We start from the raw sequence: 57,671 nt of genomic DNA on the forward strand, positions 1-57,671 counted from the left end.
AGGTATGTAGTTGCGCTTCAGCGCTCTTTGGCTTGGTATATGAAAGAGCGCGGCGTGGCTGATTGACGGTATGAATTAAGTTCTACCCAAAAGCTCAACTACATACCTATTGTGTTTTTATCGATCGTAAAAAAAGTAAATTCATACTCAAGTTCAGCAACGCCAAGAGCGCTGAAGCGCAACTACATACCTCAATGCCAAGAGCGCTGAAGCGCAACTACGTACCTCAATGCCAAGAGCGCTGAAGCGCAACTACATACCTCAATGCCAAGAGCGCTGAAGCGCAACTACGTACCTCAATGCCAAGAGCGCTGAAGCGCAACTACGTACCTCAATGCCAAGAGCGCTGAAGCGCAACTACATACCTCAATGCCAAGAGCGCCCAAGCGCAACTACATACCTAAATGCTAAGAGCGCCCAAGCGCAACTACATACCTATTGAACGGGCTCTCCGGCCCGTTCCTAAAAAGCTTAGCGCGAGATAAAATGCGCCCAAACATTCCCATCAGGCCCGGCTACTTGATTGATATAGCCATACGGATACATCAACTTTCTTCCCTCAGTATCTCTGTAACCCGTGAGTGCATCTCCCCACGGATCTTGCACGATATAACCCTCAGAATTGTAGCCAATTAAAGTGATAATGTGACCCGCCCCCGTAAAATCTCCCGCTAAAACTATCGGCCGCCGATTCAGCAATTCCGATCGCACGTCAGCCCATTTCCGAGTCGCACTAAAACTCGTCTTAAACCCGTAAGCCTTAATCAGCGCCGAAAGCACGTTGTGATCGGTTTGAGAACCCTGGCCGGCATAGTCGAAACACCACTGCAACAACTCATCCTCCAACTGTCCCCCATACTTAGAACGAACGCCGTAATAATACAGCACCATCGCGATCGCAGTTACGTTGCAAGTAGACCAGTCAAAACGCGGATTGTCCCGCTGTGAAAAATACGGCACGTTCAATTCCACATTGTTCGGAACCGGATCGAAAATTTTATCTCCCCGCTTGAACTGAACAAAACTTGGAAAAACATAACCTGTATTGCCGAAATTTTGCAGCTCTTCAGTCAGAGAAACTTTCAGGTGATCGGTTTCCAAACCGTAGCTTTCCACACCGTAAACTCGACCTAAAGGCAGTGTAGTTCTCTCGGTAGCCGTCAGCTTGGCAGCATCTACAGGGCGTTTTTTAAACACAGTTGGTTGCAGCATTGTCATTGTCAAAGCATCCGGGTCAAAGGGAACTTCTTTGCCGTTTTTCTTGATTTGAACAGATTGCCAATAGATAAATCCCACATTGCCAAAACCGGGAATAGCTTCGGCGAAAGTTACTCGGAAATGCCCCAAAATGCAGGCATAACCAGTGATGGCGTAGGTGCTGCCTAAAGTTAGTTCAGCAATTTGGTTTGCAGGGAGTTTCGATGATTCTTTTGGTTGACCTTTAATCAGAGTTGTTTGAGTTACCAACAGTTGAGCATTCCCGTTGCTATTGGGTACGTCTGCTAGGTCGAATTTCAGGACTTTTGTACCTTTGGCAAGCTGAACGTCTGGTTCGTAAAAATAGCCAAAAGTGCCGATCGGCGAAATTGTCGAATCCAGAACCACTTTGAGATGCCCGTCAATAAATCCGTACTTGCTAAGGGCCAAAGTCTGACCTGCTTTGACAAGAACTTTTTGCTGGTTGTTGAGGCGGGAACCATCAACCGGGGCTACCTTAAACCAAGTGTCGGAAACTATCTTTAAGCTCAAATCTTTTCCGACAGTCAGCGGATCTGAACTTACGGTAATATAAATTATTTGGCTGGCGGTAACGTTTCCTTTGCTGTCAGTTGCCCGCAATCTCAGCCAGCGAGCTCCGGGTATGCTAAATCCTTTAGCCAAATTCACTTGCCAAGTGCCTGCTTGTTGGTTGAGTGTCACGGTTAGCGGAAATTTATCCTCAGCTATTACCTCAACTTTTGCTGCTTCTTGCTTGTCAAAAGTACCTGAAAGTGCGATCGACTGATTGACCAAAACCTCTGTCGGGCCTTGATACGTTAAATTTGGGGCCGGATTGAAAGATTTGCCACCTTTGGCAAATTGCACGAAATCTGGATAAACAAAACCCGTATTGCCAAAGGGCGGCAAATTTTCAGTCAGCGAGACTTTAATATGACCTTGTTCGATCGAGAATCCGGAAATTCCGTAAATCATTCCCGCCGGTAAAGTGATTTTTTCTGGCAGTTGCAGCTTGACAGCATCCACCGGCCGTTTTTTCAACACAGTAGTTTTGACAACAGTCATGGTAACTGCATTTCTGTTACAGGCAATCCCCTTGCCGTCTTGCAAAATCTGGACGTGTTGCGAGTACATAAATCCCGAATTGCCGAAGTTGGGAATTGGGCGATCGAGAGTGACTCGAAAATGACTTTCCACGCAAGCGTAGCCGAAGATATTGAAAGTTTCCCCCTGGTCAAATCGCACTTTCTGAGTCGGGCTTAAAATAGTCGAATCTGCGGGGTTGCGCTTTAACCAGGTTTTTTTGTTCACCCACAGCAACTGCATTCCAGGGGGCGGGGTAGGTAGATCGGCGCGATCGAAGATCAGGATTTTTGAGCCTTTAGTGATGACTGCGTGCTTTTCGTAAAAAAAGCCGGATTTTCCTACCGGAGAAATTGGATTATTGAGTTCAACATTCAGGTGTTCGTCTTCTAACTCGTAGCTGCTAATTTGATAACTTTTACCTGCGGGTATTTCCGCTTTTTGCTGGGAGTTAAGACTGCCAGAAGGCACTGTTCCGGCTTTTAATTGGGTATCTTGGAGCGTAATTAACGTGAAAGAGCGATCGGGTGTGTTAGAAGCAGGATTAACTTTGATGTTAATTGTTTGTTCGCCGATAACTTTGCCTGTTTTATCAGTTGCCTTCACCTGCACCGTGCGAGTACCGGCGCTATCGAATCCTTTCTCTAAACTAATGTTCCAAATGCCTGTCGATAAATTTATCCCGGCCTTCAGGGAATTTGAGCCTTCTGCTGCTGAGATTGCCGCCACTTGATTTTTATCAAAACTGCCAACTAAGACAGAGGCTCGATTAGCCTCAACTTCTTGTGGGCCTAAATAACTCAAAATAGTCTTGGTGCTTGTCATTATGTATCCGCCTACCTACTTAATTATTCAGCTACAGCAAGGATAACTTCTCATTTTATCAAACACAACGATCCGATCCCGGACAAAATCGCTCCTGGACTGAATCTAGGGGCAGTTAATGCGTTTTAAAGCATGAATTTTTTATTGTTGGCGAGATTTTTACCAGAAATCTAACAGTCCAGCTAGCGATCGCGCACCTGACGCGAATATACCGCTGGTTGAGAGAATTTGTGGCGCAATTTTTGCGAGAAAAAATTTAATGGAAGTAGGTTATTACCCCCTATACCTTTGACCCCTCACTTAGCTCATTTGAGATTTTAGATTGAGGGATTTTAGATTGAGGAATTTTAGTCGTAGGGTGTGTCGCGACGAAAAATTTTTATAAGGAATGAGAATTAAATAACTTACAATCTTTATTGTTCTTGTGGAATGGGCGTCCCGCCCGTCCTTCCGGGACGGGCGGGACGCCCATCCCACTTTCAAGAGTGTAAATTATTTAATTTGCGATCCTAAGACTTACGCACGGGTTGCCAGAAACCGGGTTTTTGCGATAATACTTTGCTGTGATTCGCAAATTTGGGAAAAAACCCGGTTTCTTTAGACTTACGCACGGGTTGCCAGAAACCGGGTTTTTGCGATAATACTTTGCTGTGATTCGCAAATTTGGGAAAAAACCCGGTTTCTTTGTCGGAGTGCGTATTTCACATATCCGCAATAGTTTGATAAACAAACACAAAATTTATTCTGTAGCAATTTTTGGTGGAAATGGTATTACAAAAAAATCCGGTTTCTACGAGAAAATTGCGTGTAGCAACGAGATATCTCGGAAGAAACCGGATTTTTAGCCCTTTAGTGCGTTCAGGAATGTTAGACTAACGGCGGCTAAACTATGGTGACCAGAATATCTTGAGCGTGAGAGTCAACTTTCATCGTTTCCCCTTCATAAACCTGAATAATTTTGCCAGTACCGTCGATAACAAAAGTAACGCGCTTGGCATAATCACCTTTCTCAACATCGTAAGCTTTGGTAATAGCACCATCAACATCTGCTAATAGCTGGAAAGGCAAACCGTACTTCTCCGTGAACTTTTGGTGCGATTCTTCGTTGTCGCGGCTGACACCGAGAACTACAATGTCTTTGCCCTTGTATTCTTCATGGGCTGCTTTGAAGCTTTGAGCTTGTCTGGTGCAACCGGGGGTGTCATCTTTGGGGTAGAAATACAAGATTACGGTTTTACCCGTGAAGTCGGAGAGGGAGACGGTTTTGCCGTTTGTGTCTTTGGCGGTGAATTGAGGAGCCGCGCACCCAACTGGTAATGTCATAGTTTTGTTGACCTTGCGATTGATAAAGATATTTTAGTTGATTGTGGGCTGTTGTTGTCAATCTCTTAAATTTAGATTCGGAATTGAGCGACCAAAATGTAAAATCTACCTTTCGGAATAGTTTTGATGGGTAATTTTGTGCCTTGACTGACGGGCGATATTGTGTTAGATTGTGGGCGTGGACTCCGAATATACTGACGCTATCAAACTTGATGAAGTAAGTAAAATATGATAGATTTTTACACTGTTATTATCCGAAAGAGTGCCAAGTATTGGGTGGCATTGTGTTTGGAGAATGGATTGGTTGGACAAGGAAATACTCCCGAACAGTCTATCGACAAACTCAAACAGGCGATCGAGTCATTTTCTGAAGTTTATGAAGCTGAATTAAATATTTATCTTAATCCTCTTGCTATTAATGAATTGCACGAGTTTCTTACTTTAGAAGATGCGGAAGCTTCAGATACTTATGAACTAAGAAAAGTTTATGCCTAAAATAATTAGACTTACAGGACTTACGCAGGGGGTCCAGAAACCGGGTTTTTTGACGAAAATACTGAGTTACAACCCGCAGATTTGGTAAAAAACCCGGTTTCTTTGGTAGAAGTGGGTAAGTCCTGACTTAATTAATTTTGGCAACAAGTTCTAACATATTCTCGAACAACAAGAGATAAATCAAACAATACTTGCTCTCCTTCTATTCTTTTGACTAAATAACGTTGACGCAATGATTCTAACCCATTCATTAAGTCCATTGATGAGAGAGATAAACTTTGTCTTAAATCTTCTCTTGACACAGGTTGCTCAAATTTACTTAATTGTAAAACAATCTCTTGTTCTCTGGGTGATAGTCGCTTGAATAATTTAGTCAACCGAGATTTCATGTCTTTAGTGACAATTAAACTATCTTCGTTTAAGAAATCAGCGACTTTGCCCCCAAAAATATTTTTAATTAAGCTGACAATATCTTTTAAATAAACGGGATTACCTTCATATAACTTTATAAGTTGCGCCCAAGTTTCATCATCCTTTAATCCCCAGTTTTTCATGATTGACCTACTCTCTACTCCTTCTAACTCTAAGCACTTAATAGGATATAACTCCTCATCCAAGCAAATCATTTCTTGACATTGTTCCTGACTAATTAAGATCAAACTGCTTTGATGTTCAATCTCTGTCATCATTGTAAACAAGTTTTGGTAATTTTTATATTCCGTTTTGAATTGTCCTGCCCAGTCTCCCTTTATAAATAATTCTTGGATATCATCAAGAATAATTAAACATTTTTTCTGACGTAAAACATTAAAAAGTTGAGTTAACTTATTGTCAGGTTGAACAGAATCATGATTAACACCTGTTAAAATTTCAGTAATAATGCCATCTAAAGATTGAGATAGTTTGAGGTTTTTCCAGACAACTACATCAAATTGTTGTAAATTGAGATCGACAAACTGTTTAACTAGGGTAGTTTTACCGATTCCGCTTAAGCCTAAAACTGAGATTAGACGAGTATTTTGATGAGTTAGCCAATGGGATAGGGTTTGAAGTTCGGTTGTGCGATCGTAAAAATGGGTAATTTTCGGTGCTAGGGTTAAATCGTGAAAATTTGAGCTAGGTTTACTTTTAGCTTGATTTTGTTGATTATCTTGATGAGATTGATCTAGCGTTTGCGAACAGAAATTAAATTTATGATGATTTCCGATACCTATCACCTGTGATGATTTAACATAAATCCTTTCTATTGTTGAACGAAAATTGTATTTATTAACATCTTCGCCTAACTGTTTAGATAAAATTTGCAAAAGTTTATAACCTATGTCTCTAACATGACTTTCACTGCGATGACATTCATCTGCAATTGTCTCATAAGTCTGTCCCTGCCAAACTCCTTTAATCACCGTTTCCTGAATATCATCTAAGTGTTTTCCCGTCTGGGCAAAAACTAACTCATCAGCAAACTGTAACACTTCTTTAACATCCATAAAATTTATAGGGTATAAGTATTTCAGCCATTATAGCTCAGCTTGGGCAGGCACGATCAGGCATTGTCGGACAATCACGTTAATAATTTGTTACAAAAGACTGGATTAAATCAGGCATTTTCCTATAGCGGCCGATCGATTTTTACTTTATCTTTATTAAAGAAAACTAAGAATTTTTCAAATAGGAGACAACAATGACTAAAACTATAAGCGCGCCAAACTTTGTCAATTTAGGCACAGAAAAAACTCCTGTTAGCTCGCCAAATATTGATAAAGCGATGGAGAGTTTTATTTGCACAGAGATTGTTGCAAAAGATGGAAAAAATACGGATACAAGCACGGCAGGGAACGATAAGGTAGTTGATGATTAATGCGATTAATTATTGACCGAGAGTCAGATGTATAAAACAGAAAAAACATCTGGATTAATTATTTCACTTTCACGTTCCCGTGAAGATAATCATACTTTTTTTTACGGGAATCTCTTCTCAATAAAAGTTTAGCCAACCTAGTTTAGGATTTTTAAAATTTATGTTTGTCCCTCTAAATTTATCTCAACAACAAATAGATTGTCTTCGTTTAACATCAACAGTTTCTCTGGATGAATATTATATTGAAATAGTTGATTTTTTAGGAAATTTTCCTGAAATTACCTATGTTTCTCCTCCTCATGTAGATATTCTGCCAAAAACTCTAACAGATTTAGAAAAATATTTAGATAAAACTGAAAAGTTTACCGAACAAATTTCATATTTAAATTATGACGAGTCGCAAAAAAAACAACTTTTTCAAGAACTACTAGAAATAAGTAAAAAGCGCGGATATAAAATCATTCTTTCTGTATTGAGTTTTGTTCAAAAGTTACTAGAGTTAGAGATTAGCGATTGTGAATTGAGATTTATTGAGAAAATAATCGATTTTTGCATATACATTAAATCACCTGAAATCACACTTCACCTAGAACAAATACTCAGAAAAATTTTAGGTAAGAGAAATATTGTTCTTTATATTTCTGATATCGAAGATGCTCACTTTACCATGCACCTCGATCCTATGGAGAGAAACTTTCTATTTATAGCAGTCGATCTAATTGTTTCTCTATACTCGTCTCCACAGGGCTACCCAATACCTACTGAAAATGTTTTTTTACTATTTGATATTTCAACCTATATCTGGTACAGAAAGCCGTCCAGCTTGCCTCGTGTAAACACACCACTGGAAAAACTCACGAGACAAGACATATTAGAGTTTGTTGATTCACTAAGAATAAAATATGCGTACAAGCTATTTCCTCAATATAATATAAGCGATCAAAAATTGGTTTATTTTGAAGTAATGGCAAAGGAACTTAAGCAAATAAAAATATGTAACAGCTATTTTGAAAATTCTACATATCTCTGGAAAAAAGGAGAGTTCATCAAACCTTTGGCTATGCAGGCAAGTCGCAGTTCAGACTGGTTGATTGAGCAAGCTTTCTCTCCTTTTGTTTATGATAATGAGTGTTCTTTATGGATTTCAACAATGCCTCCTGTTATCAGACAGAACAATATTTATAAAGAGTATGAGATAAGAGGAACATACTTTATGGACTATGTATCTTGTGTTAAGATTGAAACTCAAAAATTAACAGGTAAAAAAGCTGGTATAGATTGGCGGTACTCTCATGGTCTGAAGGAAAATATGTCGGAAATAAATTTACCTGATTATGTTGTTAGTGAGTTAATCAATTGTTTTAATGTATTGCAACTTCGTTTTTGTACTTTTGATCTGATATTTGATGGTCAAGACTACTACTTACTAGATATTAATTACAACGGACAATGGATTTTTTCAGATGAAAAGTGTGACATGAAAATTACTCGCCAAATTTTAGACTATTTGGGAATAAGGGGTAATTCTTCTCCAATGCCAAAAATACAGGGATGAGTTACAACTTGCAGAGGGAGCTATGCCATATCAAGCCCGGTCATATATTTTAGTATATTTTTTATAACTCCACTTAGACTCTAAATAGGTAATCATAAAAATATACTACCTATGCTGAGCCAAATCAATGACTTTTATCCCATCCGAAGCGTTTAAATCTATTAGTTATCCCAGCCGCACTGTCAAAAGAGCCGATCGCGCGATCCGGTGTGCTCCTTTTCAATTACACTTCTTCCAGACCATCCGCGATAACAGCGTTTTCCTAAGCGCGATCGCCTCAAATGCAGGTGTCGAAAGTGGCTACACCCGATCGCCCGTATCCGAACTCGCAGCCGAAAACTCGCTGCTGTGGCTGATTCAAGTCGGCGTGTTGCGGCGCGAAGTAGATGGACAAGGGATTACCGATAGTTTTCGCCTCACGCCCCTGGGCCGCCAACTCGTGGAAAAATGGGAACAGCAAGGAAATAGTTTGCCAACTGCTTCATTGTGCGATCGCCTGGGAAATGCCGTTAGCCGAGGGTTCGGACTATTTTCATAAGAGCGTTAAGGCGGTAAGGTGCGCGCCGCGCACCTGCATAATTAGATTTTAATGAGGACTGAAGTCCTCACTACAAACGTCAATTTCTCTCCCCGAATTTTCAGGTAATTAGCCCTGATTCAAAAAGCGGCTAGCCATCGACATGGCGTCAGTAATATCTACGTCGCCGTCTCCATCTCCATCTAAAAACGCATTCAAAACGGGATTTGCGCCCTGGGCTGGATTTTGGGCGTTGCCGCCGCTTTGCAGCAAATTGAGTACCAAGGGCAGTAAAACAGGGATCATCCCTTGCACTGTTTCGTTATTCAAGCCGGTTCTTTGGGCGATATCGGTCACTATTTGCGTCAGTTGGCCACCTCCGAACAAACTCTGTACCGCTTGTGCATTGGGATTTGTGCCGCTAAATTGGTTGACAACTTCTTGGGCTTGTGCGTCTCCAGATTGCGATCGCACGTCTTGCAATGCCGATCGCACGTATCCACCCAAAACCGACATCGCTAGCTGAGTCGTACCCGCATCGACGCCGTGGTTGCCGCTCAACTGCTCTACCGCACCCAGAATGTTGCCCAACTGATTGGGACTTGCTTGTTGGTTGGGATTGTCGATCGCACTCAAAATTTGGTCAAAGAGTCCCATAATTTTCGCTCCGTACAGTGGTTGCTCAACTGTGAATTATAGCAAAGCCTGTTTTTTAAGATTACCGAAAATAGTTTTGAATTGGGTATTTTCACTCATCATACTATTTTTTTATTAGGACGCTCGTTCTTATCCTGCACTAGCAACTTGGTTTATCGTTTCCGTTATCGGATATTTTAGGATGCACTTATACGATTACGATTTTAGATGTTAGATTGAAAAATTGGGAATGACTGATTCCGTAAGGATTTGGAAAACTGGAAAATCAGTTGCATTCTTTTTGGCAACTGGTATGACGTTAATAAACCGTGTTTCTAGGTACTTAAGATATATTTGTTTAAAAAACTATATAGTTCAACTCGCGATCGAATAAATAGGTAGGTAGGTATCAGTAAACCGACAAAGGCGTTCGGGCGGGTGAGTGGAACAATAAATTGTCTGCTAAGCTACAATTGCAGCCTCGGGCGCGATCGCCATGTTTTAGTTGCATCCGCTGGCACTCAAACCCACACTGCATCGAACCCGAAGGACAAGGCGAATCGGGATTTACGAGCGCGACATTACGATCGGGCGCTTCAACAGTTCCGAGTTCTGGCGAAAATGTAAAAATCAAAATATAACCCTTTTACTTGCCCCTGCCCCATGCCTTTGCCGCGCCTGCTAACATTAATTGCCGCTTTCTGCCTCACCCTGGGGTTGATTATTGGGCTGGTGAGTTCCTTAACTGGGCTTTACAGTCAAGTTGCGTTGTCTGCTTCTCCGCTGCTGGCTAATTTGCTAATTTTCCTGATCGTTGTACTTTTAGCAACGCTAATTTTTGCGCTGTTTTATTATTTTAGGCTGCTGCAACGTCCGGGAAAAGTTAAGGGAAAACGGGCGATAGATCCGAAGATTCCTGTTGTCAAAAGCGAAGCTGCTTCGGAAAATCTCAAAGCAATCAGGCAGCAAGTCGATCGCATTCAAGATGAAGTAGCACGGCAAGCTTTGCTGTTGAGAGCCCGCGAAATAGAAGCTAGCATGGCCCGCGGCAATGTTCGGATCGTTGTTTTCGGTACCGGTTCTGCGGGCAAAACTTCGGCTGTAAATGCGCTGGTGGGGCGGATGGCCGGACAGGTGGGGGCGCCAATGGGAACTACCGAAGTTGGAGAAACTTACACTCTGAAATTGAAAGGAGTCGATCGAGAATTAGCAATTACTGATACCCCAGGCATCTTGGAAGCGGGAGTAGCGGGGACTTACAGAGAGGAATTGGCGCGGCAGTTGGCGGCCCGGGCTGATTTGATCTTATTTGTGTTGGACGGCGATTTACGCAAATCTGAGTATGAACCGCTGCGGACTTTGGCCCAAATTGGCAAAAGGTCGATCGTGGTTTTTAATAAAGTAGACCTTTATCCCGACAACGACAGAGACGAAATTATCGATCGACTGCGACAGCGAGTTAAAGGTTTAATATCAGCAATGGATGTAGTTGCAATTAGCGCCAACCCGCAAAAAGTTGTACTAGAAAGCGGGACAATATTTCAGCCAGACCCCGATATGATGCCATTAATTCGGCGAATCGCAGCAATTTTGCGAGCCGAAGGCGAAGACTTAATTGCGGACAACATTTTGCTACAATCTCAGCATTTGGGAGACCAAGCACGCAAATTAATTGACGCTCAAAGACGGCGCGCTGCTGATAAAGTAGTAGAGCGCTTTCAGTGGATCGGAGCCGGAGTAATTGCCGTTACGCCTTTGCCAGTTGTAGATTTGTTAGCGACAGCAGCAGTTAACGCTCAAATGGTAGTAGAAATTGCCAAGATTTACGGCTGCGAATTAAATATCGATCGCGCCAAAGAACTAGCCCTGTCTCTCGCCAAAACCCTAGCCAGCTTAGGAATAGTTGAAGGCGTAATTCAAGTAGTCTCAAGGGCGTTGCAGTTAAGTGTAGCCGGATTTGTACTTGGCAAAGCAATTCAAGCAGTCAGCGCCGCTTATTTAACCAGAATTGCCGGGAAAAGTTTTATTGAATATTTCCGACACGACCAAGATTGGGGTGACGGCGGCATCGCCGAAGTCGTGCAAAGGCAGTTTCAGTTAAATCGGAAAGACGAGTTTGTCAAAGCTTTTGTCAAAGATGCGATCGCCCGCGTTGTCGAACCTCTAAACATCTACCAGCAAGAAGAATCGGAACCAGAATTAGAAATGTCAGCAGAATTGGAACCCGAACCCTTGTATCAGCACCCAGGCGACGATTGGGAAACCCACAGCAACAAGCGAAACGATGAATGGTAATTGTCAGTTGACAGTTGACAGTTGACAGTTGACAGTTGACAGTTGTTAGTTGTTATAGCGGTTCTCACAAAGACGAGGTACGTTGTTGGGCTTCAGCCCTCTTGATTTAAGCGGTTATGTAAGCTGTCAGCCATACCTCATCTTTTTGAGAAAGGCTATATTAGTTATTAGTTATTAGTCAACAGTCATTAGTTCCAGGGCTATTTCATGTTTCATTCTGCTGAAACCAGCCTTTCTTGAGGTTAAGATTGTCCGAAGAGAGGCACGTTAGCGCAGCGATCCGAAGGAAAGCAAACAAGAGTGTCTATTTTTCATATGGTTTGATCGACTTGGCTCTAAGTAAGTCGGCGCTTTAAAACACAACTATGTAAACGATTGTAAAGTGTCCAAATGCTTTCTACTGGCTGACTTAAGCCTGTTTACATACTGTTACATAAGCCCAATACCGTTTACTTAAGAACACCCTGGGGGTAAAACCCTATGAACAATAGATACGGAGATTGCTTTCCTTCGGATCGCGAAAGCTAACGTGCCTCTCTTCGGACCATCTTAAGTAAACCGTATTGGGTTAAAACAGACTAGAATAATAAAATGCAGTCAGACAGAGGTAGGTTAAAAACTCTGTCTGACTGCTGCTTTGAGATCGGGAAATAGCTTTATTTCAAATTAGTCGATCGCGTCTACCGCTCTTTCAGCAGCTCGTTGAGTTCTGTCAATATCTCGATTTACTTTCGCGCGAACCTTGTCCGAGGCATCTTCAGCGCTGTATTTTACATTTCCCGCTGCATCTTTGACATTTTCTTTGCCTTCGCTGACATTATATCTCAGCGACTCAGTACCCTCAGCAGCTCTTTCTTTTGCTCCCTCGGTGGCTTCTTTAACAATCCCTTTTGCTCCCTTCAAGCCTTCGCGAGTATTTTCCTTAAGATTAGCAAAGCCTTGTTTTGTTTTGTCACCAAACTCATCAGCTTTCTGCTGAGCGGTACGAACATTGTCATTCATCTTCTCGCCAATTTGGTCGAGTTTGTTCGGCGCGTCATCTGCTACCCGCCGGATATTTTCACGCACATTGCTACTAGATTTGGTTTCGATGCGGCGCTGGGCTTCCTCTTTAAGAAGCTTAGCTTGTGCTTCTACTCCTTTAACCATTGGGTTTCTGGGATCGTCATCGCTGTATTGATTCTGGCCGCCTTTGTATACGGAAGTTACAGCCTCTGAAGGCACTTCTTTTCTAATTTGGTCGGCAGTTTTTCCGGCTATGACATCAGATCCCTTGCAGGCAGTGCTCACAAATACTAAAATGCCGACGAGAAACACTGTTAAAATTTGTACAGCTCGAATTTTTTTCAGAAATGCAGTTAGTCTGTTCATAAAAATGCTCCTTTCTATGGTGACTTATTTTTTGGAATATGTTTAAATGCCTGGTGGTTCTGTAGGTGGCTACCATTACAAACATTAAGCACTCAAACACTTTTTTAAATATACGAAGACAAACAGAAGTTTTTCATCTATCTGAAGTAACATTCCTTAAGTCATACTAGAAGCAATAACAAAAGCTTTAGTTATAGTCGCGAGAGCAGGAATGAGAGCTAAATGATAGTAAAAAGCATTTTTTACCAGAAATAATTAGTTTAAAGCCTCTCCCTTTGAGGGGAAAATTAAAATCAGACTATTCATTACTCCAATCCTCGGACTTAAGGGTAGAGGTCGCTCTCAAACTGTCAACTGTCAACTGTCAACTGTCAACTGTTGAACTGTAGTTGAACTGTTTTGCGCTTTGGGAGGTAAAAAAACCTTCCGGTCAGGAACCAGAAGGAAATGGGTGTACGATCTCAAGTACAACAAGGTCTTTAATGGCAATTGTCGCCGCACGTGCCGATCGCCCACATCTGTCTAATGGCGGAAAGTATCTGCACAGTTACTAATCATTTTGAATAGCTGTTTTTAGACTCTTGCAGAATTCGCCGATCGCCTCTAAACCCTCTTCTGGAGTTCCTTGGGCCAAGCGTTTCACAAAAGCACTACCAACAATCGCAGCATCTGCACCCCATTCTTTGACTTGACGGGCGTGTTCGGGTTTCGAGATACCAAAGCCGACGCCGATGGGTTTGTCGGTGATGCTGCGGATTTCTTGCAGCAACTCTTTTGCTCGCGTATCTAAGCCTTCCCGCACTCCTGTCACCCCCATCACGCTGACTAAGTAAATAAATCCTTGAGACGCGCGAGCGATCGCTTCTATGCGACTTTTGGGACTTGTGGGAGCAACTAATAAGGTGAGTTCAATCCCTAATTTGTTGGCAGGTTGGATGAGGCTGTCAGCTTCTTCTAAGGGCAAGTCTGGTACAAGCAATCCCTGAACTCCAGCACTTTTGATTTCCTGCAAGAAGGTTTCGATACCTCGGTACAAAATCGGGTTGTAGTATGCGAAGAGAATGATGGGCGATCGCAAATTCGGACTAACTCTCGCTACCATTTCCAGTACCGAATCTAACCGCGTTCCCCGCTGTAGCGCCCTCGTAGCAGCAGCTTGAATCACCGGCCCGTCAGCTAGGGGATCGGAATAAGGTACGCCAAGCTCGATCGCATCTGCACCGTTATCATCCAAAACTTGTAGCGCTTTAGCCGTTGTCTCCAAATCTGGATCGCCAGCAGTAATAAAAGGAATTAATCCACACTGGTTGCTTTTTCGCAACGTTTCAAAACAATGAGAAATAGTCATTAGGGAGTTGGCAGTTGGTTGTTGGCAGTTGATTCTTGGCAGTTGATTCTTGGCAGTTGATTCTTGGCAGTTGATTCTTGGCAGTTGATTCTTGGCAGTTGGTTGTTGGCAGTTGGTATTAGCTAATAACAACTAATATCATGTCCGATTGATTAACCATAATATCCCGGTCGGGGCGGGTTTTTGAGATTATCAATTATTGGCAGGTATTGTTGGCTCACGGGCCCCTACAAAAATCGCGGTCGATCGACCGGACATGATATAACAACTGACAACTAACAACTAACCACTAACAACTGACAACTGACAACTGACAACTAACCACTGACTAACTATCTTTTTCCTGCTCAATTTCGGCTTGAAGTTTGGCTAACTCTTCAGGAGTGAGTTCATCGAGCTGCTTCTGCAAGACAGCATCTTTGTACTCTTTCAGTTGCTGACTGTAAGTCATCTTTTGAGTAAGCGCTCGAAACAAATAAGTCACCAGCCAGCCAATCAAGCCAGCTATCAAAAATAACTGACTCCAAATCCCAGCATTCATGCTGTCGAGTCCGGCGAATTGTAGCACCAAGTAGGCCAACCCACCCGCTACAAAAAAGCCTAGACTGATTCCAATTACGTCAATACGTCGCATTTAGGCTTCTATCTGCCGCCGTTTGGGGCGAAAATTCAAAAAAGGAGCGAGGAGAAACATACCAGGGAAAAAGAAGAACATCAAGAAGTACATGAAGCCACGCTCAAAAGAGGAGGCCACGTACCAGCGACTGTTCAGGTAAGCGTAGGTGCCCGCGGGTACTACCAGGAGGTAAGCTCCTCCCAAGACGGCGTAAAGCAGCAAGGTAATATACATAGATTTGCTTTAAGGGAATAATAACAGGGTCAGTCGGTTGACACGCTCAGCTAGCTGGTTAACTATTGTACCGCTTGGGGAGATACAGCGCGACTTTTGAGAATTTTTCAATTAGGGGTTGCGCTATTTAGGGTTTTGCGTGTAGAATAAAAGGCTGTTGTTGTCAGTGGGTCAAAACCACAGCAGCAGCTTCACGAAAGGGGGTGTGGCGGAATGGTAGACGCTACGGACTTAAAATCCGTTGACCCGAAACGGTCGTGTGGGTTCAAGTCCCTCCACCCCCATTAAATTTTCATGGTTTGTGAGCTAATAGTTTCAGATTGGCCTCAACACCAAGAGTTCTAATTTCCGCTCATCTTTCTCTAAATCCTAAGATGTGGCGGATTTAACTTTTCGGGCGGGCTAGAAGCCCACCCCACAAGAGTTGTAAGAAAGAGAATTCTTCAAATTAGATGCGCGCTAGCTTATAGTAATGCTTGCAAGATTTGTGGGATGGGCTTCTAGCCCGTCCCGGATTTGGGTGGATCTGGTTTTTGAAGCCTGAAGAAGCATGACCGCATATAAGTTATTAGTTATAATCCCATATTTTCTGCGGTCATGCTATAGCCCATACGGATATATTCGCTTGCATTGAGATGCACCCCCCGATTTGTGGGATGGGCTTCTAGCCCGTCCCGGATCGCCTGCTATATTACTCAGCAATTGGCAAAGTAATCGCAAATTCCGTCCCCTGTCCAATTTGAGAATTCATCTCAATTTTGCCTTGATGCTTGGCAACGATTTGATAGGAAATAGCCAATCCTAATCCAGTGCCTTTGCCGATCGACTTTGTAGTAAAAAACGGGTCAAATATCTGTTGGGCAGTGGCTGCGGTAATTCCCGGCCCATTATCCCGAATCTTGACAGTGATAGCATTATCTGCCGTAACTTCCGTGCAGATCCAAATCGTTGGTGAAAACGCTCTGTCTGCCTTTTTTACCTCCTCCAGCGCATCAATTGCATTGCCGAGTACGTTCATAAATACTTGATTCAGTTGCGCTCCATAGCACTCAACCGGAGGCAAATTAGCGTATTCTTTAATAACTTCGATACCTTGTTTGAGTCGGTGATTGAGAATTATCAGGGTGCTGTCTATTCCTTCGTGAATGTCCGCAGGTTTCATGTAACCGTCGTCTAAACGGGAAAAGTTCCGCATGGATACGACAATTTCGCGAATGCGATCGGCTCCCATTTTCATCGAAGCAAGCGTTTTTGGCAAATCTTTGCTGAGAAAGTCCAATTCAATGTCTTCGATGCAGTCTTTAATTTCATCCGGTGGGTTGGGATAGTATGCTTGATAGAGAGTTACCAAGTCTGCCAAATCTTGGATGTATCTATTAGCATGGTCAATGTTACCACCGATGAAATTAACCGGATTGTTGATTTCGTGGGCGATCCCTGCCACCATTTGACCGAGAGACGACATTTTTTCAGTCTGAATTAATTGGGATTGAGTTTCTTTTAGTTCTTGTGTATAATCGCTAACTCGCTGAATCAATTCATTGAAAGAAGCCGCTAAAACTCCGATTTCGTCTTCAGTTGTGACTGGTACTTGCAGGTTAAAATTAGATTCGCGGGCTACTTGCTGGGCGACGTTTGTCACGCTTTCGAGGGGTTGGGCAATGGCGCGGCTCGTTTTGTCCGCCAGTAACACGGCGAGGAGTCCTGAAATTACCATACTCCCGAGAATAATTCGGTTTCGCAAACTTTCAGCTTCTTCTAATGCTTCTACCCCTTGCATTTTTTGAATGTCTACAGTAGCAATTAATTGGGTTAAATGATCGGAAAGTTTATCTAGTACGATCGCCTCTTCGCCGCTGCGATTTCTCAACAATTGTAGCTGTGCCGACTCGATGCGGTTAGCTTCCAAATGCCACACTTCGGCTTCTTTTAATTGCAGTTTAGTTAGCCGATCGTAATAATCGATGACCATCGCATACCTTGGCAATATTGACTGCAAATCTTTCTCTTGTCTTGCTAGCCAGTCGGGATTTTTGATCGCAAAAAATTGTATTTCCGCAATCAGGATTTTCGCCTGATTGATTTGCTGGACAAACCGATCGTGTTCGTATTGCAGCCACACCGTGTTTCCCAAAACTGCCGGGAATCTCGCTGCGTGCGATCGGGCTTCAAATATGCTATTTTGCAAATTTTGCAACAGTTGCTGTTGTTGTTGAGCAACATTTACCTGAATTAAAGCTTGCTTGCGAAAGTAGTCTCCCACTTTCAGGCCCGCACCCGTTCCCAAAATCGCTATGCCGATAGCTAAAGCATAGCCATAGCTGATTTTTTGGCCTATCCGCAAATGGTTGAATCGTTCCCTTAGCCAGTTTAAATTAATAAATCTATGGTGTAACAATTTTTTCTGAGCAGAGTTTGCTGGCTCTACTTTGCTATCTTGGGGCTGAGTGTCGGTCAATAATAACATCGAAAGTTCCTCCCAAACAAATCAGGAGTAGTTGACATCCTGCACAATTTTTTGCAATATCGAGAAACAGCATAAACCTGTATTTCTCAGTTAATCAGTAGATTTGTTGAAAAATTATAATACTTCGTATTCTACTCCCTAAAAAAACGATAGGGAGATACAATAATTTTTCGGATTTTTAACTTTTTCGTTTTCTAGCCTGACAGTTGGTTGAGTACAAAATGTCAAACTAATCTTTCTATTGAATTTGCCAGATCAATTGCTATCTGAGCTGCCAGCCGACGCGATTTACCCCATAACGCCTTAATTATCTCTGTTCTTAGACAAAAGTGTTTGTGATCTGTATCAACAATTTATGTGATTATACGCAACTTTACAAAAATCATAAAAAAAGCTACAGTATTTTCACTTACTTAGTTAAGGATACAAGCTCTAACTACGGGTTCTTCCGGTTTTTTTTGCCAGTTCTAGGTGGGATTTCAGCAATTTTGCGAAAATATCGTCGCTGTCAGTAAATCCATAAGCTTGCATTACATTGGCGATCGACCTTAAAATACAGTTTATAAAGTTAGCTAGTTGTTTCTTCAAAAAACTTATTATAAAATTGAGTAATTCCCCACTGTTTTGGCAACTTTTTTTTAGTTCGGTACTATAAAATAGTAAAATCGAAACACCATCGCATTTCTCATCCCTAAACATTTTCTCTTTTAATCGTGGAGCACGTGTAATCATGGTAAAGTCTCAGTATGAGGGATATTCCGTCGGCAAAAAACACACTTCCGCACTCAGGGAAAACTTCGGGAATGCCAAAGTGTATGCACAAAATGCACAATCAGTGCTTAACAAAGCTACTGGATTTATCAGTGCTTACGATTTCACGCTAAATCCTTATCGGGGCTGTCAGTACGGATGCAGCTATTGTTATGCTGCTGCTTTCAGCCCGAATTCACAGATGCGAGATGATTGGGGAAATTGGGTAATTATCAAGCAAAATGCAGTGGCAATTCTTAAGAAAGAGTTAGAATGTTGGCACAAGAAAAACCCCGATCGCCCACCGACAATTTACATGAGTAGTGTCACAGATCCGTATCAGCCAATTGAATCGAAAGAACAACTAACTAGGCATTTGTTAGAAGTCATGGTTCCCTATCAGCCGACGCTGGTTATCCAAACTCGCAGTCCTATGATAACTAGAGATATCGATATTTTACAGCAATTCCAGCGATTGCGAATCAACATGAGCATTCCAACTGGTAGCGAAAAAGTGCGGAAAGATTTTGAACCAAAATCTCCGAGTATTCCTGCAAGACTTAAAGCTATTGCCAAACTGAAATACAGCTTTCCTTATCAAGAAAATTGCGAAGTCAGATTTTCTATAACTGTGACCCCACTACTACCTACCCTACCCGAAGATGAAGGTAATTTTATTAGCAAGCTAGAAGTTGTCGATCGGGTAGTGATTCAAGATTTTCATGCCAGCAACGAGCGATCGCTAATTGCATCAACGCGCTCAGAAGCATTAGCTCTTAAACAAAAGTACGCTTGGTGGTACAATAGCGAACAGCAGAGTTATCGCAAGTTTAAAAATAAACTCAAGGCGATGCTCCCGGATGTTGAAATCATGGAAGGCAAAGAGGGATTTGGCTATGAATAATCTGCTAGCTAACTGGTGGCGTTCTCAAAAGTTTAACCAAGCCGTTAAGAGTCAAAATAATCGACTTGCCCAAAAACTGTTAAAAGAAATACAAAATTCAGGGGCAAAATTATCGTGGCAGGAGAAACTATATAAAGAATGGCTACAGCTTGAAAAATTATTGCAACAAAAAAATAACCGCCTCCAAGAAGGCGATCGGCGTTTAGCAGAGTTAGAACTGGAACTGGGGTTCGGAAAAATTGATGCCTTTCCCGGAGATATTGATGACTTAAGCTTATTGACTCCGGATACACAATTTATTGAAGTTATTTCACAAAGTTTCAAGCTTAAAGAATGCGATGCCAGCATGATTCAATGCACAGGGATTTATGAAAAAGTATTTGATAAGTTTGAACAACATTTGGCTGGTTTCATCAAAAATGAGCTGAATAATTTGAGTCGGCAAAAAACAAATTTTGATTCTTTACTTCAACAAGCTATTGACGATATACAAAAACTCAAAGAAGGACAAGATCCTCGATACAGTTTTGAGCTAAGTCCTCACATCTATTTAATTAGGTATTTCCTAGATAACGTCTATTGTGCATATCTAGCTTGGTTTCTCATTTACAAAGCAGGATTATTACCAACTAAAGTCAATATCCTTGATATTGCCGCAGGGCCGGGGACAGTTGCCTACGGACTAGGTTTGTTCCTGCAAACTATTAACGACTTTTGTTTAATACCGCCAATGCACATATCCTATTACTCTTTGGAACAGCAAAAAGCTTTTCAATATCGCGGACTCCAATTTTGGCGGCAATATATGGAACCCCACGAGATCAATGCTTACTTTCGGTTTGACACTTCTAGTATCTTTGATGGTGAAAGTCAATCTAGAAAGATTCCTCAAAACTTTTTTGATTTTATTGTAATTTCTCACTGTTTTTTTAACGATGAGGATAGAAGAGAAAAATCCCATCGCATTTATAAGGATATATTTACGGATTGCCTGACAGATTGTGGTTATGTTTTGCTAATTATTCAAGAAAATAAGTTGCTTAAACCTTACAATATTCGTCAAGTTGATGATGAGGAACAGGAGTTAAGCGTAGTAAAACAATTCGTTGACGATCTGGGGTTGAACTTAGTTTGGTATAAATATTTAAGTGCAACTGGTAGCAGGAAATTCCCTCCTAACTTTGCAAAATTTGCTAGAGAAAATTTACCTCTTCAGCAATTTATCAGTCCGCTTTTTCGCCAGCACTTTAAGTTAAATTATGACTTAAATTATAAACTTGACGACTATGTGATATTGGGGAAGAATAATTTTAAATAAAGAAAAGAATCTCACAATTATTGACCAAATAAGTTTCAATTTTAATATTCAACTAGAAAAATCTGTGATTCTAAATTCGACTGACAAACCTACAAATAAATTTCAAAATGGTTGGCATGGCAGCCTCAAGTTAGCCTACGCAAACCGTGACGGGGCTACCCAAATTATTCACAATCAAATGCAAGCGCCGCTCAAGGTACAGCGTCCGTTTTATCCTGAAGGGAAAGAGGTTTGTCACAGCGTAATTTTGCACACGGCTGGGGGAGTTGTCGGGGGCGATCGCCTTTCGCTCAATTTCCACCTCCAACAAAACGCCAAAGCCTTAATCACCACCGCTGCGGCTGGTAAAATTTATCGCAGCAGCGGACAGTCAGCGCAACAAAATATTGACATTCAACTAGATACTGGCGCTCATTTGGAATGGCTTCCCCAGGAAACTATCGTTTTCGACGGCGCAGTTTACCGACAAGACTTGCGGGTAGAATTAGCACCGCAAGCCAGTATTTTGCTGTGGGAAATTACGCGGTTCGGACGCAGTGCTAGGGGCGAAAAGTTCTTGTCTGGAGAATGGCGATCGCACACCGAAATCTGGCAAAAAAACAGCCCTCTGTGGATTGACAGACAATGGCTCAAAGGTGGGGGCGAAATGCTCGAAAGCGCTCACGGCTTAGCAGGAAAACCCGTAGTTGCTACCCTCGCTTGGATCGGCGAACCAGTCACAGCCGAGATGCTGGAAAAAGTGCGAGCTTTGCGGTGCGAAGATACAATTTATTCCGGATCTGTAGCCGTTAATTCTGCTGCCGGCGTTACTCGCATTCCCAACGGTTTGCTGTGCCGATATCGCGGTTCGTCCACCGCTGCCGCCAGAGACTGGTTTGTCGCTATTTGGGAATTGCTGCGCTTGTCTTTTTCAGAACGCCCTTGCTGTTTGCCCAGAGTTTGGATAAAATAGCATTCTCTTTTAGTTTCACCTACTTTCTGTTTCCGGTGCAACACATCAAATGCAATACCCGCCCCCAGTACCAGACAGACTACTTCTTCCGATTGACATTCGTCGTGACAAATATAGCCGATTTAAGTCAGAAATATGCGATCGGCAAAAAGTCGTTTTCGGTTCTTTGCTAAAGTCCAAAAACAAAAGGATAAATCACCTTGACACAAACCAGATGTTAACACTATCTTGAGTCATGGGATGTAATTACCGATGATTTGCCACGGCTGATAGTTGAACTTGAATAAATAATGCGATCGCACTTACAAGAATAAAAATGCAACTCACCCCCCAAGAAAAAGACAAACTGCTGATTTTCACCGCCGCCCTGCTAGCAGAGCGTCGCAAACACAGAGGTTTAAAATTAAACTATCCAGAAGCACTAGCCTACATTTCCGCCGCGATTTTAGAAGGAGCAAGAGATGGCCTCACCGTCGCAGATTTAATGAGCTACGGGACAACTCTCCTGACGCGGGAAGATGTGATGGAAGGGATACCGGAAATGGTGCATGAAGTGCAAGTTGAGGCGACTTTTCCCGACGGAACTAAGTTGGTGACAGTGCACGATCCGATTCGTTAAATAATATTTAAACCCACAGACTCGCAGGAGACAGATATGATTCCGGGAGAAATGATTGTTTCAGACGGTGAAATTGAGCTAAATGCCGATCGCCCAACAGTGCGGTTGCTGGTTGCAAATACGGGTGACAGGCCCATTCAAGTTGGTTCCCACTATCACTTTTACGAAGCAAACGAAGCCTTAGAATTTGAACGAGAACAAGCAAAAGGAATGCGGTTGGATATCCCCGCAGGTACAGCAGTTAGATTTGAGCCGGGAGATGAAAGAGAAATTCAATTAGTACCGTTTGTGGGTAGCCGTCAAGTCTACGGCTTTAATGGAAAAGTGAACGGTCATCTGGAAAGTTAAGTATGAAAGCAGAAAATCGTTTGCAAGTGTTGAATGTTGAATTGGGAATTTGTTAACTTAAAACTCATCCCAGTTAAAATAATGCAACTTTAACCTCGCAATCCCAACCAGGATCGCGCTCGGTCATCCTATGGAAAAGCTAAAATCAAAATGGTATCACTTACCAGAAAGAATTGGTTGAAAGCCTCTCCCCGATCGGGAGAAATTAAAATCAGACTATTCATTACTCCAATTCTCTTCCTTCTAGGTAGAGGTCGCTCTCCTTCGGTCAACTGTCAACTGCCAACTGTCAACTGTTGAACAGCACTACCGCTGGAGAGTGACAAAGCAATGTCAAAAAAAATTCTCTGCATAAGTGTATAAATGCCTTTCTTTTGTTAGTGAAACCTCAGACTTTTGAGCGAGTTAAAATCGGCAGTTTGCGATCGATATTGGTATTCAAAACCGCAAACATACACAGCAAAAGCGCATGATGAATCCAAAATTAGTTGACCAGATAAAACAGATGTTGAAGCAGAGTTTGCTTGCAACGTCGAGGCGTATCTGGAGAACCCCGTTAGATCGGCGTACCAGCATCAAATTATTAGATAACAGCATCGTTTACAAACAGCAGCACGAACCCGTCAACATACCTGCATTAACCTCAGTAAATGGAGTACCTTCTCGGTTTTTTACCACAGAAACAACCGTGTCTTTTGACCCGGATTATGTGTGGAAAATTTCCGTGAATAAACACATAGAGGCTCTAACTATTTGTACGTCTGGAAACACGCTGCTAAATCACAAGTTGCTGTTAGACCTAGATTTTCGGATTAGCGGCGCGGGTATTCTGGAATGGCCTTATAAATCCCACCAAATTACCTATCCGCTGGTAGTTGCTCCTTGGTCGCATTTGTGGTGCAGTTATTACGATTATGTGATTTTTGTACTGGCAAAACTTTGTAGGATTGAGGAGGCTTTAGGTAAGGAGATTTGGCAAGAAGCCAAAATTTGTTATCCTTTGCGCCATACAGCTTTTGAGTTGGATTTTCTGACCAAACTCGGTATTCCTAAAAGCTCGCTAATCGACACTCGGGCTAGAGATACAGGATATCATGCAGAAAGTTTAGTATTAGGAAACAATCAAGATTGGTATTTCCCCAGTCCTTACGATATAGAGCTTTTGCGGAAGAAATTCTGTCTCAAGGAAAATGTCAAGCCTTACAGGAAATTGTATCTTTCTAGAAGCGGGCAACGCCAGGTTAAAAATGAGGCACAAGTACGAGAGGTGTTGAAAGAGTTTGGTTTTGAAATTTTGGAAGATATTTCGCGCACTGTGGATGAACAAATTCGCCTGTTTGCAGAAGCAGCGGTGGTTGTTGGCCCTCACGGCGCTGGTTTTACAAATTTGTTGTGGTGTCAGCCTGGAACGAAAGTATTGGAATGCTTTTATGGCGGGTACACGCCGCCGTTTTTCTATTACATTTCCCAGATATTGGGATTAGAATACTCCCGTATGGTTGATAACAGCGACGATTCGGAAGATTGGAGTTTAATTAGCATGGATATGACGGTGGATGTGGAGGTTTTGAGAAGGGAAATCAAGAAAATGCTGGAATGAATTTACAAATCGACAAATGGGGCGATCGCACAAATGTTGTAAATATAGCCTTTCTCAAAAAGATGAGGTACTCATGGGCATAGGGCATAGGGCTCCGTGGGCATAGGGCTCCGTGGGCATAGGGCTCCGTGGGTTCCGTGGGCATTAGGGCATTAGGGCATACCTCACCACGCTTGAGAACCGCTATATTTGCTAACTCAGATTGAAGAACTCGGCACATAGTATAATTTAAGCGAGCCTCAACTGCCAACTAAAAAAATATTTATATTAGGAGAAAGCATGAGTTACAGAATGGATCGCCGCGCTTACGCGGAAACCTTCGGGCCGACAACGGGCGATCGCGTGCGGTTAGCTGATACTGAGTTATTCATAGAGGTTGAACAAGATTTCACAACCTACGGGGATGAAGTTAAGTTTGGCGGCGGTAAAGTCATTCGCGATGGCATGGGACAGTCGCCTATTTCTAATGCTGATGGTGCTGTTGATACGGTAATTACTAATGCTTTGATATTGGATTGGTGGGGGATTGTCAAGGCAGATATTGGGATTAAAGATGGCAAGATTTTTAAAATTGGGAAAGCCGGAAATCCTTACATTCAAGATAGGGTAGATATTATTATCGGGCCCGGCACGGAAGTAATTGCTGGTGAGGGAATGATTCTGACGGCGGGGGGAGTTGATACTCACATTCATTTTATTTGCCCGCAACAAATCGAAGTGGCGATCGCCTCTGGAGTCACTACCATGATCGGCGGCGGCACTGGCCCAGCAACGGGTACAAACGCTACAACTTGCACTCCGGGGCCTTGGCATATGTACAGAATGCTGCAATCAGCCGATGCTTTTCCGGTGAATCTGGGATTTTTAGGTAAGGGAAATAGCAGTCAACCTCAAGGATTAGTCGAGCAAGTTTTGGCGGGTGCAATGGGTTTGAAGCTTCATGAAGATTGGGGAACTACGCCAGCAACGATCGACAATTGTTTGAATGTAGCTGATGAGTACGACGTGCAGGTGGCAATTCACACAGACACTCTGAATGAAGCGGGATTTGTGGAAGCTACAATTGCTGCGTTTAAAAATCGGGCAATTCACACTTACCACACAGAAGGTGCTGGCGGCGGACACGCACCGGATATTATTAAAGTGTGCGGCCAAGCTAATGTTTTGCCTTCGTCTACTAACCCGACTCGCCCTTACACTGTCAATACTTTGGAAGAACATTTAGATATGTTGATGGTTTGCCACCATTTGGATCGGGGGATTCCTGAGGATGTGGCTTTTGCTGAGTCGAGAATTAGAAGGGAAACTATTGCTGCTGAGGACATTTTGCACGATTTGGGTGCTTTTAGTATGATTTCTTCTGATTCGCAGGCCATGGGAAGAGTGGGAGAGGTGATTATTCGGACTTGGCAAACGGCGCATAAGATGAAGGTGCAAAGGGGGAATTTACCCCCCCTAACCCCCCCTTACCAAGGGGGGGAAACAAGAGGGATAACCCCCCCTTACCAAGGGGGGAGAATAGAGGGGGGAAATGATAATTTTCGGGCGAAGCGGTATATTGCTAAATACACGATTAATCCGGCGATTACTCACGGAATTAGTCAGTATGTGGGTTCGGTGGAAGAGGGTAAGTTGGCGGATTTGTGTTTGTGGCGGCCGGCGTTTTTTGGGGTGAAACCGGAGTTGGTAATTAAGGGTGGTGCGATCGCCTACGGGCAGATGGGGGACGCTAATGCGAGCATTCCGACGCCGCAGCCGGTGCATATGCGGCCGATGTTTGGCAGCTTTGGGGGGGCAATTGGGGCGACTTGTTTGACGTTTGTTTCGCAGGTGGCGCGCGATCGAGATATTGCAGCACAGCTCGGTTTACAAAAGCCAACTGTAGCAGTTTCCGGGACAAGGCAGATTAGTAAAAGAGATATGAAACTCAACGATTATTTGCCGCACATGGAAGTCGATCCAGAAACCTATGAAGTGAGGGCGGATGGACAATTGTTGACTTGCGAACCGGCAACTGTTTTGCCAATGGCGCAGAGATATTTTCTGTTTTGATTGGTTGTGCAGCCTCATCAAAACAATCCCAAAATTCCGTAGGGCGGGTTCACCAACCATCTATGAAATCCACAAACAATCTCATAAACCCGCCCCATCCCCGCGATTATTTAGATGAACATTTCACCAATAAATTATGGTACATTTGTATTGTTGGATAAACCCGCCCCATCCCCGCGATTATTTAGATGAACATTTCACCAATAAATTATGGTACATTTGTATTGTTGGTGGGCGGGGGCGGGTTTATGAAATTATTCATTTTTACCGTAAATTGTTGGTGAACCCGCCCCTACAAATTTGGTTTCAAAAATATAACAAATTGTTCTAACACGGCAAATTATGAATTACCAATTACAATTACCAATTACCAATTACCAATTACGCTTATGCTATATTTAGCCCAAGTACAAAAGAAGGAAATTTCAGGTGAGATAAGTCTGCAATTGCTGGCTTGTCAAAATTATGATGAGACATGGGCTATTCTTTTTCAAGAAACTGTCTTGACGCTACCGCCAGATTTCGATCGCAATGTTTTAAATGAAGGGATGCTAGTATTAGCAGATATTGGCGAAAATAGCAAGATTTTGTTGCATATTCAAGCGGCTACAAACTGGGTGCTAGAATTAGTTCAGAAGTATTTAACAACAGGCTTTACTCCCGATTTTTTGCAGCAAGAAGCCCAGAAGGCGGAAGGGTGGCGGCAATCTCTCACCTTGCAAAGTCAAGAGTTGTCTCGCCGCTTTATCGAAGTTGAAGCCCGCCGCGAACAAATTCAAAATTTAGAGGCCAAACTACAACAGGAAAAGGAATTGCTCGAAAGTACGATCGCCCAATTGAAAAATTCAACCACTACACCACCACTTTGACTCCAATTAACACAAAACAGTTAAGGACACGGCACTGCCGTGTCCCTACAAATCTCATTTGCAATTTGCTGGACATCATATAATTTGTAACTTGACAAATAGCCCTTACCCGTTGCCGAATCGCCAGCCAAATTGCCCGCTGCTAAAGCACTTTTGACTTCAACCAAGCGGCGGGGAGACACAACAGTTTCTGAGAATTGGTAACGTATGCCCGCTTCTGAAACACATCGTACTGATTGCGCTCGATCGCATTTAAGATTCTGCTGTACAACATCGTAGCAGCCCACACTGTCCAGCGGATATCGGGACTGAGCACTTTAATTCCCGGTTCGGCGCTGGCGTATAATTTGCGAGCTCGCTGAATTTGAAAGCGCATCAATTCCCGCCAGCGGTTGTCAATTACACCGTTGAATAAATCTTCTTCGGTATAGTTGAACAAAGCTAAGTCTTCTAAGGGAATGTAAATGCGGCCACGACGGGCATCTTCTCCCACATCGCGCAGAATATTCGTCAACTGCTTGGCTATACCGAGGGCGACGGCTTCTTCTTTGGGAATTCTATTCCCCCAGTGCCAATTCCAATTAGCCGCAGAGTTGGATTCGTCTACGCCCATCACAGACATCGACATCAGCCCAACAGTGCCGGCTACTCGGTAACAGTAAAGATTGAGCTCTTCAAAAGTTTCGTAGCGACTGCGGTATAAGTCCATTTGCTGGCCCGCAATCATCTCTCGAAACGGCTGAATGTCGATCGGGAAACGAGACAGCGTATCCACCAAAGCCACGTCATAATCATCGTGGGGATGGCCCGCAAACACAGATTCTAGGCGTTTTTCCCACAAATTTAGCGTTTCAGGGGTCGTAGCCTCAGAACCAGGCCCGTCTACGAGTTCGTCGGTGCGGCGGCACCAGACGTAAATCGCCCAGATTGCCCGACGCTTGGCTTCGGGCATGAGTTGAGTGCCTAAATAAAAATTTTTGGCATAACTCGCTGTGACTTGGCGGCACAGTTCGTAGGATTCATCCAAAGAGGCCAGAGTTCTCATGCACTGGAGTTTTGACAGTTGCAGCATCCGAGAATAAGAAATTTAAAGATTAGAACTGACATTCCCCCGTTGAGACAACAGGAGATTCTTTTACGTCTTGAGGACTTACGCATCTGAACAAAGAAACTGGGTTTTTGAACCGAGATTGAGGGTTCTAAGCAAATATTTTGGCTAAAAACCCGGTTTCTGGTCGCCCGTGCGTCAGCCCCAGTCTTTATGAAAAATTCTTAATTTTTCATTTTTTATTGGCAGTTGAAATAGCCTGCGCTGTCAGCTTACCAGAAAGCACGGCACCTTCCATACTCGCAAGATAACGCTGCATCGTATAATCCCCCGTTAGATAGAAATTGCTAATCGGAGTTGTTTGCGAGGGACGGCATTCCTGGCGTCCGGGGGTGGCTTTGTAGACGGAACGTGGGGTTTTGACTACGTGATATTTGAGCACTTTGGCGGGTTCTGGGATTTGGTCGGGAAAGAGTTTTTCTAACTCGACCATTGTGGCTGCGACGATATCTTCGTCAGATTTGCCAATCCAGTCTTTGGCGGGTGCGAGTACCAGTTCCAGCATGGATTTGTCTGGGTTGGCATATTCGCGGCAGGTGTTGCTCATGTCGGCGTAGACGCTCAGTAAGGGCGATCGCGAGAATAGCAAATGGTCGATATCTGTCAGCTTGCGATCGAACCACAAGTGTACATTAATCACCGGTACTCCCTCCAAACCTTCGAGCTTTTTGAAATAAGCCATTTCGCCCCAAGGTTTCGGCATCATCAACTTCAGCGGGTCAACCGGCATCGCCGAAACGTAAGTATCGGCCGTCAGAATTTCTTCCTCGGCCCCCTTGACGCCACCAATCTGGAAACCGCGCACCGTGTTGTCATCATTGAGCAAAAACTCTCTGATGGGTGCATTCAGCCGGACTTCGCCACCGCGTTCAGTTATGTAGTCTACCATCGGCTGACACAACCTCTCCGTAGGGGAACCGTCTAAAAAGGCCATTTTCGAGCCTTTTGTCTCTTGCAAGAAGCGGTTGAGGGCTGTCAGCAGAATGGTTGCAGATATTTCGTGGGGGTCGATAAAATTCAGCGCCTTGGACATGGCGATGAATACTTCTTTTTCGACTCTGGGGGGGACGTTTTGCTTTTTCAGCCAGTCTGAAAACGAGTATTTGTCCATTTCTTCGACGTATTTCTGGCCTTGAAGTATCGCCGGAATCAAACCAATGCCGAAACTGATTTTTTCGGCCCAGGTGAGCATATCGTTGTTTCTGAGGATAGCCACAAGGCCATTCAACGGAGCCGGAATATTGGGAAAGTCAAAGCGAGAATAGGTTCCGGGCGTTTCCGGCTGATTGAAAATCATCGAATGTTCTTTCCATTGCAGCCTGTCTTCAATGTCAAGTTCTTTGAAGAGTTTCAGCATATTTGGGTATGCACCGAAGAAGATGTGGAGGCCGGTTTCGTACCAGTCGCCGTCTGCATCTTTCCAGGCGGCTACTTTACCGCCGAGTACGTCCCGACTTTCTAGGAGGATGGGGGTGTGACCCGCATCGGTAAGATATTTAGCGCAGGAAAGTCCTGCTAAGCCTGCTCCGGCGATCGCAACTCGCATTTAATACTACTTGGCCTCTATATTCACTTTGTGTTCATTATACTTTACAACTCGTTACAAAATTTTGGGCAATCTGTAGGGACGTGGTTGTGCCGTGTCCGGTGCGGGGCGATCTGGTTCTTAGCTATTTTTAGGGAAATTTGCCATGCAGTTGCTATTTTTTGCCCTACGTGCTATAATTAGTAAACATACTGAAAATAAAAACTATGAACAGTTTTGTCAGCGACGAGACCTTAAGGCACGAAGCCGAAATTGCCTGGCTTGTAGATATCAGCAAAATGCCTTGGGTGCGAGAGAGCGAGGTAAATTTTTCTACCAGAAAAGGAGTCTCTAAAAAACGTCTTTCAGAGCTTCAGCAAGGTCAAACTTTAGTGGGGTATGCAGAATTAGAAGATGATGCCCCTCCTACCGGAAATCATAAGTGTTTTATCAGACGAATTTTCACACTTCGTGAAAATGACTATGAAGCTTACAAAGTAGGTAGCTCTACACAGGCAGATCATCCTACTGAAGCAGTAGAACCATTAAGTATAGAACCTAAACACAAAGGGCTATCTCCGAGTAAGAAATCTCAAATAGCTGTGAGAGTTCCCCGTAGTCTTTTTAGCAAGCTCAAAAGATATGTTCAGCAAACGGGCATATCTCAAACTGATGTCATAGTTAGCGCTCTAGCTAGTCATCTAGATTCTGTCGAAGATATACCAATGATTCAGAGGCTATTAGAACTTGAAAAGAGAGTTTCTGTGTTGGAAATCAAGAGCTAATAGATACAGCCATTAGGTAAAACATCTATTTTATAGATGGGAATGACCACTTGAGGGCACAATCTGTATAGACTTTAAACTTAGTATAAAACGATGGTACAAACAATTCAAGCTCGAAATGTCACGATGTACGGCTTGAGAACAAAATTTGGAATTAAATTAGTCAGAGATGACCAATTCTTTCGCGAGTGGCAGGATAATTTGCCAGAAATCTCAGAAGCTGAGAAACAGCGATTAGACAGAGTGCAAGCAAGTTACACAAATTTACTAGAATATCCCCCACTTCTAGAAAATACAGTCAAAATGGTAGTATTGTCTCCATTGTTGGATTTAGCAGATTTTTATCTTGCTCCTTTTCACGTTACTTCCGAAAAGTCTGTAGAAATTGTTGACGAAGATGAAGGAATGATTGTCAGGGGACAGTTGGATGTTCTAGCTTTGTTTCAGGAGTTTTGGGTAGTAGTTATCGAGTTCAAGAAAGCGGCGTTCTCTTTGGAAGTAGGGATTCCGCAGTTGCTAGCTTATATGTTAGCTAATCTGAAGAGCGATCGACCTACTTACGGATTGTTAATGAATGGGGCAGATTTTCTATTTGTCAAATTAGTTAAGGGGGAAACACCGCAGTACGCTTTTTCTCGGAAGTTTTGCCTTTTAAATCCAGGGAACGAGTTGTACACCGTGCTGAGTATTTTGAAGCGCCTCGGTGAGTTGAATGTAGGTAATCTGAGTTAGTGGGGGAATCAGAAACCGGGTTTTTGCAAAAATCTTTGATTTTCACCCGCAGATTCAGTGAAAAACCCAGTTTTTTTGCTTGGAAAGGTTACGCATTTAAACCACTAACGAGGCCTGTAGGGTGCGTCAGCTCAATCGCTCCAAAAGCTAAGGTAAACGCTGTGGGCTGACGCACCCTACAATACTTTTACATACATGAAAACGTGCGATATGCTGCCAATGCTGCTTGTTTTACAGCTTCTGGGACGATCGGAAAAGTAGTCAAAACATACGCAAATTCTGCTTCCGTTAATTCGTAAAGGTGAGCGATGATGCCATCTAATTCCGCTCGCAATTTAGCGCGTTCTGTTTCATCGGTAACGCCTTCTCGGTGCGAGTTTAAGCCGACTTCTTGGGCTAATTCGTCAAATTCTGGGGCAGTGCAGATCAGTTTTGCGGCGCGCTGTACGATGTCCGAGAAGTATTTGTCACCAGTGGTTAATCGCGGGATAGGAATTTGGTAAATATAAAACATATTAAGAGTTGTAGTCACTTTTTGACGGAGAAACCAATCCACAATAAAAGAGTTACACATTGCACAAAAAGCCAACATTTCTGCTTGACCAATTTTAGATTTACCTAAATCGATACTGGTACTATTATTATCAAAGAACACTCTGCTGGGAGCAATGGTCGTAATTAATGTACGCGAGTCAGTATTACGAGCAATTCGTCGATGTACCCAACGATAGCATTGATAATCAAGTATCTGATTGCAATCTTTATTATTTCCAAGTAATTCTTTTCTCCCCATTTTTTCTTCGATCCAGTATGGCGCAGATTCATCAGTTTTAGTGAATTGATGAAACATTTTTCCTACAAAAAGTGGTAGACTATTGCTTGTGGCTTGAAGTTGAAAAAAATCAGTTCTGTTACCCCTGTCAAATTCGCGATGTAGTATACAATTCCATTTCCCCTTAATCTGTTCGCCAAGTAACGGGAATTGCAGCATTTTTTCAGCAATCCGAATATCTCCATCATTTTTAAACTCCATCACCGACAGAGAGTCAGGAGATAACTTCCGCACTAATTCAACGCTAATTCGCAAGCTATCAGCATTAGGAAACCTTTGCAGTTCCTCCACATCAAGACGCATAAAAGCAGAGGAAAACTCAGTTGTTATCCCATCCTTCTCAAAAGTAAGAACAACTATTTTGAAACTCTTATGAACCCCTTCAAAAATTGTTTTGCGATTTTCTAAACAAAATAACCCCGTGACTTGTGTTTGACTAAATAACATTTCCCGCAGTTGCTTAGTACCCAAGTCAGTGTAAATGCCGCTGGGAATCACAATCCCGCACTCGCCACCTCTGCGTAAGAGATTAAAACATTGTTCTACAAAAAGTTTATAGAGGTTAATATCCGTACCTGCTTTTTTACCATTGACAATCGAAATCTGATTTTTGTACTGTTCTGCTGAACAATAGTAAGCACTAATGTGGGGAAAATTGCTCTGATATTCCAACCAAGCATTAGCAACTTCAGAATCTTGCAAGAGTTTCTTTTGCTCTTTTTCAAAGCTCTTAATATCCATCTTTTTTTTCGTCACTAAATTGCTATGATTAGCAAAAAACTCCTTAGCATCTGGCTTGAAAACTTCCCAAGGTGGATTAGCAATAATCGCATCAAATCCTCCCCGTTCTAAAATTCTGTCAAAGTGATATCCCCAGTGAAACGGTTGCAATCTTGCAATATCATCAATAGTTAAAACTCGTTTATGAGGTTTCCCCGCTAACTGCACCTCTTCGTACTTAATTTTCAGCCTGGTAAACTCATCAAACAATAACTGATTTAACTTGACTTGCGACTCCTGGTTTAACTTTTCAATATGCTGCCGCAAATTCAATAATCGCGATTCTTGAGAAGTTCCTTCCTCTTCCCCAGACTGAAAAGCGTGTTTTTTATATAAATCAATCGACTTATTCTTGTCCGCTAAAATTCCTTTGTAATTAGCAGAAGCTAAAATTTGCAGTAAATTACCTTGGCGCGAATTTCCTACAGAATCAAATCGTTCTTCATCAACCCGAATCAATCCAATCAAGGAATTTCCCGCCATGATGTTAAAATCAATATTCGGCAGCGGTTCCAATTCGCTGACATCGTGCGTCGCCGAAACTAAGGCTAAAAATAGTCGCAATTTCGCAATTTCCACTGCTTCCGGCATGATATCCACGCCGTAGAGGTTGTCGCTGATAATCCGTTTTTTGATATAATAGTTGAGTGATGAATGCTCTGTTTCGATGGTTTTGAGTAAGTCGTTGAGATAGCGGTCATTTAAAAACTTGCTTGTACCGATGATTGTTGAATAGATGTAAATCAGCGTTTTCATCGCTGCGACTAAAAACGCGCCGGAACCGCAGGCTGGGTCTAATAATGTGAGGTTTGGGAGGATTTCTTCTAGTAGGTGGCGGCAGAGATTTGCGTCGAGATTGGTGAGGAGTTCGGTGATTGTTTCAAATTGATGGGGAATCGGGCATTGGGCATCGGGCATGGGGAATTGGGCATGGGAGGAAGAGTTAAGGGATTGGTTGATTTTGTCGAGGATTAATTTGTTGATTGTGCGATCGCACAAATATTCAGTAATCTCCGGCCTGGTATAATAAGCACCAAAGGCTTTTTGGTTAATGTATTTCTCAAAGATGTATCCCAAAACTGCCGGATTAATTTCGTTTTCCTTCCCACCAACCGTATCGTCGAGATTCCAAGAATAGCGCGCAAATAAATCTAATATTTTCTCGAAAGCAGCATCGGGTATAGCAATATTCAGATAATTCTGTTCGATGGGATGTTCCAGAAATAGTCCCCCATTCAAATATTTAATATTGCCAATCAGCCTTTCAACCTGAGAACTTCGTTCATATTGTGGCTTAGCAAATCCCTCAAAAAACAGTGTTTTCAAGAATTCCGAGTAAAACAAATCGGTTCCCCGCAGTTTACTTTCAGCTAACTTTTCCTGCAAATATAGCATTTTGCCGCTGTCGATAAACCCTTTGCGCTGCAAAAAATAAACAAACATCAAACGGTTGAGTAAAACCGAAGTATACCAGCGCCTGTCTGTCTCCTTATCTATCCCGGAAATCACACTTAAAAATTCAACGTGTTGCTGTTTGAACTCTTCAAAAAACTTCTTAGTAACTCGTTCAACATCCAATCCAGCCTGCAATCTTTGGGCGACATCAATCACCGATAGCGTTTCTAATTCTGCTAATTCAACTTTTAAAGCTGTGACTTTACTCAACATTAAATCGCAAGGTTCCCGTTTCACATATACACGATCGCGAGGATAAAGTTTTGTACCTTCGCACTTCACCCAATACCAAAGAGATTTAGTCCGATTTGCATCAATAAAAATTAATATATTTTCGCGGGATATCTGGACAATTTCGCGATAGATTGTCAATCTTTTGGCCGCATTGGGAATGTTACCGCTAGCGGTGGTAATTTCATATATAACTACTCCTAAAAGTTGGGCGATGGCTGTTCGGGAATAAGTCTCGCCATCAACTTCTGCGGGTATGGTTTTGCGGGATGATGGATTATCCCAACCGAGTTGTTGGACGAATAGTTTGTTGAATTCAAAGTCTTGGAGAAGTTGACGGGATTCTGTAAGTGTTTGCGGCATGGTTATATATTAAGGAAGAAGGAAGAAGGAAGAAGGAAGAAGGAAGAAGTAAGTTAAATCTGAGATGTTGTACTATTTTCAAGAACTGGCAAGATGCCCGTTCCACAAGACTTAATTTGATTTTGGAATGGGCATCTTGCCCGTTCCCGGTTTCTCGACTCCCAATAATTATATCCTCTGAAACAAACCTAAAGAACAAATAATCATTGGTTCCCGTTTGTCTCCATCTTCACTAACTATACAAAAACGATCGTCCATTCTCAATGCTACGACTAATTCGGCTAAAGCCCGATCGCCAATACCGCTTTTTAACTGCCGATTCAACGTGTCAATTGCCGACTGGCGCAGGGGATAGCGGTAAATTTCATCAATGGCTTTTGACAACTCATCGGATGCAAATATTGTACCATCCATTTGCTTAAAGTAACTCTTCAAACGTTCATAGGTTCGGAAGCGGGCACCGGAAGACTTCCCTAATTGTCCGCCCGCAGTTAACTCTTCTTCTGCTATCAATTCAGCACCTTTTTGAACTAATTCGTGATGCTGTTTGTCTCTCGCAATGGCTGGTGTTGCTTCATCGCAGGCGGCAATTCTTAATATTGCCAGTTGTGATTGTGTGACGCTGTTTCCAGCGCGATCGACCCAAATTAACGAATCATTACCCTCCGTAGTTTTCATGTACAATAAAACTCCTTCTGGCTGCAATGGTACGGGTGTATGAGCGCGAGTTGAGTAAACTACATTTGGCATTGATTCAATGGTTTTCTTCAAAGTCGGATTATTGTCAGTCGCATTTTTCCAAATCTGAAAAGCTTCTGATGTTAGGTCAACTTCGGCATCTTCTTCTCCATCTAAAATCCCGGATTTTTCATTGTAAATATCCAGAATGACTTGTGGTGAATCGTCCTCAAAAAATGTCTCGTCGGTGCCGACAACTTCGGCATTTTCCTGTAACCGTCGGCGCAGTCTGGCGCGGAGATTGATAATCCGTTCTACTCCTTCGTCTGGCAAAAATGAATAGCACAAAATGCGATCGGCTGTTTGCCCGATTCTGTCTACTCTTCCCGCCCGCTGAATCAACCGGATGATTGCCCAAGGTAAGTCATAGTTAACGATAATTGCACTGTCTTGTAAGTTGTGACCTTCACTCAGAATGTCGGTGGTAATTAAGACGCGCAATTCTTATTCTGGGGAGATTTTATCCCGCTTATTGTTGCTAGTTGGACTAAACCGGAATGTGACTTCTGTGGGGTCTTTTGATTTGCCTGTCACCGATGCAATGCCTGCAATTTTGAGCTTGGTTAAGTTATCAGTTATATAGCGGACTGTATCGGCAAATTGAGTAAAAATTAGTATCTTCTCATTCGGATGAGTTTCTGCAATCAATGTCACCAAAGCTGCTAACTTTTCATCTGGTTGAGAATGCCATGCACTGGAAGTTTGTAATACTTCAATTAAAGAACGAGCATCGGCTAGCAAATCTTGTTTTAACTGCTTGCTATCAAAAAAGTCTGATTTTAGCCATTTAAATCTGCGTTGATAGCGTGTTTGATATTCTCCATAAACTACTTGTGCTCGTTGCTTAAAACCTTTTTCGCCTGACAGCAATTCAGCTTCGATATCTAAGAGTTCTCCCGAATCATCTTCGGTTTCTTCGGTATCAAAATTGCCGATCATAACTGAATCAGCATCTTCATCGCTGTTGCGGGTATCCAACAATTCTGCATCCTGAGTGCCGATCGGGATATCGGAGTTTTGCCCGATCGCATACAAATAAACAAAATTCCGCAGGATGTGCCGCTCGATCGACTGAATAAACGCACTCCCGCTGCTTTCTAGCCGTTTAAACAGGTTTGTCCGCGGAAAATCTCATCAACCGACGACCGCCACGAAATAGGGCATTTAACTGTCGCTGTTCTGCTTCAGTCGGCTGTTGTTTGGGTTTTTTGGCGATGTAATTTCCGAGTCCGTAACGGGGCAGATTTAGGGCGTTGATGACTTCGACAATTTCCTCAAAGTCAAGCTGGGAGTTGGTTGTGGAAGTTTCCGAGGAAAACTTAATGGTTCTGGGAATGCGATCGGGAAAATAGGAGCGCGTGCCATTGGCAAATTCTAGATATTTGCGATCTTTTTCTGCATCGGTTTCCGCATAATTATCTTTGATAAACGAGCGAGTTCGCCTCACCATGTAGCGCTTCATCAAATCTCGCCAATCATCAGGATGTTCGCTCTTTTCAAAAGCCGCTAAAGAGCGCACCGAACATTGATGTCGCTTCATAAATTCTAACTCTCCTTGACTGCCGCCGCCCAATTGATTTAGCAAAGCTTCGGGCCGCAATCCTAAATTTTGGTCTTCGGGAATAAACAGTCGCAACTGAGCAGATAAATCTAAATAGGTTTTATTATAAGGAGTTGCCGAAAGCAGAATACATTTACTTTCATTGATGGCAATATATTCTTGAATCGCTCGATATCGCTTGCCTTCTCGATTTCTGAGGTTGTGACTTTCATCAATTAACACAACTCGATAGCGTCGCAATTCCGGCAATTCTTGCTGTACCCGACTGATGGATAAGACTTTTGCCAGGAGGCGATATTTATCAGCATACTCCTGCCACATTTTGACCAAGTTTTTCGGAAAAATAATCAGGGTTTCCAAGAGACAATCTTCTTGGAGAATTTTGGCAATAGCTGTACCGACTAAAGTTTTGCCCAAACCTACCACATCGCCAATAATCACGCCTCCCCGTTTGGTAATGTGACGGGCTGCTAGCTTAACGGCTTCTTCTTGAAACTGAAATAAACCCTTAAAATCGCGGGGAATCTGAAATTCGGAAATACCTGCGATCGCCTCGCGGGACAAATGATAGACTCTGTTGAGATAGATGTGATAGGGTGGAATTGGTTCGGATCGCGCCCAACTGCGATCGAGAATTTCTGCGAGTTCTTTAGAAATATCAATACAGCCATATTCTTCCCAGCGGTTTTCAAACCATTTTTGCAACTTATTACAAGCATCAGAATCTAAGATATCAAGATTCAATTCTCCTTGCTTTGAGAGTCCCGATAAAGTCAGATTGCTGCTACCCAAAAATCCGACAATCGGACTATTTGGATCGTGACGATGAACGAGATAGAGCTTGGCGTGCAGGTGATAAGCTAAGAATAATTTAACAATAACTTTTCCGGTTTTAATCTGATAGCTCAATCTGCGTAAACCCTGCTCGTCAATATCACTGGGAGCCCCGATTATCAACTGCTGGCGAAATTCCTCAGCCATCCGTTTTTTGAGGCGAATAATCGTACTATTGTCAATCCCCCGATGATGGGAAATCAGGCTAAAACTAGCATTCAATTCATCGGATGGCAAGCTTTGCATTCCCACCAAAAGGCGGCAGCAGGCTCCCCGATTTCCCACATATGCTTCGATTAAATCGCCAATGCTCCGCCATCCCCTGAGATTGAAATAGCCCACGCAAAAATCGGCACGGTAGGAGAGTTTAATGGTTTCTCGTAATGCTGGTAGCAGAGATAGTTCGATGTTGTCAAAAATGCGTGGCACTTGGTTTTTTCTGTGATGAATAATGTTAGATTAATTGTAGGGAAACGGCACTGCCGTCTCCTCTTCTTTCTTTAGAGTTCTGGTTGAATTCCAGCCGATCGCAATTGAGCGCGTAATTGCTCTAATTGGTCTTCAGCGCGATCGGCTCTTTGGGCCCCCGATAACAACAGATTCCCTTCACTATCCCACCAGCGCAACCAAGGTAATTCCATATTTTGATAAGTACCTTGCCAAATTCCCAATTCTACTCCTAACTGTGGAATCGGATAATGACCGCGATCGTTTGCTGCAACTAATTGATACCTATCTTCGATCAGATGATAGACTTCAACACTAGCCTTGCTGACTTCATAAATTCCATAAAATGCCGGATGTATGACATTTTCATAAATCCAGAATTTACCAGCCTTAGTTTCCTGTTTGCCCGATCGCAATAAAGGCGTTCTGTCCCGTTCTTCAGCACCATTCCCGGATACAAACTCTAACACAATCAACGGTGATATAAACTCTTGCCACAACACATAATAAGGGCGAAATTTACCATCCAATGTTGGTGGAACATTCGGTACATAGAACCAGTCAGGTGCTTCTGCACCCTTTTCTAAGGGGTCAGTTAATCGCCAATAAATACCGCTATCTTGACCGATACAATAGTTACCGTCAGCGTGAATTCTTTCTAAGATAGGAGTTATGGAATCGGTTAGTAAAATGCTTTGGGGATGTTCTTGAAAGTTCTTCACAAAAGTACCGTCTGATTCGGGTAGTTGAGTATGATCCGGCCAGCCTGTGGGATTGTTTTCTACATCTAAGCTGAATTTCATGGTTTTATGGTGATTGAAGGTGTTTGTGCGATCCTCTTCGAGGGCTGCGCTAACGGCTTTTAATTTTGATGTTGATGATAGGATAACTTTTGCTCTCCATTCTAATCAATTTGCTCCTCAGTCCCTGCGCCAAAGCCATATGGAAAAAAGGTCGATCGCACCCAACCAACCCCAACCGCTAGCCCGAAGTGAGATAACCCCCCCGCAGCCCCGTGGCTCGACGCGGTACAATAAATGCGATCGAACTTAACGCTTATATTGAAAAAGCTACACACAACGCCACAGGAGACAACGGACGTATGGGAAAAGTAGTTGGCATTGACCTCGGAACGACAAACTCAGTAGTAGCCGTCATGGAAGGCGGCAAACCGGTTGTGATTGCCAACGCAGAAGGGATGCGGACAACTCCTTCGGTGGTTGCTTTCACCAAGGAAGGAGAACGCCTTGTCGGACAAATGGCCAGACGCCAAAATGTTCTCAACCCCCAAAACACCTTTTACGCCGTCAAACGGTACATCGGGCGCAAATATACCGAACTGACTCCAGAAGCAAAGCGCGTCCCTTACACAACTCGCCGCGACGACAACGGAAACATCAAAATCAAATGCCCTCGCCTGAAAAAAGATTTCGCCCCAGAGGAAATTTCGGCGATGGTGTTGCGGAAGTTGGCCGATGAAGCCAGCCGCTATCTGGGACAAGAAGTTACGGGGGCTGTAATCACTGTTCCTGCTTATTTCAACGACTCGCAGCGACAGGCGACGCGGGATGCTGGCAGAATTGCCGGACTTGATGTGAAGCGGATTTTAAATGAGCCGACTGCGGCTTCTTTGGCTTACGGTTTGGAAAGGCGAGAAAGTCAAACAATCTTAGTTTTTGATTTGGGCGGCGGTACTTTTGATGTATCTATCTTAGATGTTGGAGATGGAGTATTTGAAGTTAAAGCAACTAGCGGCGATACTCAGTTGGGTGGCAATGATTTTGACTCCAAAATTGTTGATTGGTTGGCTGAACAATTCTTAGAAAAAGAAGGCGTGGATTTACGCAAAAACCGCCAAGCTTTGCAGCGCTTGATCGAAGCGGCAGAAAAAGCAAAAATAGAGCTGTCGGGAGTTGGCGTCACTGAGATTAATTTGCCGTTTATTGATGCAAATGAAGATGGGCCTTTGCATTTGGAAACGCGTTTGACTCGCGGTCAATTTGAGGGGCTGTGCAGCGATTTGGTGCAGCGGATGCGCCGTCCGGTGAAACAAGCTTTGGCTGATGCCAATATGAGTCCTTCTCGGATTGATGAAGTTGTGTTGGTCGGCGGTTCGACTCGCATTCCTTTGGTGCAGGAAATTGTGCGGAGTTTGATCGATCGCGAACCGAATCAAAATGTCAATCCCGATGAGGTTGTGGCGGTGGGTGCTGCTATTCAGGCGGGGATTTTGGGCGGGGATGTCCGCGACGTGCTGCTGTTGGATGTGACGCCCCTGTCCCTGGGCTTGGAAACCATCGGCGGGGTGATGAAAAAACTGATTCCGCGCAATACTACTATTCCAGTTAGGCGATCGGATATTTTTTCGACTGCTGAAAACAACCAAACTGTGGTAGAAGTTCACATCATCCAAGGGGAACGGGAATTAGGTAGAGATAATAAGTCTTTGGGACGGTTTAAATTAACGGGAATTCCGCCGGCACCGCGAGGGATCCCGCAGGTACAAGTGGCTTTTGATATTGATGCTAACGGGATGCTGTTGGTGACTGCTTTGGACAAAACTACCGGCAGGGAACAAAGCATTACTGTGCAAGGTGCTTCGACGCTGAGCCAGCAGGAAGTGAATCAAATGATTCGCGATGCGGAACAGTTTGCTCAAGCTGATAAGTTGCAGCGGGAAAAGGTGGAAAAACGCAATCGCGCTGAGGCTTTGGCTTATCAAGCTGAGCGACAGTTGCGGGAAGTTGCACTCGATCGCGGAATGCAGTTTGCCCAAAGAAGCCGCCAGCGCATTGAAACTTTAATTCGGGAATTGCGAGACAGTTTGGAACGTAAGGATGAGCGGGGAGTTGACCAAGTTGGCTCGGATTTGCAGGATGCTCTTTACGATTTGAGTCGGGAAGTCGCGGCCTTTGCTGATGATGACGATGATGATGATTTCTTTGAGTCTGTGAAGCGGACTTTTACAGGCGATAGTACCAAGCGGCGCAGCGATGACAGCAGCTATTATCAAAATGCTAAGCCCTACAGGCGATCGACAGTCGATCCAATGCCCGATCGCCCTTACGATCGCTCTTACGATCGCGATCGTATGCCAGATCGCGATCGATCTTACGATCGCACACCCGATCGCCCATACGATCGCACACCCGATCGCAGAACCAGCAATAACCGCCCAACTCGCCCCTATCAAAATCAAAGCGACGACTGGGATGACGACGATGATTGGTTGTAATTGAAGGAAGAAGGAAGAAGGAAGAAGGAAGAAGGAAGAAGGAAGAAGGAAGAAGGAAGAAGGAAGAAGGAAGAAGGAAGAAGGAAAATAGCGGATTTTTAGCAGAGAATATGTGACCGCCCTTTTTCCACTTCTTCTGGACTTCTTTTTTCTCTCCTCTACTACACTAGACTTCTTGGAAATAGATAGAGATTACTATAATCAGCAAGGAGAAAACTATATTTTTTTATGAGTCATAGAGAACAATACATCTGGCAGCGGGGTATTTATCTTTGTCAACTTTGCTACGAATTAACCAAATCATTTCATCCATCTGAACTTTATGGTATTACCAGTCAAATTCGCCGTGCATCTGTATCAGTACCAGCTAACATTGCTGAGGGATATGGACGTTTAAACAGTTGACAGTTGACAGTTGACAGTTGACAGTTGACAGCGAAGTGATAAGAACAGAGATTTAAACTCCGTTCTTATCACAATCTGCCTTCATGCTGGGGCTTCAAACCCTTGCTATTCGGTGAGCACGAAAGAGTATATTCGATATTTACAAATAACTCTCGGTTCGCTGCGAGAACTGGATACTCATTTAGTGATTTCTGAAAAAGTGGGGTTAGGAACGCACCAGCAAATATCACCGGTTGTTAAAGAAGTAGATGAAGTCACACGACTAATTGTCAGCACAATCAATAAACTTAAACCAGAATAAAACATCTTTCCCTCTTCCCTCTTCCCTCTTCCTTCTTCCCTCTTCCTTCTTCCTTCTTCCCTCTTCCTTCTTCCTTCTTCCCTCTTCCTTCTTCCTTCTTCCCTCTTCCTTCTTCCTTCTTCTCAAATTATGCAAAACTTTCGTAATTACTATCAAATACTGGGAGTGCCCAGAGATGCTACGGCTGACGAGATAAAAAAAGCCTATCGACGACTCGCGAGACAGTTACACCCTGACGTGAATCCCGGAGATAAATCTTCCGAAGATAGGTTTAAAGATATTAATGAAGCTTACGATATTCTTTCCGATCTCGAAAAGCGCGCTCAATACGATCAGTTTAGTAAATTCTGGAAACAAAAGGGATTTCAAGGCAAACAAGGCGTAAAACTTCCCAATTTTAAAAGTTGGGGAAATAGTAAAAATAGCCGCAAAAAGCCTGCCGAAGATATCGATTTTAGCGATTACTCAGATTTTAATAAATTTCTCGATCAAGTCCTCGGAAGGCGCCGGGAAGTGAGGATGGCGACAGAGAATGATGCACCGCGAGTTCCCACTTCGGAACCGTGGAATACGGCTTCTAAGAAAACCAGTTATGTTGCTAATTCTCGGGAAGAGAGAAGGGATTTGGACGATCGCGAAATTCGACGCGAAACCAGGGAAATAGACGATCGCGAAATCAGACAAGACATTGATGCGAGGCTGACTCTGCCTTTGGAAAGGGCTTATTCCGGCGGTACCGAGCGCATCCGCTTGGATGACGGGCGGTGGATAGAGGTAAATATGCCAGGGGCGATGGTATCGGGCCAGCGAATTCGCCTGCGAAATCAAGGTATTGGCGGCGGCGATTTGTACTTAAAAATCACCGTTTCTCCCCATCCATTTTTCCGCTTGGAAATGTCAGATATTTGCTGCGAATTGCTGCTGACGCCCTGCGAAGCGGTGTTGGGGGGAGACATTGAAGTGCCGACTCTAGACGGCTTGGTTAAGATGAAACTGCCACCGGGAGTCACGTCTGGGAAGCGGTTGCGGCTGGCGAATAAGGGCTATCCGACTGGAAATGGCGATCGGGGAGATCAGCTAGTAGAAATTCAGGTGTTAATTCCCAAGGAAATTAGTGACGAAGAACGGGAATTGTACGAAAAATTGCGGCAAATTGAGACTTTTAAACCGCGTCAGAATTTGTATGATTAATTGTAGGGTGCGCACTGCGCACCTTACCGAAATGTAGGTGCGCACTGCGCACCTTACCCATCAGCCAATTCCGCCTTGAGGGCGTCAGGGGTTTCCCATCACCCATCACCCATCACCCATCACCCATTACCGATTACCGATTACCGATTACCCATTACCGATTACCCATTACCGATTACCCATTACCGATTACCCATTACCGATTACCGATTACCGATTACCCATTACCGATTACCGATTACCGATTACCCATTACCCATTACCCATTACCGATTACCCATTACCCATTACCCATTACCCATTACCCATTACCTATATGTTCACATTCATCAATCCTAAAACTGATTTTGCCTTCAAAAAAATCTTTGGTTCTGAAAATAGCAAAGACATTCTAATTAGTTTTTTGAATGCCTTGCTATATGACAATCAGCCCACCATCGAAAGTTTAGAAATCGTCGATCCTTATTCATTGCCGCTAATTCGAGGTCTTAAGGATACTTACTTAGATATTAGAGCCAACTTAAATGACGGCACAACTGTCATTATCGAGATGCAGGTTTTGAACGTAGAGGCTTTTGAAAAGCGAATTTTGTACAATGCAGCCAAAGCTTATTCCACGCAATTAGAAACAGCCGATCAATATGTAATGTTGAATCCAGTGATTGCCTTGACAATTACTGATTTTGAAATGTTTGAGGATTTTGACAAAGTAACTTCGCGGTTTGTTCTGAAAGAAAGAGAGTTTTTAAGTGATTATCCTATTTACGATATCGAATTAGTTTTTGTCGAGTTACCCAAGTTTAAAAAAAGTCTGGAGGAGTTAGAAACTTTGACCGACAAATGGCTTTATTTTCTCAAAACTGCCAGAGACTTAAACACAGTACCTGAAACAATGGAAGTTGTGCCAGAAATCAATAAAGCATTTGCAATAGCAAGTAGAGCTAATTTGAATCGTGACGAGTTAAGTGACTTGCTAAAACAGGAGATTTATATCCAAGATCGGCGAGGTGCAATATCTAAAGCAGTGCGAATAGGAACAGAAAAAGGCAGAGAAGAAGGCAGAGAAGAAGGCAGAGAAGAAGGCAGAGAAGAAGGAATCAAAACAGGACAAATAGCACTGATTGTTCGTCTGTTGGAACGCCGTGTAGGTGCTGTCACTCCCGAAGTTCAAAGTCAAATCGGGGAATTGTCGATCGCCAAATTAGAAGATTTAGGAGAAGCTTTGCTCAATTTTACCCAAATGTCCGACTTGTCAGCTTGGCTGGAAACACCAGATTTAGCCGCCCAATAGCCGTTAGCGCAGCCCTCGAAGAGGATCGCACTTTCAGCAATCCTCGATAACATAAGTAGAATTACTGTTGCAATTATTCAGGAACTAGCCGAAAATTAACAACAAGCTAATTTTCCCACAATACAGGAGCATTCTGCCGCGATGACTCAAATGCCGCCTCAATGCAAAAATCTGCAAGAGCAAGTTGACTCTCTACTGCAACTGCTGCGTCAGGAACCGTCTTTGCGACAACAAGATATCACGGCGGTACAAGCTTCTCTGAAAAAGGCAATTTCTCCCGAGTTTGAGATTGTGTTTGCGGGCGCTTTCAGTGCGGGAAAATCAATGCTAATTAATGCTTTGTTGGAGCGAGAATTGCTCTACAGTGCGGTCGGACACGCAACCGGTACTGAATGCTATATCGCCTACGCTGAATCTACCCAAAAAGAGCGTGTTGTTCTCACTTTTTCGAGCGAAGTTGAGATTCGCCAGCAAGCCTATGCTCTTTGCGAACAGTTAAATTTAACTACTGAAATTGATATTAATCTCACAGATGTAGTTAAAATTTTAGCTCAGGGATGCAGCATAATTATCGAAAAGGAAGGCGGAGAAAATAAATCGGAGAGAGCTAAACAAGCGAAGGCTTTGACTCTACTTTTAGAAGGGTTTGAAGCGAATCGCGATCGCATTCAAGCTGTGGAAAATGCAACTTATTCGATGGAACAGTTTAATTTTTCCAATCTCAAGGAAGCTGCAAGTTACGCGCGGCGCGGTAGCAACAGCGCTGTACTCAAGCGAGTTGAATATTACTGTTACCATCCGCTGCTGCAAGATGGGAATATTATTATTGATACGCCGGGAATTGATGCGCCTGTCAAACAGGATGCGGAATTGACCTATGATAAGATTGAAAGCCCGGATACTTCGGCGGTTGTCTGCGTCTTGAAGGCTGCGTCGTCTGGGGAAATGACGACGGAAGAGACGGAGTTGATGGAGAAAACGCGATCGAATCCCGGAATTCGCGATCGCCTGTTTTACATTTTCAACCGCATTGACGAAACTTGGTACAACGCGCAACTGATCCAGCGCTTGGAAAATCTGATTAATTCCGACTTTCGCGACACCGCCAGAGTCTATAAAACCAGCGGATTGCTGGGATTTTACGGGAGTTTGATAAAAGGGACAACCGGGCGCGATCGCTTTGGTTTGGATAGCATATTTGTCGAAAGTCGCGATCGAGTTGATGCAGACACGAATGCGGATAGTAAAAGTGAAAACACTGAAGAAACACCGCTATTTGTCAGCGAATTTAACCGCTACTGTGCGAATTCCGGGAAACTATCTCCCAGCAAATTTCGGATTTCAGTTAACAGCTACGAAACGCCCAGTCAAAACTACGTGCGGATTCTGGCAGAACAAGGTCAACCATTAATTCAGCAATTAATTCAAGATAGCGGCATCGAAGATTTTCGCACAGCCATCACCGATTATCTCACAAAAGAAAAGCGCCCGCAACTGTTCAGAAATCTCGCTGACGATTTAGAGGATTTGTGCATTCAACTGCGGAAACAATACCAAACAATTCAGCGGAATTTGGACAGCCAGCCCCGCGAAATTGAAGCGATGAAAGCCCAAGAACTTTTACGTCTAAATCAAGAATTGCAGCAAGTCGGACAGGAATTTCGAGAACATATCGCCAAAGAAGTCAATGATATGATTATGAACAGATGCGATATTTTCGATACAGATTTTCGCCAACTGCAATCTCGGATGATTCGCCGCTTGGATGAATTGCTAGATGGATTTTCGGTTGAGGCGGCTTACGGACGAACTTTGATGACTCATCCGCGGAATGCTACTGCACCTTTAATTGCGGTTTTAGTGGAAGCGCTTTATTATTTAGCCAATCAGTTGGAAGATATTTTAGTAGAGGCTACTAAGTCACTGGTTGAGAATTATTTCCAGTATTTAAAAGACAGCATTCGTAAGTCAGAATATTATCGATTGCTTTATCGGTTGTTGGGGAATGACGGGGGAATTGAACAGCAGTTAGAGGAGTTGTCACAGCGGGTTTCTCGTGCTTTGGTGAATGCGGCGGGCGTGGAGTGCGATCGCTACGTGCGAGAAAGTCCCCGTTTTTACGACGAAGGCACGTTTTCGATTTACCAATTCCGGGAAACATTGCAGCAAACATCCCAAGGTTTTGACTGCGAAAATATGGTAGACGCGCAACCAGCAATTCGGCAATTATTGAGGCTAGATTTTGAGCCGAAAGTATCGAAAACCATTCGGCAAACTTTCCGCCAAACTGTGAATCAAACGCTGAAAGAGCATTTGTTACCGATGGCGGAACAGCAAGCTGATGATATTTTGCAGAAATACAGTCAAGCCCGCGATTATTTGGAGCAAACTTTGGCACAGGAAGCTGAGGAGAAGATTGCTAAGAATCTGCGGCTGCAAGCTGAGAATGAAGAGAAGATTCAAGAGTACGATCGGGCGGTTTCTGTGATTAATAGTTGTTTGCAGGCGATGAAGTTGCACGAGCATTTGTTGCCTGTAATTGGAGAAAATAATAGCGTTGTTGTGGATTGTGAATGATTGTGCTATAATAGCCAACAAAGAGCGACTTTAATTCTATGAACATTCGCCAAAAACTTCTAACAATAATCGAGCAACTTCCCGATGATAAGTTGGCAATACTTCTCAACCTAGCGCAGTTTTTGACAACAGGAAAAGAATCTGTTCAACCGATGCTTGTATCCCAAGCTTATCAAGATTGGCTGAGTGCGGAAAATGACATTTATGACGAACTATTTGCTGATGAACTTGCGAAGAGGTGATGTAGTGTTGGCTCAAGTACCCATGCCTTCTACTCAGCTAACACAGTTTAAACTGCGTCCGGCTGTGATAATTTCGGCAGATAATCTCAACCAAATTATTGACGATGTGATGATTGTACCTTGTACTTCTAAGACAACTCGCTCTTTGACGGCAGCTCAATATTTGATAACAGGAGATGAAATTGCATTGGCTGGTATTAGAGTTGAGTCTGTAGTTAGGTGCGAGTCCATTTTTACCCTCAATAAGTCAATGATTACTCGCAAACTGGGTGCTTTTTCAACTGAGGCTATAAACCACGTTAATCGCTGTTTGATGGTAGCTTTGGAATTAGAAATAGTAGATTAAATAGGACTTGCACGAGGGTGGTAAGTGAATGATTGCAATTTTGGCGATTGAAATTACGGCGATTGGAAATCGCGGCTACACAGACAAAACCCGCCTCCGCGGGTTGAAGACATTCTTAGTCCGCGGAGGCGGACATCGTTTGTATAGCCGCGGTTTCCAACCGCCGGGATTCTTGCCAAAATATAGATGCTACTCTAAAATAGTTAGGATGACAGTTTAAAGAACTTAGAGATTAATATGGAAGATAAATTTGATTTCCATAACTGCGGTAATGATGATGCTTTATCTTTTGGTGACGCAATGCTTAAAGTAGAAAAACTCAAGGAAACAGTAAATAGAGTTTTACCTGAAGATGAGTTAGCACAGACACTCAATAAGTCGTTAAGCCAACAGAAACTAGATATTGATGTAGGTTTAAATACTGACCAACAAACTAGGGCTTATGAAAACTGATTTGGTGAGGGTATAGATTGTGAAATTCTCAGAGTGGGTGCTCAGGGCTGGAAGAAAGGGAAGATGAAGCTCAAACTCAATGTCACTATAGAATTTTGCCCCGACGAACCAGAAGTAGAAGAAACACCAGAAAACAACGAGTCAGAAACTAGCCAACCAGAATCCCCCCTCGATGATTTGCGCCGCCAATTTCTCCAACAAGAAAACTCACTTAGCTAATCAATCAAACCTCTGCGGTTAAAATACATCATGACTAAAACTTCCAGAATTACTATCCCTCCAGAAGTCAGAAAATACGTATTCACTCGCAACAAATACCAGTGCCAAAGCTGCGGCCAAACCAAACTAGAAGCAGAACTGTCGATCGATCATATCATCCCCCTAGCCCGCGGCGGCAGCAACGACATCAGCAACCTGCAAACCCTCTGCTGCACCTGCAACCAAAGGAAAACCGACAAACTAGACCCGCGCTTTAAGCGACACTTTGACCTGTGATATTTAGTATAATAAGTTTGACCGTTTGATATGGAAATTGCACTCTGCCATGCGATCGCACTTTTAACTCCTAGCTAGGATAACTGCAATGCTCACAAAAACAGTTGACATACAAGAAGCACAAACAAATTTAAAAGAGTTATTATCTCTAGCACTTAAAGGTATAGAGGTTGTTCTCACAGAAGGTGGCATTCCCCTTGTACGATTAGCGCCCATTGCATCCCCAGCTAAGCCGCGCACAGCAGGATTGCACGCTGGAACAATCTGGACAAGTGAGGATTTTGATGAACCGTTATCTGATGAATTCTGGACAGGGAATCTATGAGATTACTCCTCGATACTCATACCTTCATTTGGTGGGACAGTTCCCCGCAAAGACTTTCACCAAAAGCTCTTGCCTTGTGTCAAAATCCAGAAAATACTTTGCTTGTAAGTGTTGCCAGCATTTGGGAAATCCAAATCAAGCTCCAACTTGGTAAACTAAGTCTGAATCTGCCTTTAACAGAAGTGATAGAAAGCCAGCAAGTGACTAACAATATAGAATTGCTACCTATTACTATTGCTCATGTTTTAGCCTTGAATAACTTACCAACTCATCACAAAGATCCCTTCGATCGCCTATTGATTGCTCAAGCCAATATAGAAGACGCTGTGTTAGTGAGTTGCGATTCGATATTTGCCAAATATCCGGTCAACATTGACTGGTAACTCCTACCATCGATAATACCGATAAGGATCGTCCCCATTCTCAAAATCTGTCTTATAATCCGGGTGATAAAACTCCTGACTCGAACCGTTAAATACAGCACCATCCGCCCTAAAACTTGCCCCTAAATTAGCTAAAATCTGAGCATTTGCCCGAGTTTGCCGCCAGCGAGTAAAACGCAAATAAGTCTTAGCATCAGCATTCAAACTATCCGGGTCAATTTGAGAGAAAATCGCCACGCCCTTACCTACAGCAACCCGGCTTAACAAACCGTCAGCACCGATTTCTCCCCCAGACTTAATCAACCAAGTATCATAAAAAGAGCGCGATCGCAAATCCGAACCGCTAAGCCCCTTCACCTCATCCCAACCAGGCACCGCCAGCGAACCCCCGAAATCCTTCGCCTGCTGCAAACCCACGCCCAAACCCGCAACAGGTACTTGACGCGGCAAGAAAAACGCATTTCCGCCACCATTCAAATAAGCACGCAAATCTGCATCTTTCAGATTCGCTTCGGCACCCACAATCGCCAAACCAGCATCCTGAGAAAGCGCATTAGCCCGCTGATAAATTACCCCCAAACTGTCCAACTTCTTGGCATCTTTGTCTCCCCCAATTAAAACCACCTTATCCGGCTTTCCAAGCATTGGAGAATTCGTCCCGTAACTCACAATTTGTTGGACTAACTGCGCCGCCCCACCATCTACAGAATAATGGTCTTCCAAATCCAACTCGTTTAAAATCAGCCGCCCTTTTCCATAATCCAATTCCATCAGCGGGGAATAAGCTAAATCAAACTCAGATTCCAAAATTGGCCGCCAACCGCTGCGGTGCGGCTTCTCAATTGAAGCGCTGCTGACTGCGCCGCGATTTCCCCAATGCCAGCCGTACCAAGGCATATTTGCTGGACTCAATCTCGATCCAGTTTGAGTTGTATCTGGATAAGCTTCAACCAGCGTACTTTCCCCCATCCAATCCCGCAAATCTTCACCGTCTAAACCGATAATTGCTGGATGATTGCTGTCAACTGGATAGGCGCGGCGGCTGACGTGTTCGGCAACCCGCAAACCCATGTTTTTTAGCCATTCCCGGCGCTGAGGAAACACCATTGTTTTGCCGCCGTTTCGCACGAAATTTTCTAAATTTCCTGGCAAATTTTGCCCGCTAGAAAAAGCTTCCCTACCGATAATTAATAGCGATAAAACTTGCGAACCATTCCAAGGCACCAGACTATAACCTAACTGCTTTAACATTGCCGATGTTTTGCCAACTGGATCGAAGATTGTTAGCGTATCCTTGATTTTGGCTTGATTGGCAAACACCCGGAAAGGAAATGTATCAGAATGCGGCCGATCGCCAATTCGTGCAGTTAAACTAATTTCGCCGTCAGCTTTGCTAGAAATTGTATTTGGCAATTTCACGTCAATTGGGAAAAATAGCGTGCCTGCTGTGTCAATTTTCCCCTTCTTCTCCCCAGTTGCTACCTCTTCTCCTCCGACCATAACTCGCCAATTTAATGCAAAATCTTGCTGCGCTCTGGTATCGTTAATTAATACTATTTGCTTAGCCAATTTGCTGCCTGCAAAAAAGCTGTGATCTTTGGCAGCAAAAGCCTGATTAGCACCAGCAATCCAAGCTAAAGTCGGGCCGTTATTCTTCATAATTGCCTCCCCTGCCGGATAAATTTTGTAAGCTTCTGGTTGCAAATGATGCATCAGATTGTTGGACACTTGCTTCAAATAAACACCTCGGCGACCCGATTGAAATCCTCCCAGATCTACCTTGGTTCTGCCAGCATCCGAAACATCCCAACCGTGTCCTTGCTGCCAAGGAATCATGCCCCCAGACATTCCAAAAGTCCGCCAAGTCCGCCAAGTATTCGTACTGAATAAATACTGCAACTTTTGAAAAGCAGGTGCAAAATCTAAATCCTTGCTCATGTGCCAGCTTTTATACTGCATATCCTTGACAAATTGCTCGCGAATTTTACGTTTATAAGTGGGAGTTTCTAAGTCGTAAGCTTGTTTGCCAAAGTAAATTGCTGCAAATTCAGTCATCCAAGGTTCGCTAACAATCACCTTATCAAAACCTTGGCGGTTCCGCATCATGGTCGCGTGCAGAGGCGTGCCAAATTCTACTACCATGTAGGGCATTTCTCCGGTTTTACTCCACTCTGAAATCCATTCTTCCCTTTCTTGTAACGGCATCACATTTAAATAAGAATTTAGCGAATAAACATCGCCAAAAGTGCCGCCTTGATGTACCATTACAGGTCTGGTTGGGTCTACAGATTTCATAGCAGCAAAAGCTTCATTTCCCAGGGGGGTTTTTGCCCGCAAACGCTGGTCTTCGACGGGGCCGATTGTTCCTTCTACTGTTTTCTTGCCGATGCGGCGGGGATTTTGGTCGTCACCGTTGCCGAAATAATTGGGACTTGTTGCCCACATTAATACTGAGGGATGATTGCGGTAGCGGCGCATTTCTGCTGTCATTCGCCCTTTCCAGCGATCGATAATTTGGCGGTTATTCCATTGTTCGCTCCAAGCTATGGGAGTAATATCTAATGCGGGCGCCATAATTGGAAAACCTTTGAGATCGGCGCGTTCGGAAAATAGTTCTCTGAAGTGCCATCTACCCCGTTCGTCGTGATTCCAAGGCCAGATTTCTGCTATATTGAAACCAGCTTTTACATAGGCGTCTATTAAACTGTCTGAAACTTCTACTGTGCCACCTTCCCATGTATCGGAATGCAAGGCGGGACGCAGGCGAAACTCGGTGCCATTTAAGAAAAATTTGCGCCCTTGTACCCAAAATTCGCGGAAGCCGAAGGGTTGGTTGTATTGCGTGTTAACGCCGCTGCCTGTTACTTCTAATTGCAGGGTGTAGAGGTTGGGTTTGCCGGCATCCCAAAGGCGGGGACTTTGCCAATCCCACTGGACTTTTACGGTTTGAATTGGTTTGGCTTGAACGGTTGCAGTGCCTGTAAATTTTTGTTCGACTTTGCCTTTTTCGTCGAGCATTTGCGCTACAAGCTGAACTTGACCGTTTTGGGTAATGTCTTTGAGCTCTACATCTAATTTAATTTGCTTTTTTCTGGTGGAAGTTTGGACGTATACATCGCTAACTAGCGGGCCTGGGGCCACGCTAAGAACCCTGACTTCGCCGATGATTCCCCGCGATTGCAAGTTGGATTTTGTGGTGTATATTTCTGTGGGACTCATGATCACGGCTTTGTCTTTTTCGTCGGAGACTGCCGCGACTAAAATAGATATTGTATTTTGACCTGGTTTGGCTACTTTGGTAATTTCAATATTGCCGTAGGGCCATTCGATTTGACCGCAGTTAATGCCGTTGACAAAGATAATTGCATCGGTGCTGACTCGGGCTAAGTCGATAAAAATGCGGCGGTTTTTCCACTCGCCGGGAATGTCTATTTTTTTCTGATACCAAGCTTTTGATAGTTGTTTGCTGTTGAAGTTTTCCCAGTCTTTGCCGGTGCCGCGAGTGATGATTCCGGGTATGAATTCGTTTTTTTCTTCTTGCCAGTCTCCGGGTACTTGGATGGAGCCCCAATTTGGGGAGGCGGGGGGACTTTGGGGGTTGCCTGTGGCGGGGACAAATTGCCAGGTGCCGTTGAGATAGATTTGGTTGCGCTGGTTGTCGATCGCGCTGGCGGTAGCTGTAGTAAGATTCGGAAAGCCGATCGACATTACTGAGTTGGTGACCGAGTTGGGATTTTGCACCGCGTAACCGATGAATCCGAAGACGATGGCGGCTGCGAAAAATAATCCGATAATTTTTGCCAGCTTGTGATTCATCGTAAGTTCCTCCCAGAAATCAACTTATCCAGTTTGTCTCTTCATTTATCATAAGCTGCTGCGCGCATCAATTGCTTGGTTTCGACGAGTGGACAAAGGGGAAAGTGGGAGATGGGGAGAGTGGGAGAGGGGGGGAGTGGGAGAGGGGGAGAAAGGGGAGAAAGGGGAGAAAGGGGAGAAAGGGGAGACGTGGGAGGGAGCATCTCAGTTTTGCATTTATTATAGTGCGAGCGTCCCCGCTCGCGTATTGTAAAATACGCGAGCGGGGACGCTCGCACTCAAAGAAAAAATGCTTTTTACAAAAATGAGATGCTCCTGAGGGGGAGATTGGGAGAGGGGGAGATTGGGAGTATTTTTCTGATTCTCTGTGACTAATGACTGATGACTGATGATAAGGTTTGCGAGCGGGGACAGCACTGATGACTAATGACTGATGAGGGCGGGCACGCACCATCCACCGCCCCTACTGACTAATGACTAATGACTAATGACTAATGACTAATGACTACTATCAACTGTCAACTGTTAACTGACTTCAGAAAATCTGTCTGTGGGAAGATGGCACGGCGCCGACAAATGTGGTTTGGTATAGAAAAAACACATAATTTTTTTTAACCATGTTGTTTTATAGGCACAAACAGAAATAGTGCGATCGCGCCATCGCTACAGGTCAAAAAAAAATGAGTCGGTTTCAGGTCTTGCCTTTACCCATTAAATCTTACAGCATTGCTACATTTACCGCAGGCACGGCCTTACTGCTGACAACTCTGTTACTGTTTGCACTTCAGGCAACTCCTGCAATCTTACTTCTTGCCGCTGCAATGGTTGGCGGCTGGTATGCTGGTTTAAAGTCCGCAGAACAAGAACTAGAAATAGAACGCCAGATTATTTCAAAAGTAACTGATACCACAGCTTGCTTGATTGTAGTTCTCGACAGTCGAGGACGGATTGTGCGATTCAACCAAGCTTGCGAAAAAACAACTGGCTACTCGGTAGCAGAAGTTCTGGATAAATATGTTTGGGATCTGTTCTTGATTCCGGAAGAAGTTGAGGCAGCTCAAACAGTTTTTGCTAATCTAAACGCAGAAGTTGTTTACAGCGAATATCAAAACTATTGGCGCACTAAAAATGGATCCAAGCGCTTCATTTCTTGGTCGAATACAGTGATGCTGGGTATTGATGGCTTGGTAGAATATGCGATCGCAAGTGGTATCGATATTACCGATCGCAAATTAGCAGAAATAGCCTTGGCTTCATCCTACGCCAAGCTAGAAAACCGCGTCAAACAGCGCACGGCTGAGCTAACAGTAGCTAAAGAAGCGCTGCAAGCTCAAGAAGAACGATTTCGCTGTTTAAGTTCCTGTTCGCCTGTGGGAATTTTTATGGCAGATTTTGAGGGGCGCTACACCTATGCAAACCCTCGCACTCAGGCGATTTGTGGCTTGAGTTTGGCAGAACTTTTAGGAGATGGTTGGGAGAATTGCATTCACCCGGAAGACCGCGATCGCGTATTGAGCCGATGGCTGGATTATACTCGGGAACTTGGGGAATATGCGATCGAGTATCGCCTGCAAACAGCAGAGGGGATTGTGCGCTGGATTAATGTTGGTTCGGCGCCGATGTTCTCCGACTGTGGGGAACTTATCGGACACGTGGGCACGGTGCGAGATGTTACTGAAAGACAGCAAACACAAGCAGCTTTGTCTAGCAGCGAACAGCAACTGAGAACGCTGCTAGAAAATACGCCCGATGTGATTATCCGCACCGATAAAGAACTGCGTTATATTTATGTCAACGAAGCAGTTGCCCGAACTCAAGGAAAACCAATTTCATTCTTCCTCGGGAAAACCAGTCAAGAGATAGGAATGCCGCCGGAACTTTGCCAGAGGTGGGATGAAACTCTCCGCAAAGTGTTAGAAACTGGTCGAGAAGAAGTCATCGAATTTCAGGCTTACTCAACCGACGGCATCAGAAGTTATCAATCTCGCGTAGTTCCAGAGTTTGACAAAGACGGCGTACCAGAATCGGCGTTAATTGTTGCCCGCGATATCACAGAACTCAAACTTACAGAAAGTCAAAGATTGCAGTTGGCAACCGAGCAAGCAGCCCGAGAAAAAGCCCAAATAGAACAGCAGCGATCGGCATTTTTGGCAGAAGTTAGCAAAATTTTGGCTGCTGCGTTTGACGGAGAAACAGTGCTGCAAAATGTCGCTGAATTAGCAGTTAATTCTGTTGCCGATGGGTGCTGCATTCATTTGACCGAAACTGACTCAAAAGTCCGCAAAGTCGCTGTGGCTCACGCAGAAGCCTCTACGGTTGATACGATTAATAAGTTGAGAGTTTGCAGCCCGATCGCCTTTGATGCTGTTAACGGCTATCCGCTGGTAATTCGCACCGGCAAATCCCAACTAATTGCCGAAGTGGATGAGGAGATTTTAGCAGCAGCAGCCGAAAATGCAGCAGAAATTGAAATGCTACGCGCGGCGAAGCTATCCCGTAGGGAATCGCTCAATATCGGTTCTCACGCTTGCGTACCGCTGAAGGCGCGCGGGCGGGTAATGGGTGCGATCACTTGCTTTACCTCAAAGTTGGGGCGCCGCTACAGTGCAGAAGATATGGCAATGCTAGAAGATTTAGCATACCGCGTGGCGATCGCCCTGGACAACGCCAGACTTTATGCAGAAGCGCAGCAAGCACTAGCTCAAACATCGCAATCCTTCGCCTTAATTGACTCGCTGTTAGAAGCATCTCCCCTAGCGATTTGCTTTCTCGATCGCGAAATGCGATTCATCCGCATCAATCAAGTATTAGCAGAACTCAACGGTTTGACAGCAGAACAGCATCTCGGTCAAGACTACCGCCAATTGTTGCCAGAATCCGCTGCCGAGTTTGCACCAATAATTCAGCAAGTTCTAGAAACCGGCGAACCTGTTTTAAATGTAGAAGTCAGCGGCGAACATGGGGGAAGACCCGGATATTTCGGCTACTGGCTCGCCAACTACTACCCGGTGAAAAATGAAAGGGGAGAAATCATCGGCGCTGGCATAATTATCGCAGATGTTACCGCAGCTAAACAAACAGAATTAGCTTTGCGGGAAAGTGAAATGCGCTTCCGCAGCGTGGTAGATTCTAACATGATCGGCATTGGTTTCTGGGAGGCGGGCGGCGAAATTACCGAAGCTAATAACGCCTTGCTGGACATGATTGGATATACGAGAGAAGACTTAATTTCAGGAAAAATCCACTGGAGCAATATCACGCCGCCGGAATACGCAGAACTCGATCGCGCAGCCCTCGCCCAAGTCGCAGCATCAGGAAGTTGCGAGCCTTTTGAAAAAGAATACATCCGCAAAGACGGCACGCGCTTCCCAGTTTTTGTCGGCGCCGGACACTTGCAAGGATGCACAGACAAAGGATCGTTCTTCGTGGTCGATATCACCGATCGCAAACAAGCTCAAAACCAGATCCGAGAAAACGAAATTCGCATTAGCAACCAACTAGCAGAACTCGACTTAGTTTACAACACCACACCAGTCGGGCTGTGCTTTCTCGATACCAATTTGCGCTACATCCGCATGAACGAATGCCTCGCTGCGATCAACGGCCGCACGATCGCAGATCACATCGGGCGCACCGTCAGAGAAGCGATACCGGAACTTGCCAATCTGGTAGAGCCGATTTACCGCCAAGTGCTCGCTACGCAAACCCCCGTACTCGACATGGAACTTAAGGCCGAAACCCTTCAACAGCCGGGAGTTGTGCGGGATTGGCAAGTCAGCTTTTACCCCGTGATCGATGAATCGGGAACGCTGTTGGGAGTCAGCAGCGTGGTTGCCGAAATTACCGATCGCAACCAAGCAAAACGGGTAATCCAGCAAAGCGAAGCTTTATTCCGCCGACTGTTAGACTCAAATATTTTCGGAGTCGCGATCGGCGATTTTACCGGCCGCATCGCCTACGCCAACGA

At 43.8% G+C, this 57,671-nt stretch carries 47 protein-coding genes, 1 tRNA gene and 1 pseudogene (1 of these 49 running past the window's edge); 30 read left to right on the forward strand and 19 right to left on the reverse strand.

What is annotated here, in order from left to right:
* Positions 1-471: 471 nt before the first annotated feature.
* Together JGK11_RS17210 and JGK11_RS17215 are read right to left on the reverse strand one after the other, a co-directional pair.
* Positions 472-3,126: a C39 family peptidase gene (locus JGK11_RS17210; RefSeq protein ID WP_293212371.1), complete on the reverse strand. Its 2,655-nt coding sequence runs from the start codon at positions 3,124-3,126 to the stop codon at positions 472-474.
* Between the two features lie 882 nt (positions 3,127-4,008).
* On the reverse strand, positions 4,009-4,449 hold the full coding sequence (locus JGK11_RS17215; RefSeq protein WP_293157736.1) for a peroxiredoxin: 441 nt from the start codon (positions 4,447-4,449) through the stop codon (positions 4,009-4,011).
* A 228-nt stretch (positions 4,450-4,677) separates the two neighbouring features.
* Between JGK11_RS17215 and JGK11_RS17220 the strand changes: the two genes are divergently transcribed.
* Positions 4,678-4,944 carry a hypothetical protein gene (locus tag JGK11_RS17220; RefSeq protein WP_293197001.1) on the forward strand — a complete coding sequence of 89 codons (267 nt, stop codon included), beginning with the start codon at positions 4,678-4,680 and terminating at the stop codon, positions 4,942-4,944.
* Between the two features lie 131 nt (positions 4,945-5,075).
* On the opposite strand, the gene JGK11_RS17225 is transcribed toward JGK11_RS17220, so the two are convergent.
* Entirely contained in the window at positions 5,076-6,431 is a 1,356-nt protein-coding gene (locus tag JGK11_RS17225; protein ID WP_293197000.1) for an NB-ARC domain-containing protein, read from the reverse strand.
* A gap of 194 nt (positions 6,432-6,625) precedes the next feature.
* On the opposite strand from JGK11_RS17225, the gene JGK11_RS17230 reads away from it, so the two are divergent.
* The 3 genes from JGK11_RS17230 to JGK11_RS17240 all read left to right on the forward strand — a co-directional run bounded on the left by JGK11_RS17230 (position 6,626) and on the right by JGK11_RS17240 (position 8,895).
* Positions 6,626-6,802: a hypothetical protein gene (locus JGK11_RS17230; protein WP_293196999.1), complete on the forward strand. Its 177-nt coding sequence runs from the start codon at positions 6,626-6,628 to the stop codon at positions 6,800-6,802.
* Positions 6,803-6,962: 160 nt separating this feature from the next.
* Positions 6,963-8,357 carry a hypothetical protein gene (locus tag JGK11_RS17235; protein WP_293196998.1) on the forward strand — a complete coding sequence of 465 codons (1,395 nt, stop codon included), beginning with the start codon at positions 6,963-6,965 and terminating at the stop codon, positions 8,355-8,357.
* Positions 8,358-8,484: 127 nt separating this feature from the next.
* On the forward strand, positions 8,485-8,895 hold the full coding sequence (locus JGK11_RS17240) for an Npun_F0494 family protein (RefSeq protein ID WP_293193489.1): 411 nt from the start codon (positions 8,485-8,487) through the stop codon (positions 8,893-8,895).
* A gap of 108 nt (positions 8,896-9,003) precedes the next feature.
* Here the strand turns inward: JGK11_RS17240 and JGK11_RS17245 are convergent, their stop codons facing one another.
* Positions 9,004-9,531, reverse strand: coding sequence for a DUF937 domain-containing protein (locus JGK11_RS17245; protein WP_293186526.1), 528 nt, complete (start codon positions 9,529-9,531; stop codon positions 9,004-9,006).
* A gap of 388 nt (positions 9,532-9,919) precedes the next feature.
* Positions 9,920-10,144, reverse strand: coding sequence for a hypothetical protein (locus tag JGK11_RS17250; RefSeq protein WP_293204928.1), 225 nt, complete (start codon positions 10,142-10,144; stop codon positions 9,920-9,922).
* Positions 10,145-10,173: 29 nt separating this feature from the next.
* On the opposite strand from JGK11_RS17250, the gene JGK11_RS17255 reads away from it, so the two are divergent.
* Positions 10,174-11,805: a GTP-binding protein gene (locus tag JGK11_RS17255; RefSeq protein ID WP_293212372.1), complete on the forward strand. Its 1,632-nt coding sequence runs from the start codon at positions 10,174-10,176 to the stop codon at positions 11,803-11,805.
* A 666-nt stretch (positions 11,806-12,471) separates the two neighbouring features.
* Here the strand turns inward: JGK11_RS17255 and JGK11_RS17260 are convergent.
* The 4 genes from JGK11_RS17260 to ndhL form a co-directional block, all read right to left on the reverse strand.
* Positions 12,472-13,176: a DUF6658 family protein gene (locus tag JGK11_RS17260; protein WP_293193492.1), complete on the reverse strand. Its 705-nt coding sequence runs from the start codon at positions 13,174-13,176 to the stop codon at positions 12,472-12,474.
* A 550-nt stretch (positions 13,177-13,726) separates the two neighbouring features.
* Positions 13,727-14,524 carry a tryptophan synthase subunit alpha gene (gene trpA / locus JGK11_RS17265; RefSeq protein WP_293153118.1) on the reverse strand — a complete coding sequence of 266 codons (798 nt, stop codon included), beginning with the start codon at positions 14,522-14,524 and terminating at the stop codon, positions 13,727-13,729.
* A 328-nt stretch (positions 14,525-14,852) separates the two neighbouring features.
* Positions 14,853-15,158 carry a DUF3007 family protein gene (locus JGK11_RS17270; protein WP_293186520.1) on the reverse strand — a complete coding sequence of 102 codons (306 nt, stop codon included), beginning with the start codon at positions 15,156-15,158 and terminating at the stop codon, positions 14,853-14,855.
* Positions 15,159-15,374: an NAD(P)H-quinone oxidoreductase subunit L gene (gene ndhL, locus JGK11_RS17275; RefSeq protein WP_293153127.1), complete on the reverse strand. Its 216-nt coding sequence runs from the start codon at positions 15,372-15,374 to the stop codon at positions 15,159-15,161.
* 199 nt (positions 15,375-15,573) lie between these two features.
* Between ndhL and JGK11_RS17280 the strand changes: the two genes are divergently transcribed.
* Positions 15,574-15,658 (forward strand) — tRNA-Leu (locus tag JGK11_RS17280).
* Positions 15,659-16,065: 407 nt separating this feature from the next.
* On the opposite strand, the gene JGK11_RS17285 is transcribed toward JGK11_RS17280, so the two are convergent.
* A complete protein-coding gene (locus tag JGK11_RS17285; protein ID WP_293186518.1) occupies positions 16,066-17,841 on the reverse strand; it encodes an ATP-binding protein in 1,776 nt (591 codons plus the stop codon).
* A gap of 730 nt (positions 17,842-18,571) precedes the next feature.
* Here JGK11_RS17285 and JGK11_RS17290 point away from each other — a divergent pair.
* The 8 genes from JGK11_RS17290 (at position 18,572) to JGK11_RS17325 (ending at position 27,253) form a co-directional block, all read left to right on the forward strand.
* Positions 18,572-19,495, forward strand: coding sequence for a radical SAM protein (locus JGK11_RS17290; protein ID WP_293186516.1), 924 nt, complete (start codon positions 18,572-18,574; stop codon positions 19,493-19,495).
* A complete protein-coding gene (locus JGK11_RS17295; protein WP_293212373.1) occupies positions 19,488-20,813 on the forward strand; it encodes a photosystem II assembly protein in 1,326 nt (441 codons plus the stop codon). Before JGK11_RS17290 ends, JGK11_RS17295 begins: the two co-directional genes overlap by 8 nt.
* A gap of 64 nt (positions 20,814-20,877) precedes the next feature.
* Positions 20,878-21,765 (forward strand): urease accessory protein UreD, encoded by an 888-nt coding sequence (locus JGK11_RS17300; RefSeq protein ID WP_293193495.1) that lies wholly within the window; start codon positions 20,878-20,880, stop codon positions 21,763-21,765.
* Positions 21,766-22,081: 316 nt separating this feature from the next.
* Positions 22,082-22,384, forward strand: a complete 303-nt coding sequence (ureA, locus tag JGK11_RS17305; protein ID WP_293153142.1) for an urease subunit gamma — start codon at positions 22,082-22,084, stop codon at positions 22,382-22,384.
* A 36-nt stretch (positions 22,385-22,420) separates the two neighbouring features.
* Positions 22,421-22,732 (forward strand): urease subunit beta, encoded by a 312-nt coding sequence (locus tag JGK11_RS17310; protein ID WP_293186510.1) that lies wholly within the window; start codon positions 22,421-22,423, stop codon positions 22,730-22,732.
* Positions 22,733-23,201: 469 nt separating this feature from the next.
* On the forward strand, positions 23,202-24,332 hold the full coding sequence (locus JGK11_RS17315) for a glycosyltransferase family 61 protein (protein ID WP_293186508.1): 1,131 nt from the start codon (positions 23,202-23,204) through the stop codon (positions 24,330-24,332).
* A gap of 279 nt (positions 24,333-24,611) precedes the next feature.
* The gene (ureC, locus tag JGK11_RS17320; protein ID WP_293186506.1) at positions 24,612-26,384 is read left to right on the forward strand and encodes an urease subunit alpha; all 1,773 of its coding nucleotides are present in this window, start codon (positions 24,612-24,614) and stop codon (positions 26,382-26,384) included.
* A gap of 389 nt (positions 26,385-26,773) precedes the next feature.
* Positions 26,774-27,253 (forward strand): hypothetical protein, encoded by a 480-nt coding sequence (locus JGK11_RS17325; protein WP_293192088.1) that lies wholly within the window; start codon positions 26,774-26,776, stop codon positions 27,251-27,253.
* Positions 27,254-27,395: 142 nt separating this feature from the next.
* Here the strand turns inward: JGK11_RS17325 and crtB are convergent, their stop codons facing one another.
* Together crtB and pds are read right to left on the reverse strand one after the other, a co-directional pair.
* Positions 27,396-28,325, reverse strand: a complete 930-nt coding sequence (gene crtB / locus JGK11_RS17330; RefSeq protein WP_293183364.1) for a 15-cis-phytoene synthase CrtB — start codon at positions 28,323-28,325, stop codon at positions 27,396-27,398.
* A 208-nt stretch (positions 28,326-28,533) separates the two neighbouring features.
* The gene (gene pds / locus JGK11_RS17335; RefSeq protein ID WP_293183366.1) at positions 28,534-29,907 is read right to left on the reverse strand and encodes a 15-cis-phytoene desaturase; all 1,374 of its coding nucleotides are present in this window, start codon (positions 29,905-29,907) and stop codon (positions 28,534-28,536) included.
* 206 nt (positions 29,908-30,113) lie between these two features.
* Here pds and JGK11_RS17340 point away from each other — a divergent pair, with 206 nt between their 5' ends.
* Both JGK11_RS17340 and JGK11_RS17345 read left to right on the forward strand, forming a co-directional pair.
* Positions 30,114-30,671, forward strand: coding sequence for a DUF6009 family protein (locus JGK11_RS17340; protein ID WP_293183368.1), 558 nt, complete (start codon positions 30,114-30,116; stop codon positions 30,669-30,671).
* A gap of 93 nt (positions 30,672-30,764) precedes the next feature.
* Positions 30,765-31,403 carry a restriction endonuclease subunit R gene (locus JGK11_RS17345; RefSeq protein WP_293212374.1) on the forward strand — a complete coding sequence of 213 codons (639 nt, stop codon included), beginning with the start codon at positions 30,765-30,767 and terminating at the stop codon, positions 31,401-31,403.
* Positions 31,404-31,590: 187 nt separating this feature from the next.
* Here the strand turns inward: JGK11_RS17345 and JGK11_RS17350 are convergent, their stop codons facing one another.
* The 5 genes from JGK11_RS17350 to JGK11_RS17370 all read right to left on the reverse strand — a co-directional run bounded on the left by JGK11_RS17350 (position 31,591) and on the right by JGK11_RS17370 (position 39,447).
* Complete coding sequence (locus tag JGK11_RS17350) at positions 31,591-35,064, reverse strand: DNA methyltransferase (RefSeq protein ID WP_293212375.1); 3,474 nt, start codon at positions 35,062-35,064, stop codon at positions 31,591-31,593.
* A 168-nt stretch (positions 35,065-35,232) separates the two neighbouring features.
* Complete coding sequence (locus JGK11_RS17355; protein WP_293212376.1) at positions 35,233-36,243, reverse strand: helicase-related protein; 1,011 nt, start codon at positions 36,241-36,243, stop codon at positions 35,233-35,235.
* Between the two features lie 3 nt (positions 36,244-36,246).
* On the reverse strand, positions 36,247-36,837 hold the full coding sequence (locus JGK11_RS17360) for a hypothetical protein (protein ID WP_293212377.1): 591 nt from the start codon (positions 36,835-36,837) through the stop codon (positions 36,247-36,249).
* Between the two features lie 70 nt (positions 36,838-36,907).
* Positions 36,908-38,626, reverse strand: coding sequence for a phospholipase D-like domain-containing protein (locus JGK11_RS17365; protein WP_293212378.1), 1,719 nt, complete (start codon positions 38,624-38,626; stop codon positions 36,908-36,910).
* Between the two features lie 71 nt (positions 38,627-38,697).
* Positions 38,698-39,447 (reverse strand): Uma2 family endonuclease, encoded by a 750-nt coding sequence (locus tag JGK11_RS17370; RefSeq protein ID WP_293183380.1) that lies wholly within the window; start codon positions 39,445-39,447, stop codon positions 38,698-38,700.
* Between the two features lie 299 nt (positions 39,448-39,746).
* Here JGK11_RS17370 and dnaK point away from each other — a divergent pair, with 299 nt between their 5' ends.
* The 4 genes from dnaK (at position 39,747) to JGK11_RS17390 (ending at position 42,585) form a co-directional block, all read left to right on the forward strand.
* Positions 39,747-41,879, forward strand: a complete 2,133-nt coding sequence (gene dnaK, locus JGK11_RS17375; protein WP_293183431.1) for a molecular chaperone DnaK — start codon at positions 39,747-39,749, stop codon at positions 41,877-41,879.
* Positions 41,870-41,995: a hypothetical protein gene (locus JGK11_RS17380; protein WP_293192096.1), complete on the forward strand. Its 126-nt coding sequence runs from the start codon at positions 41,870-41,872 to the stop codon at positions 41,993-41,995. Before dnaK ends, JGK11_RS17380 begins: the two co-directional genes overlap by 10 nt.
* A 112-nt stretch (positions 41,996-42,107) precedes the next feature.
* On the forward strand, positions 42,108-42,284 hold the full coding sequence (locus JGK11_RS17385; protein WP_293183382.1) for a four helix bundle protein: 177 nt from the start codon (positions 42,108-42,110) through the stop codon (positions 42,282-42,284).
* Between the two features lie 112 nt (positions 42,285-42,396).
* Positions 42,397-42,585 (forward strand): four helix bundle protein, encoded by a 189-nt coding sequence (locus JGK11_RS17390; protein ID WP_293183384.1) that lies wholly within the window; start codon positions 42,397-42,399, stop codon positions 42,583-42,585.
* Here JGK11_RS17390 and JGK11_RS17395 read toward each other — a convergent pair.
* The gene (locus JGK11_RS17395) at positions 42,547-42,720 is read right to left on the reverse strand and encodes a hypothetical protein (protein ID WP_293196989.1); all 174 of its coding nucleotides are present in this window, start codon (positions 42,718-42,720) and stop codon (positions 42,547-42,549) included. The two genes, JGK11_RS17390 and JGK11_RS17395, sit on opposite strands and share 39 nt — an antisense overlap.
* Here JGK11_RS17395 and JGK11_RS17400 point away from each other — a divergent pair.
* The 9 genes and pseudogenes from JGK11_RS17400 (at position 42,715) to JGK11_RS17440 (ending at position 49,888) form a co-directional block, all read left to right on the forward strand.
* Entirely contained in the window at positions 42,715-43,776 is a 1,062-nt protein-coding gene (locus tag JGK11_RS17400) for a J domain-containing protein (protein ID WP_293196988.1), read from the forward strand. The genes JGK11_RS17395 and JGK11_RS17400 overlap by 6 nt on opposite strands.
* 316 nt (positions 43,777-44,092) lie before the next feature.
* Positions 44,093-45,067, forward strand: coding sequence for an Rpn family recombination-promoting nuclease/putative transposase (locus JGK11_RS17405; protein ID WP_293192101.1), 975 nt, complete (start codon positions 44,093-44,095; stop codon positions 45,065-45,067).
* 141 nt (positions 45,068-45,208) lie between these two features.
* Complete coding sequence (locus JGK11_RS17410; RefSeq protein WP_293192103.1) at positions 45,209-47,644, forward strand: dynamin family protein; 2,436 nt, start codon at positions 45,209-45,211, stop codon at positions 47,642-47,644.
* A gap of 38 nt (positions 47,645-47,682) precedes the next feature.
* Positions 47,683-47,886, forward strand: coding sequence for a hypothetical protein (locus tag JGK11_RS17415; RefSeq protein WP_293192105.1), 204 nt, complete (start codon positions 47,683-47,685; stop codon positions 47,884-47,886).
* Positions 47,849-48,232, forward strand: coding sequence for a type II toxin-antitoxin system PemK/MazF family toxin (locus JGK11_RS17420; protein WP_293192107.1), 384 nt, complete (start codon positions 47,849-47,851; stop codon positions 48,230-48,232). The genes JGK11_RS17415 and JGK11_RS17420 overlap by 38 nt, the downstream gene beginning before the upstream one ends.
* A gap of 237 nt (positions 48,233-48,469) precedes the next feature.
* Positions 48,470-48,904: pseudogene (locus tag JGK11_RS17425) on the forward strand (KGK domain-containing protein).
* A gap of 30 nt (positions 48,905-48,934) precedes the next feature.
* Positions 48,935-49,180 (forward strand): HNH endonuclease, encoded by a 246-nt coding sequence (locus JGK11_RS17430; RefSeq protein WP_293212379.1) that lies wholly within the window; start codon positions 48,935-48,937, stop codon positions 49,178-49,180.
* Between the two features lie 88 nt (positions 49,181-49,268).
* Complete coding sequence (locus tag JGK11_RS17435) at positions 49,269-49,505, forward strand: toxin-antitoxin (TA) system antitoxin (protein WP_293183398.1); 237 nt, start codon at positions 49,269-49,271, stop codon at positions 49,503-49,505.
* Entirely contained in the window at positions 49,502-49,888 is a 387-nt protein-coding gene (locus JGK11_RS17440; protein WP_293183400.1) for a type II toxin-antitoxin system VapC family toxin, read from the forward strand. The genes JGK11_RS17435 and JGK11_RS17440 overlap by 4 nt, the downstream gene beginning before the upstream one ends.
* Positions 49,889-49,891: 3 nt before the next feature.
* Here the strand turns inward: JGK11_RS17440 and JGK11_RS17445 are convergent, their stop codons facing one another.
* The gene (locus JGK11_RS17445) at positions 49,892-53,704 is read right to left on the reverse strand and encodes a sugar-binding domain-containing protein (RefSeq protein WP_293183402.1); all 3,813 of its coding nucleotides are present in this window, start codon (positions 53,702-53,704) and stop codon (positions 49,892-49,894) included.
* 680 nt (positions 53,705-54,384) lie between these two features.
* Between JGK11_RS17445 and JGK11_RS17450 the strand changes: the two genes are divergently transcribed.
* On the forward strand, positions 54,385-57,671 hold the 5' portion of the coding sequence (locus JGK11_RS17450; RefSeq protein WP_293192113.1) for a PAS domain S-box protein. 2,248 nt of this gene lie beyond the right edge of the window; 3,287 of the gene's 5,535 nt are visible here — the first part of the coding sequence; it begins with the start codon at positions 54,385-54,387; its stop codon lies beyond the right edge, outside the window.

The organism is Microcoleus sp. PH2017_34_RAT_O_A (assembly GCF_020737885.1).
Taxonomy (GTDB): domain Bacteria; phylum Cyanobacteriota; class Cyanobacteriia; order Cyanobacteriales; family Microcoleaceae; genus Microcoleus.

What these genes read in the sequence shown, in the direction of transcription:
- JGK11_RS17210 (WP_293212371.1), bottom strand. Translation starts at nt 3,126, where the DNA reads ATGACAAGCACCAAGACTATTTTGAGTTATTTAGGCCCACAAGAAGTT.
- JGK11_RS17215 (WP_293157736.1), bottom strand. Translation starts at nt 4,449, where the DNA reads ATGACATTACCAGTTGGGTGCGCGGCTCCTCAATTCACCGCCAAAGAC.
- JGK11_RS17220 (WP_293197001.1), top strand. Translation starts at nt 4,678, where the DNA reads ATGATAGATTTTTACACTGTTATTATCCGAAAGAGTGCCAAGTATTGG.
- JGK11_RS17225 (WP_293197000.1), bottom strand. Translation starts at nt 6,431, where the DNA reads ATGGATGTTAAAGAAGTGTTACAGTTTGCTGATGAGTTAGTTTTTGCC.
- JGK11_RS17230 (WP_293196999.1), top strand. Translation starts at nt 6,626, where the DNA reads ATGACTAAAACTATAAGCGCGCCAAACTTTGTCAATTTAGGCACAGAA.
- JGK11_RS17235 (WP_293196998.1), top strand. Translation starts at nt 6,963, where the DNA reads ATGTTTGTCCCTCTAAATTTATCTCAACAACAAATAGATTGTCTTCGT.
- JGK11_RS17240 (WP_293193489.1), top strand. Translation starts at nt 8,485, where the DNA reads ATGACTTTTATCCCATCCGAAGCGTTTAAATCTATTAGTTATCCCAGC.
- JGK11_RS17245 (WP_293186526.1), bottom strand. Translation starts at nt 9,531, where the DNA reads ATGGGACTCTTTGACCAAATTTTGAGTGCGATCGACAATCCCAACCAA.
- JGK11_RS17255 (WP_293212372.1), top strand. Translation starts at nt 10,174, where the DNA reads ATGCCTTTGCCGCGCCTGCTAACATTAATTGCCGCTTTCTGCCTCACC.
- JGK11_RS17260 (WP_293193492.1), bottom strand. Translation starts at nt 13,176, where the DNA reads ATGAACAGACTAACTGCATTTCTGAAAAAAATTCGAGCTGTACAAATT.
- trpA (WP_293153118.1), bottom strand. Translation starts at nt 14,524, where the DNA reads ATGACTATTTCTCATTGTTTTGAAACGTTGCGAAAAAGCAACCAGTGT.
- JGK11_RS17270 (WP_293186520.1), bottom strand. Translation starts at nt 15,158, where the DNA reads ATGCGACGTATTGACGTAATTGGAATCAGTCTAGGCTTTTTTGTAGCG.
- ndhL (WP_293153127.1), bottom strand. Translation starts at nt 15,374, where the DNA reads ATGTATATTACCTTGCTGCTTTACGCCGTCTTGGGAGGAGCTTACCTC.
- JGK11_RS17285 (WP_293186518.1), bottom strand. Translation starts at nt 17,841, where the DNA reads ATGTTATTATTGACCGACACTCAGCCCCAAGATAGCAAAGTAGAGCCA.
- JGK11_RS17290 (WP_293186516.1), top strand. Translation starts at nt 18,572, where the DNA reads ATGGTAAAGTCTCAGTATGAGGGATATTCCGTCGGCAAAAAACACACT.
- JGK11_RS17295 (WP_293212373.1), top strand. Translation starts at nt 19,488, where the DNA reads ATGAATAATCTGCTAGCTAACTGGTGGCGTTCTCAAAAGTTTAACCAA.
- ureA (WP_293153142.1), top strand. Translation starts at nt 22,082, where the DNA reads ATGCAACTCACCCCCCAAGAAAAAGACAAACTGCTGATTTTCACCGCC.
- JGK11_RS17310 (WP_293186510.1), top strand. Translation starts at nt 22,421, where the DNA reads ATGATTCCGGGAGAAATGATTGTTTCAGACGGTGAAATTGAGCTAAAT.
- JGK11_RS17315 (WP_293186508.1), top strand. Translation starts at nt 23,202, where the DNA reads ATGATGAATCCAAAATTAGTTGACCAGATAAAACAGATGTTGAAGCAG.
- ureC (WP_293186506.1), top strand. Translation starts at nt 24,612, where the DNA reads ATGAGTTACAGAATGGATCGCCGCGCTTACGCGGAAACCTTCGGGCCG.
- JGK11_RS17325 (WP_293192088.1), top strand. Translation starts at nt 26,774, where the DNA reads ATGCTATATTTAGCCCAAGTACAAAAGAAGGAAATTTCAGGTGAGATA.
- crtB (WP_293183364.1), bottom strand. Translation starts at nt 28,325, where the DNA reads ATGCTGCAACTGTCAAAACTCCAGTGCATGAGAACTCTGGCCTCTTTG.
- pds (WP_293183366.1), bottom strand. Translation starts at nt 29,907, where the DNA reads ATGCGAGTTGCGATCGCCGGAGCAGGCTTAGCAGGACTTTCCTGCGCT.
- JGK11_RS17340 (WP_293183368.1), top strand. Translation starts at nt 30,114, where the DNA reads ATGAACAGTTTTGTCAGCGACGAGACCTTAAGGCACGAAGCCGAAATT.
- JGK11_RS17345 (WP_293212374.1), top strand. Translation starts at nt 30,765, where the DNA reads ATGGTACAAACAATTCAAGCTCGAAATGTCACGATGTACGGCTTGAGA.
- JGK11_RS17350 (WP_293212375.1), bottom strand. Translation starts at nt 35,064, where the DNA reads ATGCCGCAAACACTTACAGAATCCCGTCAACTTCTCCAAGACTTTGAA.
- JGK11_RS17370 (WP_293183380.1), bottom strand. Translation starts at nt 39,447, where the DNA reads ATGAAATTCAGCTTAGATGTAGAAAACAATCCCACAGGCTGGCCGGAT.
- dnaK (WP_293183431.1), top strand. Translation starts at nt 39,747, where the DNA reads ATGGGAAAAGTAGTTGGCATTGACCTCGGAACGACAAACTCAGTAGTA.
- JGK11_RS17385 (WP_293183382.1), top strand. Translation starts at nt 42,108, where the DNA reads ATGAGTCATAGAGAACAATACATCTGGCAGCGGGGTATTTATCTTTGT.
- JGK11_RS17400 (WP_293196988.1), top strand. Translation starts at nt 42,715, where the DNA reads ATGCAAAACTTTCGTAATTACTATCAAATACTGGGAGTGCCCAGAGAT.
- JGK11_RS17405 (WP_293192101.1), top strand. Translation starts at nt 44,093, where the DNA reads ATGTTCACATTCATCAATCCTAAAACTGATTTTGCCTTCAAAAAAATC.
- JGK11_RS17410 (WP_293192103.1), top strand. Translation starts at nt 45,209, where the DNA reads ATGACTCAAATGCCGCCTCAATGCAAAAATCTGCAAGAGCAAGTTGAC.
- JGK11_RS17415 (WP_293192105.1), top strand. Translation starts at nt 47,683, where the DNA reads ATGAACATTCGCCAAAAACTTCTAACAATAATCGAGCAACTTCCCGAT.
- JGK11_RS17420 (WP_293192107.1), top strand. Translation starts at nt 47,849, where the DNA reads ATGACGAACTATTTGCTGATGAACTTGCGAAGAGGTGATGTAGTGTTG.
- JGK11_RS17430 (WP_293212379.1), top strand. Translation starts at nt 48,935, where the DNA reads ATGACTAAAACTTCCAGAATTACTATCCCTCCAGAAGTCAGAAAATAC.
- JGK11_RS17435 (WP_293183398.1), top strand. Translation starts at nt 49,269, where the DNA reads ATGCTCACAAAAACAGTTGACATACAAGAAGCACAAACAAATTTAAAA.
- JGK11_RS17440 (WP_293183400.1), top strand. Translation starts at nt 49,502, where the DNA reads ATGAGATTACTCCTCGATACTCATACCTTCATTTGGTGGGACAGTTCC.
- JGK11_RS17445 (WP_293183402.1), bottom strand. Translation starts at nt 53,704, where the DNA reads ATGAATCACAAGCTGGCAAAAATTATCGGATTATTTTTCGCAGCCGCC.